58 protein-coding genes (1 of these 58 only partly in view) are annotated in these 50,821 nt (G+C 70.1%); 19 read left to right on the top strand and 39 right to left on the bottom strand.

What is annotated here, in order from left to right:
- The 6 genes from FEF34_RS44435 to FEF34_RS40100 all read right to left on the bottom strand — a co-directional run.
- Positions 1-260: SCO6880 family protein (locus FEF34_RS44435; RefSeq protein ID WP_407698380.1), on the bottom strand; the 260-nt coding region annotated here is incomplete at its 3' end.
- A complete protein-coding gene (locus FEF34_RS40120) occupies positions 241-1,278 on the bottom strand; it encodes an SCO6880 family protein (protein WP_234043363.1) in 1,038 nt (345 codons plus the stop codon). The genes FEF34_RS40120 and FEF34_RS44435, both read right to left, overlap by 20 nt.
- 3 nt (positions 1,279-1,281) lie before the next feature.
- Complete coding sequence (locus FEF34_RS40115; protein WP_171053408.1) at positions 1,282-3,159, bottom strand: hypothetical protein; 1,878 nt, start codon at positions 3,157-3,159, stop codon at positions 1,282-1,284.
- Positions 3,149-3,925, bottom strand: a complete 777-nt coding sequence (locus FEF34_RS43545) for a hypothetical protein (protein ID WP_234043362.1) — start codon at positions 3,923-3,925, stop codon at positions 3,149-3,151. Before FEF34_RS43545 ends, FEF34_RS40115 begins: the two co-directional genes overlap by 11 nt.
- A gap of 10 nt (positions 3,926-3,935) precedes the next feature.
- Positions 3,936-4,277: a hypothetical protein gene (locus FEF34_RS40105; RefSeq protein ID WP_138058381.1), complete on the bottom strand. Its 342-nt coding sequence runs from the start codon at positions 4,275-4,277 to the stop codon at positions 3,936-3,938.
- 12 nt (positions 4,278-4,289) lie between these two features.
- Positions 4,290-5,108, bottom strand: a complete 819-nt coding sequence (locus tag FEF34_RS40100; protein WP_234043361.1) for a hypothetical protein — start codon at positions 5,106-5,108, stop codon at positions 4,290-4,292.
- Positions 5,109-5,465: 357 nt separating this feature from the next.
- Between FEF34_RS40100 and FEF34_RS40095 the strand changes: the two genes are divergently transcribed.
- Together FEF34_RS40095 and FEF34_RS40090 are read left to right on the top strand one after the other, a co-directional pair.
- A complete protein-coding gene (locus FEF34_RS40095; protein ID WP_138058391.1) occupies positions 5,466-6,458 on the top strand; it encodes a peptidoglycan DD-metalloendopeptidase family protein in 993 nt (330 codons plus the stop codon).
- 11 nt (positions 6,459-6,469) lie between these two features.
- Entirely contained in the window at positions 6,470-7,048 is a 579-nt protein-coding gene (locus FEF34_RS40090) for a hypothetical protein (protein WP_138058379.1), read from the top strand.
- Between the two features lie 22 nt (positions 7,049-7,070).
- Here FEF34_RS40090 and mobF read toward each other — a convergent pair whose 3' ends face one another.
- The 23 genes from mobF to FEF34_RS39975 form a co-directional block, all read right to left on the bottom strand.
- On the bottom strand, positions 7,071-11,006 hold the full coding sequence (mobF, locus tag FEF34_RS40085) for a MobF family relaxase (protein ID WP_138058378.1): 3,936 nt from the start codon (positions 11,004-11,006) through the stop codon (positions 7,071-7,073).
- 307 nt (positions 11,007-11,313) lie between these two features.
- Entirely contained in the window at positions 11,314-11,937 is a 624-nt protein-coding gene (locus FEF34_RS40080) for a hypothetical protein (protein ID WP_138058377.1), read from the bottom strand.
- Between the two features lie 146 nt (positions 11,938-12,083).
- On the bottom strand, positions 12,084-13,187 hold the full coding sequence (locus FEF34_RS40075; RefSeq protein ID WP_138058376.1) for a deazapurine DNA modification protein DpdA family protein: 1,104 nt from the start codon (positions 13,185-13,187) through the stop codon (positions 12,084-12,086).
- Between the two features lie 206 nt (positions 13,188-13,393).
- The gene (locus FEF34_RS40070) at positions 13,394-13,642 is read right to left on the bottom strand and encodes a hypothetical protein (protein WP_138058375.1); all 249 of its coding nucleotides are present in this window, start codon (positions 13,640-13,642) and stop codon (positions 13,394-13,396) included.
- Positions 13,639-13,920 (bottom strand): hypothetical protein, encoded by a 282-nt coding sequence (locus FEF34_RS40065; RefSeq protein ID WP_138058374.1) that lies wholly within the window; start codon positions 13,918-13,920, stop codon positions 13,639-13,641. Before FEF34_RS40065 ends, FEF34_RS40070 begins: the two co-directional genes overlap by 4 nt.
- An 85-nt stretch (positions 13,921-14,005) precedes the next feature.
- Positions 14,006-14,242, bottom strand: coding sequence for a pRL2-19 (locus FEF34_RS40060; RefSeq protein WP_171053407.1), 237 nt, complete (start codon positions 14,240-14,242; stop codon positions 14,006-14,008).
- A complete protein-coding gene (locus tag FEF34_RS40055; RefSeq protein WP_138058373.1) occupies positions 14,239-14,856 on the bottom strand; it encodes a hypothetical protein in 618 nt (205 codons plus the stop codon). Before FEF34_RS40055 ends, FEF34_RS40060 begins: the two co-directional genes overlap by 4 nt.
- A gap of 65 nt (positions 14,857-14,921) precedes the next feature.
- On the bottom strand, positions 14,922-15,479 hold the full coding sequence (locus tag FEF34_RS40050) for a hypothetical protein (protein ID WP_138058372.1): 558 nt from the start codon (positions 15,477-15,479) through the stop codon (positions 14,922-14,924).
- A gap of 121 nt (positions 15,480-15,600) precedes the next feature.
- Complete coding sequence (locus tag FEF34_RS40045; RefSeq protein ID WP_138058371.1) at positions 15,601-16,086, bottom strand: zinc ribbon domain-containing protein; 486 nt, start codon at positions 16,084-16,086, stop codon at positions 15,601-15,603.
- The gene (locus tag FEF34_RS41835) at positions 16,083-16,427 is read right to left on the bottom strand and encodes a DUF7739 domain-containing protein (protein ID WP_171053406.1); all 345 of its coding nucleotides are present in this window, start codon (positions 16,425-16,427) and stop codon (positions 16,083-16,085) included. The genes FEF34_RS40045 and FEF34_RS41835 overlap by 4 nt, the downstream gene beginning before the upstream one ends.
- Positions 16,428-16,444: 17 nt before the next feature.
- Positions 16,445-16,639, bottom strand: a complete 195-nt coding sequence (locus tag FEF34_RS40035; RefSeq protein WP_138058370.1) for a hypothetical protein — start codon at positions 16,637-16,639, stop codon at positions 16,445-16,447.
- A 111-nt stretch (positions 16,640-16,750) separates the two neighbouring features.
- Positions 16,751-17,059, bottom strand: a complete 309-nt coding sequence (locus FEF34_RS40030; protein ID WP_138058369.1) for a hypothetical protein — start codon at positions 17,057-17,059, stop codon at positions 16,751-16,753.
- Positions 17,060-17,068: 9 nt separating this feature from the next.
- Complete coding sequence (locus tag FEF34_RS40025) at positions 17,069-17,536, bottom strand: hypothetical protein (RefSeq protein WP_138058368.1); 468 nt, start codon at positions 17,534-17,536, stop codon at positions 17,069-17,071.
- 76 nt (positions 17,537-17,612) lie between these two features.
- Complete coding sequence (locus FEF34_RS40020; RefSeq protein ID WP_138058367.1) at positions 17,613-19,898, bottom strand: hypothetical protein; 2,286 nt, start codon at positions 19,896-19,898, stop codon at positions 17,613-17,615.
- A gap of 105 nt (positions 19,899-20,003) precedes the next feature.
- Positions 20,004-20,429, bottom strand: a complete 426-nt coding sequence (locus FEF34_RS40015) for a conjugal transfer protein TraB (RefSeq protein ID WP_234043360.1) — start codon at positions 20,427-20,429, stop codon at positions 20,004-20,006.
- Between the two features lie 11 nt (positions 20,430-20,440).
- Positions 20,441-22,639, bottom strand: coding sequence for a hypothetical protein (locus tag FEF34_RS41830; protein ID WP_171053405.1), 2,199 nt, complete (start codon positions 22,637-22,639; stop codon positions 20,441-20,443).
- A gap of 130 nt (positions 22,640-22,769) precedes the next feature.
- Entirely contained in the window at positions 22,770-23,009 is a 240-nt protein-coding gene (locus FEF34_RS40000) for a hypothetical protein (RefSeq protein ID WP_138058364.1), read from the bottom strand.
- Positions 23,010-23,011: 2 nt separating this feature from the next.
- On the bottom strand, positions 23,012-23,569 hold the full coding sequence (locus tag FEF34_RS39995; RefSeq protein WP_234043359.1) for a hypothetical protein: 558 nt from the start codon (positions 23,567-23,569) through the stop codon (positions 23,012-23,014).
- Between the two features lie 86 nt (positions 23,570-23,655).
- Positions 23,656-25,275: a coiled-coil domain-containing protein gene (locus FEF34_RS39990; protein ID WP_138058363.1), complete on the bottom strand. Its 1,620-nt coding sequence runs from the start codon at positions 25,273-25,275 to the stop codon at positions 23,656-23,658.
- Between the two features lie 34 nt (positions 25,276-25,309).
- Positions 25,310-25,711 carry a hypothetical protein gene (locus FEF34_RS39985; RefSeq protein ID WP_138058362.1) on the bottom strand — a complete coding sequence of 134 codons (402 nt, stop codon included), beginning with the start codon at positions 25,709-25,711 and terminating at the stop codon, positions 25,310-25,312.
- Positions 25,708-26,046 (bottom strand): hypothetical protein, encoded by a 339-nt coding sequence (locus tag FEF34_RS39980; protein WP_138058361.1) that lies wholly within the window; start codon positions 26,044-26,046, stop codon positions 25,708-25,710. The genes FEF34_RS39985 and FEF34_RS39980 overlap by 4 nt, the downstream gene beginning before the upstream one ends.
- Positions 26,046-26,174, bottom strand: coding sequence for a hypothetical protein (locus FEF34_RS43850; protein ID WP_267905312.1), 129 nt, complete (start codon positions 26,172-26,174; stop codon positions 26,046-26,048). Before FEF34_RS43850 ends, FEF34_RS39980 begins: the two co-directional genes overlap by 1 nt.
- Complete coding sequence (locus FEF34_RS39975; RefSeq protein ID WP_138058360.1) at positions 26,171-26,557, bottom strand: hypothetical protein; 387 nt, start codon at positions 26,555-26,557, stop codon at positions 26,171-26,173. Before FEF34_RS39975 ends, FEF34_RS43850 begins: the two co-directional genes overlap by 4 nt.
- A 562-nt stretch (positions 26,558-27,119) precedes the next feature.
- On the opposite strand from FEF34_RS39975, the gene FEF34_RS39970 reads away from it, so the two are divergent.
- The 11 genes from FEF34_RS39970 (at position 27,120) to FEF34_RS39925 (ending at position 36,866) form a co-directional block, all read left to right on the top strand.
- The gene (locus FEF34_RS39970) at positions 27,120-27,914 is read left to right on the top strand and encodes a GntR family transcriptional regulator (RefSeq protein WP_138058359.1); all 795 of its coding nucleotides are present in this window, start codon (positions 27,120-27,122) and stop codon (positions 27,912-27,914) included.
- A gap of 59 nt (positions 27,915-27,973) precedes the next feature.
- Entirely contained in the window at positions 27,974-28,534 is a 561-nt protein-coding gene (locus FEF34_RS39965; protein WP_138058358.1) for a UTRA domain-containing protein, read from the top strand.
- A 56-nt stretch (positions 28,535-28,590) separates the two neighbouring features.
- The gene (locus FEF34_RS39960) at positions 28,591-28,941 is read left to right on the top strand and encodes a hypothetical protein (protein ID WP_138058357.1); all 351 of its coding nucleotides are present in this window, start codon (positions 28,591-28,593) and stop codon (positions 28,939-28,941) included.
- Positions 28,938-29,060 (top strand): hypothetical protein, encoded by a 123-nt coding sequence (locus FEF34_RS43845; protein WP_267905311.1) that lies wholly within the window; start codon positions 28,938-28,940, stop codon positions 29,058-29,060. Before FEF34_RS39960 ends, FEF34_RS43845 begins: the two co-directional genes overlap by 4 nt.
- A gap of 922 nt (positions 29,061-29,982) precedes the next feature.
- A complete protein-coding gene (locus FEF34_RS39955; protein WP_138058356.1) occupies positions 29,983-31,167 on the top strand; it encodes a hypothetical protein in 1,185 nt (394 codons plus the stop codon).
- Positions 31,168-31,244: 77 nt separating this feature from the next.
- On the top strand, positions 31,245-32,627 hold the full coding sequence (gene dnaB, locus FEF34_RS39950) for a replicative DNA helicase (protein WP_234043358.1): 1,383 nt from the start codon (positions 31,245-31,247) through the stop codon (positions 32,625-32,627).
- A 1,011-nt stretch (positions 32,628-33,638) separates the two neighbouring features.
- Entirely contained in the window at positions 33,639-34,193 is a 555-nt protein-coding gene (locus tag FEF34_RS39945; RefSeq protein ID WP_138058355.1) for a hypothetical protein, read from the top strand.
- Between the two features lie 94 nt (positions 34,194-34,287).
- Entirely contained in the window at positions 34,288-34,569 is a 282-nt protein-coding gene (locus FEF34_RS39940) for a DUF6372 family protein (protein ID WP_138058354.1), read from the top strand.
- Positions 34,570-35,199: 630 nt separating this feature from the next.
- Positions 35,200-35,715 (top strand): putative immunity protein, encoded by a 516-nt coding sequence (locus tag FEF34_RS39935; RefSeq protein ID WP_138057132.1) that lies wholly within the window; start codon positions 35,200-35,202, stop codon positions 35,713-35,715.
- A gap of 85 nt (positions 35,716-35,800) precedes the next feature.
- Positions 35,801-36,235: a hypothetical protein gene (locus FEF34_RS39930; protein WP_234043356.1), complete on the top strand. Its 435-nt coding sequence runs from the start codon at positions 35,801-35,803 to the stop codon at positions 36,233-36,235.
- Positions 36,177-36,866: a phosphotransferase gene (locus FEF34_RS39925; protein WP_325063682.1), complete on the top strand. Its 690-nt coding sequence runs from the start codon at positions 36,177-36,179 to the stop codon at positions 36,864-36,866. Before FEF34_RS39930 ends, FEF34_RS39925 begins: the two co-directional genes overlap by 59 nt.
- On the opposite strand, the gene FEF34_RS39920 is transcribed toward FEF34_RS39925, so the two are convergent.
- A protein-coding gene (locus tag FEF34_RS39920) for an IS3 family transposase (protein ID WP_407698379.1) occupies positions 36,844-38,075 on the bottom strand; the annotation gives its coding sequence in 2 pieces (ribosomal slippage) (positions 36,844-37,749 and positions 37,752-38,075; 1,230 coding nt in all). The genes FEF34_RS39925 and FEF34_RS39920 overlap by 23 nt on opposite strands.
- Before the next feature lie 164 nt (positions 38,076-38,239).
- On the opposite strand from FEF34_RS39920, the gene FEF34_RS39915 reads away from it, so the two are divergent.
- From FEF34_RS39915 to FEF34_RS39895, 5 genes are all read left to right on the top strand, one after another.
- The gene (locus FEF34_RS39915; protein WP_138058352.1) at positions 38,240-39,370 is read left to right on the top strand and encodes an IS630 family transposase; all 1,131 of its coding nucleotides are present in this window, start codon (positions 38,240-38,242) and stop codon (positions 39,368-39,370) included.
- Between the two features lie 189 nt (positions 39,371-39,559).
- Complete coding sequence (locus FEF34_RS39910) at positions 39,560-40,147, top strand: glutaminyl-peptide cyclotransferase (protein ID WP_171053404.1); 588 nt, start codon at positions 39,560-39,562, stop codon at positions 40,145-40,147.
- A gap of 57 nt (positions 40,148-40,204) precedes the next feature.
- Positions 40,205-41,458 (top strand): IS256 family transposase, encoded by a 1,254-nt coding sequence (locus FEF34_RS39905; RefSeq protein WP_138051382.1) that lies wholly within the window; start codon positions 40,205-40,207, stop codon positions 41,456-41,458.
- On the top strand, positions 41,455-41,952 hold the full coding sequence (locus tag FEF34_RS39900) for an HAD domain-containing protein (protein WP_138051381.1): 498 nt from the start codon (positions 41,455-41,457) through the stop codon (positions 41,950-41,952). Before FEF34_RS39905 ends, FEF34_RS39900 begins: the two co-directional genes overlap by 4 nt.
- Positions 41,953-41,976: 24 nt before the next feature.
- On the top strand, positions 41,977-42,198 hold the full coding sequence (locus FEF34_RS39895; RefSeq protein WP_138058386.1) for a glutaminyl-peptide cyclotransferase: 222 nt from the start codon (positions 41,977-41,979) through the stop codon (positions 42,196-42,198).
- An 80-nt stretch (positions 42,199-42,278) separates the two neighbouring features.
- Here FEF34_RS39895 and FEF34_RS39890 read toward each other — a convergent pair whose 3' ends face one another.
- From FEF34_RS39890 to FEF34_RS41815, 7 genes are all read right to left on the bottom strand, one after another.
- Positions 42,279-42,977: a DUF5825 family protein gene (locus FEF34_RS39890; protein ID WP_138058350.1), complete on the bottom strand. Its 699-nt coding sequence runs from the start codon at positions 42,975-42,977 to the stop codon at positions 42,279-42,281.
- A gap of 35 nt (positions 42,978-43,012) precedes the next feature.
- Positions 43,013-45,019 (bottom strand): RiPP maturation radical SAM C-methyltransferase, encoded by a 2,007-nt coding sequence (locus FEF34_RS39885; RefSeq protein ID WP_138052105.1) that lies wholly within the window; start codon positions 45,017-45,019, stop codon positions 43,013-43,015.
- A gap of 155 nt (positions 45,020-45,174) precedes the next feature.
- A complete protein-coding gene (locus tag FEF34_RS41825) occupies positions 45,175-45,327 on the bottom strand; it encodes a hypothetical protein (protein WP_171053403.1) in 153 nt (50 codons plus the stop codon).
- Positions 45,328-45,424: 97 nt separating this feature from the next.
- Positions 45,425-45,601, bottom strand: coding sequence for a hypothetical protein (locus FEF34_RS41820; protein WP_171053402.1), 177 nt, complete (start codon positions 45,599-45,601; stop codon positions 45,425-45,427).
- 384 nt (positions 45,602-45,985) lie between these two features.
- Complete coding sequence (locus FEF34_RS39880) at positions 45,986-47,713, bottom strand: IS1634 family transposase (protein WP_138058349.1); 1,728 nt, start codon at positions 47,711-47,713, stop codon at positions 45,986-45,988.
- 213 nt (positions 47,714-47,926) lie between these two features.
- On the bottom strand, positions 47,927-48,766 hold the full coding sequence (locus tag FEF34_RS39875) for a transposase family protein (protein ID WP_138058348.1): 840 nt from the start codon (positions 48,764-48,766) through the stop codon (positions 47,927-47,929).
- Positions 48,767-48,830: 64 nt separating this feature from the next.
- Complete coding sequence (locus FEF34_RS41815) at positions 48,831-49,283, bottom strand: hypothetical protein (protein WP_171053248.1); 453 nt, start codon at positions 49,281-49,283, stop codon at positions 48,831-48,833.
- Between the two features lie 323 nt (positions 49,284-49,606).
- Between FEF34_RS41815 and FEF34_RS39865 the strand changes: the two genes are divergently transcribed.
- Complete coding sequence (locus FEF34_RS39865) at positions 49,607-50,194, top strand: DUF6245 family protein (RefSeq protein ID WP_138058347.1); 588 nt, start codon at positions 49,607-49,609, stop codon at positions 50,192-50,194.
- Positions 50,195-50,350: 156 nt separating this feature from the next.
- On the opposite strand, the gene FEF34_RS39860 is transcribed toward FEF34_RS39865, so the two are convergent.
- Both FEF34_RS39860 and FEF34_RS39855 read right to left on the bottom strand, forming a co-directional pair.
- A complete protein-coding gene (locus FEF34_RS39860; protein ID WP_138058346.1) occupies positions 50,351-50,749 on the bottom strand; it encodes a PIN domain-containing protein in 399 nt (132 codons plus the stop codon).
- Positions 50,749-50,821, bottom strand: partial view of a hypothetical protein gene (locus FEF34_RS39855; RefSeq protein WP_138058345.1) — the end only. The gene runs 194 nt beyond the window's last position; the window shows 73 of its 267 coding nt (coding positions 195-267); its start codon lies off the right edge, out of view — the gene reads right to left on this strand; the stop codon is at positions 50,749-50,751. The genes FEF34_RS39860 and FEF34_RS39855 overlap by 1 nt, the downstream gene beginning before the upstream one ends.

Below are 50,821 nucleotides of genomic sequence, written 5' to 3'. Positions count from 1 at the left end.
CTCGCGTCGCTCGTCCTCGCTCTCGTCCCGGCCGGTCTTGGTCCGGAAGTAGCGGGCGCTGCTGCGCTTGGCCTTCTCCTTGGACAGCTCCTGGCGGCCCGGCGGGGGCCCATCGGCTCGTAGATAAGGCTCATGGAACGGCGGGCGTTCTGGCGTGGCCGAAGGACCGGCTGCAGGAAGGTGGCGTACACCGTGGACTGGGGCCAGTTGCGCACCTGGTAGGAGACGGTCCAGGCGCCGTCATGCTCGTAGGTGCCCATGTTGGTCACCGGCGTACGCGGGCCCGGCCAGTTCGGGTGTGACGCCTGCGGGGGTGCCGGTCCAGTCGGGGTTCTGGGCGGCGGCGTTGCGGGTGGCGAGCTCCAGTTGTGCGGTGGGTTCATACGCCGTGCGCACGGCTTGGGCGACGCCGCGCGGGGTGAGCCATTCGACGACCTGGAGGCTCGCGGTGCTCAGTGCGGCGTGCATGGTGCCGACTTCGCGGACGAGGACGGCTGCGGCTCCGACCTGTCCGCCGCCTGCGCCCTTGATGGCCAGGCGGGCGCGGCTGGAGGAGAGGGTGACCGAGAGGTAGGTCTCGCGGGTGGTGGCCGCCGGCCCGGCGCCCTCCATCAGCTCGGACAGTGCGGTGACTGCTGCGGCGGGTGCCTCGGGAGCGAGGTGGCGGGTTGTCCAGGAGCGCAGAGCGGCGCCGTCGTCGGGCAGGCAGCGCTGGTGCACCGCGATGCGCACGATCGGCGAGTCCTCGGTGCAGTAGGAGCGCAGGAACTGGGCCCAGGCGGCGACGCGGGAGGCCTGCTTGTCGGTGTCGACCAGGGCCAGGCCGGGGAAGGTGATGCGGGCGATGGCGGTGTAGGTGCCGGCCACGGGGTCGTGGGCGACGCCGAGGCGGCCGCCGAGGCCGTCCGGGGCCTCGAGGATCCGCTGTCGGGCAAGGACGCCGGGCAGGTCCATGGGTTGTTCTCCGGTCTTTGCGGAGCGCGGGGCGAAGGCGCCGCTGAGGAAGATGTTGTGTTTGCGGGCCACGGCGATCTGATGCCTCACTGCCAGGAGGATCCATTCGTCGGCGCTCAGTCCCATCACTCGTCCGAAGGCGAGGAGCAGCAGGAGCAGGGAGATCGGTACGCAGACGAGTGCGGCTCGCCAACTGCCCAGGTTGAACGGGATGAGCGCGGCCACGGACGCGACGGCGACCATGGCGAAGCCCGGGCCGGAGAGTCGGCCGATGAAGCCCGACTTCTCGCTCTGCCAGCCGCCGTATGTGGCGGGTTGCGACATCGGTTACGCCTCCTTCGAGGGTTCGGCCGGCTGGGAGGGGGCAACCGGGCGGGGCGGGATCTCGGCCGGAGCCCCGGACTGCGGTGGGGGTGCCTCGTCTGTGGGGCTGCCGCCGGTGGCGGGTGCCGAGCGGGGCGGGATGACGACGTGGCGGCCGCCGGGGCTGCCGTGGTCCAGGCCGGCGTGTGCCGCGGTGTTGGCCATGCCTGATTCCAGAGCGTCCTTGCCTGCGGCCAGCACCTGCAGGGGAAGGCCGATCGAGCCGGCCACCTTGGAGCTGAACGGGCCGCTACCGCCCTTCATGCGGGCCTTGAGGGACTCGTCGCTCCAGAAGCCGCCGCCCGTGCTGGCCTTCGCGACCTGGGCGTTGTCCTGTTCCAGGGCGCGGGTGTAGCCGCTGCCGCCGCCGACCGCGCCCGCGCCGCCCATCTCGGGGCGGTAGCCGCCCTGCATCGAGCCGGCCGAGGAGCCGATGGAGCTGAGCAGCCCGGAGGCGATGGAGCTGCCGCCGCCGGCCGTGGAGAAGGTCATGAACTTGGCGAGGACAGGCCAGGCGAAGCACGCGAGTACAAAGATGACCAGGCCCACGAACATGTTCTGGGCGCCCTGGCCTTCCGCCATCGCGAAGAACCCGATGCTGAAACAGGTCACGATGGCCGGCTTCATCAGGATCAGGGCAATCAGCGCGTTGCGGGCCTTGGGCCACCATTCGCTGGTGGCGTCCGACATCTGCCCGGCCAGGGTGATGGGCATGGTGGCCACCAGGATCATGATTCCGGCCTGGCGGAGCAGAACCTCCAGCCACAGGGCGGCGATGGCCAGGATGCACACGATGCCGACGACGATGATGACGCCGACCGCGGCGGCTGCCACACCCTCGCCGGTGATCAGCGCGCCGCCGACGGTGGCGGCGCCTCCGCCGCCGGTGATCAGGCCGCCGAACAGCTTGCCGAGCTGCTGCTGCATGGCCTTGGTAGCGTCGGTCTCGCCGGAGCCTCCGCCTTCGAAGCTGTAGTTGATGATCCAGGTGCTGACGGCGTCCGACCAGCCGAGGGCGGCCTGGGTGGCCGTGAAGTACACGGAGGTGATCACCGCCCACTTGACCAGGCCGATGATGGCTGTGGCGGCCGGTTCCCCTTGGTGACTGAGGCTGACCTTGCCGAACTGCAGCAGCGTCAGGAACGTCGCGATCACGATCGACAGGGCGGTCATGATGCTGGTGACCTTGCCGATCCCTGTTTTGTTCAGGTCGATCGTGGAGGCGGTGTTGAAGACGTTCGCGAACTGCTCCAGCAGCCACACGACGGCTTTGCCGATGTAGTTGGCGGCCTCCTGCAGGGCGTCGGAGGCGAGCTCGCTGATCTTCCCGGCGATCCAGTCCATCGGGCCCTTGGCGGGCGGCGGGTACTTGTACTCGCCCTCTCTCAGGCATTCCTTGAACGGCTTGCGCTTCTTCTCGACGCACTCGGTGATGTACTTGTTCAGCTTCTCGAAGTTGGGCGCGTCTTTGGCCTTCTTGCGCCATTCCTCGAGTCGGCGCTTCTCGAAGGCCAGCTGGTCTTCCTTGTCGCACGAGGGGGAGGCGATGCCGTCGGCGCCTTCGCAGATGTCGATGGTGCCGGGCAGCTCGCCCGCCTCTGCGGCCCGGCAGCCCTCCACTCCGGGGGCGTCCCAGATGCAGTACTTGCCGTTGGTGTCGATGCCGATCGACTGCCCCTCCCACTCCTCGGGAATGGGGTCGGGCGGGCCGACGTCGGCGTGAGCCTCCGGGTTGTCCGCGGCGGCGACCGGCGCGGTGACCATGCCGCCGCCCAGGCAGAACAGCAGCGCGAGGAACAGGCATAGAGCGCGGGCCGGACGGGAGACACGATCAGTCGGCACGCTTCACCTGCTTCCAGCCGTCCCTCCAGGCGTGGGGGCTCTCGGGGAAGTAGGCGACGGGAAAGCTGCCCCGCTTAACCACGTCCGGCTCGTTGGTGAGCTTCCACGCCCCGTCCTGCCACTTGAGGAACAGGTCATCGGTTTCGTCCTTGAGCGGGTTGTCGTCCGCACCGCCATCCGGGCCGGTCGCGTACCGGTCGTAGTGCATCCACACCTGCACGACGTCTCCGAGCGGCAAGCCGGGCACGTCGACGGACGTCACCCGTACCGCCTCGACTGAGGTGGTGAAGGTGACACCGGCCGGAGCGGGTCCGGACGGCGGCAGGCCGGCGCCTTCGCGCAGCTTGCGCACCTCAGAGATCTGCTCGTCGATGTAGCCGGTGGCGTCGGGAGAGGTCACCACCTCAAGCTGCCGACGGGCCTGCTGGTCATCGAGGAAGGCGTACTCCTCCCAGAAGTACACCGCGGCCGAGATGGCGCCCGGGACGGAGTGGGGGAAACCGATGGAAGCACCGTCCTGCTGCCCGGTCGGCGAGACAAGAGAAATCTTCTTGGCCTTGTCCGGGGTCATCGCCTCCTTGGCGCCCCCGCCGGTGGGCGCAGAGCTGGCCTGTGCGGACGGTCCGGCCGTCGGCGGTGTACCGGAGTCGCCGTCCAGGGCTGCGATCGCGGTGACCCCGCCAGCGAGCAGCGCGGCAACGGCGACTGCGCCGATGGCGATCAGCGAGACTTTGGCCCGGCGGGCCTTGCGGTCGTGGTTGTCCATGCTCGGGCCCTCACTTGCCCGTCATGTTGTAGAAGGCCATGACCAGGGAGGCGGTCACGCCGATACCGCCGGCGCCGATGAGGCTCCAGACGATCCCCTGCTTGCCGCGGGCGGCCAGCTGCGCACGTTCGGTGTTGTGGCCGACGGCGACGAGCGCCCAGCCGACAAGCCCTCCGAGGACGGCGCCGGCGAGGCCGAGGCCGGCGGTCCACGCGAGGATCTGCTTGACGGGGTTGTTGACCTCATCGGGAAGGGCGGGGGTGTAGTCGGGCACCGGGTCTCCGGGGGCCGCAAGGTCCTTCCAGTTGGGGTCAGCGGCGAGGATGTGCAGGGTTTCCAGGATCTGGCTCATGATCAAACCTCGTCAGGGGGAGTGGACAACAGCAATGGGTGCGGGCTGAGGTGCGTGGGGCAGCGGATCGCCCCACGCTCGGTGGGCAGCGGCGAGGACTGCGCCGGCGATGTGCGCGGCTGCCTGCTGGGTGCGGGCGCGCAGCTTCGTCGCGGAGCGCAGTCCGTGCGCCCGGATGTGCGGGTCGTAGGGGAGGTGGGTGACCTCGGCGATGCGGGGGGCCAGCATCGTGGCGGCCGCTCGTACGACCGGGGCGGGCCTGCCGTCGGTGGTGCCCACGAGGACGGCGACGGCGCGCTGTAGCGGCAGGCCCTCGGCGTGCAGGACCATCGCCGCCTGCTGCAGGGCTTCAACGCCGCTTGCGGTCGCGGCCGCGCACAGTACTGGTACTGCATACGGCAGTTCGCACCAGGCGCGGGTCTGGCCGGGGCGTCCGACGCAGCGGGCCTCGAGGATGTCATGAGCGAGCGGGTGGACGGTGTCGGCGATCACCGCGCTCCATCCGCCTACGGCGGCCAGTTGGTACCAGGCTGCTGGCTGTTCGGGCAGGTTCAGCGGCGGTGCGTGCCAATCCCGGCCGTCGGTGAGGACGTGCCAGTCGTCGTTGCGAGCGGTCTGCCGGGCTGCTGCCTGGTGCACCTGTGACCGGGTCAGCGGCTGGTCAGGCGGGAGCGCGGCGAGCCCGCCGGCGCCCTGGTCGACGGTCAGGGCTGGCCAGGGGGAGGAAAGCCGGGGAGCGGTGTCGAGCACCACGGTGGGCCCGGCCGTGGCGAACTCGGCGGCCAGCAGGCGCGCCACGGTGGACCGTCCGCTGCCGCCGGTTGCTGCCATGACCGGCATGACGAGCCGCCCGTGGGCCGGCAACACGGGTGGTGAATCTGCCTTTTTCCGCACTTAGCCCCCCGTACCACCCATGCAAACATTCACTTTAGTGAATCATCGATAGTCCATCGACCGCCTGCAGAGCAGATCGAAACTTTACACGGTTGGCCTTTGCAACAACTACTGGTTTCTCAACCGCCCTGCTGGTAAGCGTTGATGGCATAGTGTCACACACAATCACGCAGCCTCCGGGGGTGCGGTTCCCGACGAGGGAACACCAGGAGCCGCTTTGGGGAAGCAAATCAGCGGGGGGACAGAGTGGGAGGAATCAAGCGCTGGCTGGCGGTCGGTGCCGCCGGGCTGGTGATGACACCGGTCGCCCTCGGGATCGGCGTGGTGATGCTGATCGCCGCCTTCGACGACGACAAGGGCGGGGACTTCGACGCACCACCGGCTGGCGGCAGCTTGAGGATCGGCAAGGGCGGAGTGCCGCCCGAGTACGCACAGCTCATCCTCGACGCGGCGGCCGCTTGCGACGCGGGCCTGCCACCAGCGATCTTGGCCGCGCAGCTCAAGCAGGAGAGTGGATTCAACCCCGACGCCGGGTCGCCCGTGGGGGCCCAGGGCATCTCTCAGTTCATGCCGGGCACCTGGCAGACGTGGGGCGTCGACGGCAACGGCGACGGCAAACGGGACGTGTGGGACCCCGAGGATGCGATCCCGGCGCAGGGCAAGTTCATGTGCAGTCTGGTGAAGAAGGGCAAGGCGCATCCGCAGTACAACGGCTCACCCATAGAACTGGCCCTCGCCGGCTACAACGCCGGCTGGGGCCGGGTCGACCAGTACCGCGGTGTGCCGCCCGAGAGCTTCGCCCGGGGTGAGACCTACAACTACGTGAAGAACATCATGGCCATGTCAGTCGAGATGGCCGGACCCGAAGACGCGGGGTCCGCAGGTGGTTGGACCCTGCCGGTCGAGGCCCCCGCCGGGACGCCGTACCACCAGCGCGGGCCCATGTGGTCCAGCGGCTACCACACCGGGATCGACTTCGTGGTGCCGATCGGAACCCCGATCGAGTCCATCGGTCCCGGCACCGTCGTCACGGCTGGCCCGGGCGGCGCCTACGGCAACCAGGTCGTCATTCGGCATCCGGATGGCATGTTCAGCCAGTACGCCCACCTTTCCCGGCTGACCGTCTCCAAGGGGCAGAAGGTCAAGGGAGGCACCCGGATAGGGCTGTCCGGCGCCACGGGCAACGTGTCCGGCCCGCATCTGCACTTCGAGATCCGCACCGGCCCGGACTACGGATCCGACGTCAGCCCGATCCCGTATCTGCGCAAGCGCGGCCTGAAGATCTGAGAGCAGGGACCATGACCATCGTGCCGCCCCAACCGAGCACCTCGCCGGCGCTGCAGGAGCCGCTGTACGCCCCGTGGGGCAGCGTAACTGCCGCGTTCTGGATGACCGCGGACGGCGCCCCGGCGCCGACGCCTGCTGTCCTCGTGGCTCTGCGCGAGCGGCTGGCCGAGGTGGCGGCCGCGGCCGTCGCCGGCCAGCTGGACCAGGCCGTCCGTCTGGCCACCGAACTCGACCGTGAGATCACGGCCCAGTACGGCGAGCCGCATATCCACACCATCGAGGTACGCGAAGTTCGCGGATACCTCGCTCACCTGACGGGGGACCACGCCGCCGCTGTGGGCTGGTACCTGCACGCGGCACGGCTGCGCTCCGGTGTGCAGGGCCGGTCCCATCCCGATACCGCCCAGGCCACTCGCCGCGCCTACAGCCTGTGGCGGGCGATGCCCGCGACGGTCGACCGGCACCCTCACGGGGTGGAACTGCTGGCCACGGTCATCGACATCCACGGGCCGGATGCTGCTGTCGTCCACCACACCCGCAAGAGGCTGGAATCTCTCGTGCTTCCCTCGACCGCCTCCACTCAGGCCTGAGTCCCTGGCACCGTTTCGCGGTTCACACGCCGGTACGCACGCCGCCGCCCGGGAACGTCTGCTGAGGCGGGAGGGCCTGGCCGTGCTGCTGCCGCGCCCGCTGGGCCGCCTGGCGCCGCTCCTGCTGCAACGCGGCGTCGCGAGCGGCGGCCTCGGCGGCGTGCTGCTGCGGAGCCCGGTCGCTGATCTGCTGGCGCGCCAGCTGCTCCCGCTGTAGGAGTGCAGCCTGCCGCCGATGTTCCACGGCCTTCGCGCGCAGCTGGATCGCCTGTCGGCGGGCGTCGTCAAGCGCCTCGGAGCGGACGGTGTCGATCTGGTCGGCGAGCACCGGGATCCGCGCGGCCATGGCGGCCAGGCGCTGCCGGATGAGCGTCGCGTCGGTGGGCGTCTCGCCGAGGGCCCCTTCCGCCCTGAAGGCTTCCGCGTACGGGGAGGTGCGGATGGTCTGCCAGGCCTTGGTCCGGGCGGTGTCGGCGGCGCGCTGGGCGCGTTGCTGCTGCTCCTGGTCGTGCGCGGCCTGCCGCCCGTAGTGGGAGGTCAGGGCCTGCTGTTCAGCGCGTGAGGTGCCGGCCAGCCGCAGCGCGATGCGTCCGCGCCCGCTGGCCTGCTGGACCTGGTCCCGGATGCGTGTCGCCTTCTCCGCGGCCGCCCCGGCCTGGAGGGCGGTGAGGTTCTCCTGCTGCGCCAGGGCGGCAAGCCGGTCGGCCTCCGCGATGAGCGCGGCAGCCTCTGCAGCAGCCCGCTGCCCGGCGCTCGGCCGTTCGGACAAAGCGGCGGCCAGGCTGTTCGCCTCACGGGCCTGCTCGTCGGCCATGCGTTCCGCCACCGCCGCCCCGCGCAGGGCCTTCGCGAGCCGGGCCTCCAGACGCGCGGTGGGCACCGTCCCGTACGGGCGGGCGTCGCGGTCGTCCCACACCGGGAAGGCGGGTTCCTCGACCGCGGGCTGCGGCGGGGCGACGGGCTCGGGGGCGGCGCGCAGCTGGTCACTGACCATGGCGTCGGCACGGTCCTGGCGCAGCAGCACGGTGTAGGCGGCAAGGGCGCGCTCGAGGAGTTCGGCCTCGTCACGGGGGTCGCCGAGCCCGGCCCGGGTTTCCGGGTCCTCGAGGGCCGCGGTGGGCAGCCACAGGTGGTTGGCGGTCTTGGCGCGGGTGATGCCGGGGTAGAGCGCGTACGCGTTCGCACCGTGGCCGTAGACGAGGGCGGTGTCGGTGGTCAGGCCCTGGGAGGCGGCGATGGTCATCGCGTAGCCCAGGGAGAGGGCTCCGGCGGTGATCTGACCGGCATCGAGCCAGGCCTGGCCGGTGCGGTGGGTTCCGTCGCTGTTCCTGCGCCGCCAGGTGATCTGCACCCGGTGTTCGGCGTCGATGTCGGTGATGACGGCGCGGTAGCCGTTGAGGACGTCGGGGCCGGCGCCGCGCCGGGAGCGGTAGTCGTTGGTGCGCACCCGGACGACGTCGCCGACGGCGAGGGTGAGGTGGTCGCCGCCGGGCAGCGCGTAGCGGTGCTCGCGGCCGAGGTCACCGGCCGCCCGGCGCAGGGCCTGGGCTCCGCCATTCAGCAGGGCGGCGTCGTGGTTGCGGGCGGCCAGCACGACGAGGTTGTCGAGCGTGTCGTACGCGTCGCCGAAACGGGCGCGGGCCTCGTTCCAGGCGGCGAGGATGCCGCGGCGGGCGTCGTCGGCGCCGTCGGTGGCATGGATGCGGCCGCGGTCGGCGAGCAGGTTCAGGGCCTGCTCGCGGGCGCCGGTGCGCCAGATCTCCAGTGCGGCCCGCTCGCCCGCGTCCTTCTGGCGCCGGTTGACCGTGAGTGTCTCGCCGCCGACGAGGCGGTGGACTTCGGCGAAGCCGCCGCCCGGGCCGATGGCCTGCAGCTGCTGCGGGTCACCGACCGCGATGACCTTGGTGCCGGTACGGGCGGCCTCGGTGAGCAGCACGGCCATGGACCGGTCGTCGGTCATCGCCGCCTCGTCCAGGACCAGGACGTCGACGCCCGTCAGGCCGGTGCCGTCGTGGATGCGCTGCAGCCAGGCGGCGACGGTGCGGGAGGGGATGCCGGAGCCCTCGTAGAGGGTCTGCGCGGCAACCGCGGACAGGGAGGCTCCGGCGTAGGTCAGGCCGATGGCGTCCCAGCCGATGCGGCAGGCCTCCATCAGGCTCGTCTTGCCCGATCCGGCGACTCCGATGACCGCATCCACGCCGTGGCCGGCCGTCAGCAGCCGTTGCACCACGCGCCGCTGCTCGTCGGCGAGCTCGAACCCGGCGGCCACCTCGAACACGGAGATGGCGGCCGCTGCCTGATCGGTGGTCAGGCGGGCGGAGTCGGCGGCGTAGCGGGCGCGGGCCTGCTCCACGATGGTCTGTTCGGCCTGCAGGATGTCGCGGGTGGTGTACCGCTCGGTGTGCGTCATCAGCTGCGAGCCGCGCGGTGGCAGCGCTTTGACGTAGCCCTTCACCGCGAGCACCCGCTCGGCGAGGCCCTCCAGATGGGCCGGGTTCAGGCCGTAGGGGCAGGCGTCGGCGACCCGGGCGAGCAGTTGGGCCTTGCTGAACTCCTTGTCGAAGGCGGTGAGCCCACCTCTCGGGTCGAAGACCGCGGCGGCGATCTGCTCGGGAGACGGCGTGCGCGGCCCGTCGGGCCCGACCACAGCGAACGGCCCGTCAGGGCCGGGCGGGCCGGGGGCGGCGGCCGTGACCATCGCGTCGACGTCGTAGCCGAGGTCCTCGGCGCGCTGTCGCCAGGTGTCGCGCAGGTCGATGACGCCGGTGTCGTGCTTAGCGTGCCGGGTCTCGGCCGACGCCCGCAGCTTCTCTTCGCGGCTGGCGTCGGCGCCGGCGATGGCGTCGACCTGGGCGGCACGGCGGGAGTAGTGGTCGCGCAGCGGCTCGGGGATGCCGGCGACCTCCCAGGCGCCGGTGCGCTCCGCGCGGGCGTAGCGCACGCCGAACCGCTCGTGGGCCAGCGCCCGCACCCGCCCCTTGAACAGGGCGTCGAAGGCCTTGGCGTGCCGGTGCAGGTCCATGCCGCCGTTGGCGATCGCCCGCCACTGCCCGTCTTCGCAGCGGGCCATGTTGACGATCACCAGGTGGACGTGGAGGTGGGGGTCGCCGGGGGTGTCGTCGACCGGCCGGGCGGACTGGTGCTCGACGCTCCAGCCGAGCAGTCCGCCGGTGGCGATGCGGTGCAGCTTGCCGTCCTCGCTCGCCAGGCCGTAGCCGATCCACCGCTCCAGCTCGGCGAAGGCCTCCCGCTTGGCCTGGTGGACCAGGTCGCGGAAGTCCTTCTCGTGCCGTTCGGCGAGCAGTGCCCACAGGGTCGAGTCGCTCTTGGGCAGGTCGGCGACGACGTCGTAGGCGCGGATGCGGACGCTGACCCGCTCGCCTTCGTGGGCGCGGGCCTCGGCGAGCTCGTCGGCGTCGTAGATGTCCTCCAGGGCGAGCCCGGCCGCGCGGGCGATGCGGTGCAGGGAGTCGACCTGCAGCCGGTGCCGTTCGCCCTTCTGGTGCACCATCCGCGCCAAGGTCGCGTACTTCTTCGCCTGCTTGGGCTTGTCGGCGAACAGGTCGGCCGGCTCGCATCCAGCAGTCTCGGCGGCCGCCTCGATTGCCTCGACGAGCCGGGCGCCGGTCAGTTTGGCCCGCGGGTGTGCGCGCAGCTCGGGGCGCACCAGTTGCTCTCCGGTGAGGGGGTGGACGCCGTTGGTCAGGGCTCGGGCTGCCTGCTTGCCCGCCTCGTCGAGGACCGTGCCAGGGGTCTGGCCGACGGCGGCGAGGCCTTCGCCGATCCACACGAGTGTGCCGTCCTCGGCGGCGTCCATGCGGTAGTCGACCTGGTCGCCGGCGGCCGAGCCGGCCTGCCCGTCGAGGCTTTCGCCCTCGCCCCGGACGTAGCAACCGGAATGGCCGGTGAGGCGGTACTCGACCTGCTCGTCATCCACGATCCCGGTGACCCACGCCATCGACCGCCGCCCCCTCCCCTGCCTTTCAGCGGCCGAAGGCCGCGTACGTCCCCGTAGGGGACGTACCTTTGTCCATCCGATTCTGATCTTGACAGGGTCGTGACGATAAGTCGATGCGCAGGACGAGTCAATGTCGATTCAGGCGTCACCGGTACGCACGTGAGGGGAACTTTCGGAGGCGCTGCAGATTCGACCTGAGGGCGGCAGAAGTGGAAGCCCTCGGTGGCATGGAGAAGACCCCACTGCACCCGGTGCTGAGGGGTCTTCGGCTCTTTCTGGCGTCGGGCTGGGTCAGCGCTTCGTACGGTCAGTCGCCGCGCTGGTGAAGCTGTTTGCGGGCCTCGGTGAGGATTCGGCGCCAGGTGTGCGGGGACTGGCTGTGGCGCTCAGCGAGTTCGGCGGCAAGCTCACCGGCTGTGCGGTCCGGCTGGGCGGCCAGGGCCTTGACGGCCTCCTCGATGCGGGGGTCCGGCCCCTCCGCCGACGGACGGCCGGCGGTCCCGGCCCGGTTCGTCGTGTCGTGATACGCCCACAGCTGGTGGCGGGTGCGGTACTCACGTACCCGGCCGCTCGGCAGCTCCTCGACGCGAACGGGCTCCGGCCAGCCTGGCGGCGGGTTCTTGCGGTAATGGGTGATCGCGCTCGGGTCCAGGCCGAGCAGCCGCGCCTGGTCGACCGGGCGCAGCTCCTCGTCGGGGTCGCCGCTGCGGTCGACGGTCCGGGCGCGGTCGCGGCGGCCGCGGTGGAAGCCGGCGTACCACTCGTCCCACTCCTCAAGGTCCCAGTGCATGACGCCGTCGATGTCGCGGGCGGCGGGATGCCCGTTGGCGACGCGGTCTTTCCACAGCGCGGCGAGGGTGGACCGGCTGTAGCCGGTGTGCGCGACGAGGTCCTCGCGGGTGCCGTACGGGCGGCCGTCGATGGTCTGCATGGGCGGGGCTCCTGGGGTGTGGGTCGTGACTACGATGGTCGCGTGCTCGGTTGATGGGCTTGTTGAGGCCCTTCGGTGGCCGAGCCGCCGCGGCCGGCGGGATTCCCAGATCTGCTCCGCCGGCCGCCTTGTCTTTCACGCGCTGGTCACGCCGCCGTCACCAGCTCCTCCTTGATGCGGTGGTGCCAGCTGGCAGCCCAGTCGGGGCAGTTGGCGCAGCTCTTGTGCTGCCCCTCATGGCCGGGCAGCGGCGCGGAGTACCGAGCGTCCTGGGACCAGGCCAGGGAGTCGGCGGACACGAGCGAGTCGGCGTAGGCGGCCAGGCCCTTGGTCTTCACCCCGAACCCGTGCAGCCGCAACCCCCGCCCGGCGAGAGTCTGGACGATCTCCTTGATCTCGGCGGTCGCCTGCCGGCGGCAGACCGAGCCCAGGCCGACGACCGGTTGCGCGGTGAGATCGACCCCGGCCTCCTCGTACAGCCGGAGGCAGTCAAGGTAGTGGCCAAGCTCCCAGCCCTGCAGGACGGGGATGACGGGCAGTTCGGGGGCGAGCCGCCGCAGGTCCAAGTAGTTGTCGACGGTGTACTGCTGGTGGATGGCGACCGCGGTGTCGAGTTCGTGCTCCGGGTCGTCCGGGGCCAGGCCGCGGGCGGCCTTGGTGCCGTGGAAGTAGTCGCGGTGGCGTGGACCGAGGTGCTGGTTCTTGCCGTAGATCACCCACGGCTCGCACATCCAGTCCTGCGGGGCGATCCACACCACGCGGTCCTTGCCCAGCTCCGACCGGTACCGGCGGACCCGTTCCACGTACTCCTCGGCGCCGATCGGCCATCCGCCGTGCTTCTTCAGCACGGTGAATCCGCCGGAGTCGAAGCACACGCTGCGGGTGGCGCGCGGCATCGGTGTCACCCGGCGCTCGAACCGGTTCACGGACACGAAGAATGTGGTGTCCTCGAACCGGGGGTCGTTGCTCCACAGCCAGTTCGGCATATGCGTGCCGAGGTAGAAGCGGGGCGCCGCCCCGTTCGCTTCCTCCTCCTGCTCCTGCTCACTGCGCCAACAAGCGCAGCGGCACGGGCCGACGGCGCACTCGCCACAGTCGAGGCAGGTCTCGTGGTAGCAGTGTCCGCAGAGGTAGAAGTCCTCGCATTCGCAGACGGCCATCAGTACGCCGTCGCGCTCGACGATGACCAGTCCCTCGTCCACGTTGAGCGGGTCGGGCCTCTTTGCTGTGGGCCGGTGGCGCCGTGCCATCAGGTCTTCTCCTTGGAGTTGAGGTTCTCGGTGTCCGGCGCCGGGAGGGGATTCCCGCCCCCTCACAACGCCTTGCGTATCCAATTCAATCAATTTCTAGAGGGCGAGTCAAGACGAATCTGCAGGTCGGGCACCGTCTTCAGCGCGCTGCAGGACAGCAAAAAAGCGGGCCCGCGTCCGAGGACGCGAGCCCGCTCAGAGGGAAGTCAGAAGACGAGGCGCAGGGCGGTAACGACGCGGACGTCGGGCTGAGGAGAGATGAAGTAGACGACGAACACGCCGCCGACGGTGGCTTCCCGGTAGTCCGACTCGTTGGCCTTGCTGGAGCCGTGCCCGTACGGGTCGTCGCCGAGGGTCTCCGTCATCGCCTGCTCGAAGGCGGTGCGGAACTCCGGTTTCATGGCCTGCCGGGATGCCTCTGCTTGGTCTGCGTACTGGATGCGGTAGCGGCTCACGCCACCGACCGGGGTTCGTCTTGAGGGATGCAGCCGGAGAAGTCGCCTGCCTTCAGTCGGGCAAGCAGTTCGTCGTCCTCCTGCGTGGCCTCGGCGGGCAGCGCCCAGCGGGCGAGTACCCGGTGGAGGTCTTGGGCCGGGGTGCTCTCCACCTCAGCGTCGAACGCCTCCACGTCTGCCTCGTCGAGCACGGCGCGGATGCCCTCGATGGTCGCCGGGATCTCCACCCGTTCGCCTCGGATGTGTGTCGTCCACGTCGCCGTCGCGATGTCGCTCATGCTGTTCCTCCCTTCCCGCTACGGTACGCCGCTGCTCCGGCGCTGGTCCTTTGTTCGTTCTGGTCGGGATGGACCGCTGGTCCGGTCATCGGCCGCGATCCTCGGTACGGCCGTTGTTGCCAGCCGGGCGGGGGACAACGGACAGGCGCAGGGTGCCGTCGCTCAGCGGGGTCATCTCGACGGCGTGGAAGGAGCCGTCGGGGCCGCCCATGGCGTCGGTCTCGAACGCCTGGGCGGGGAGGATCATCGAGCCGCCGTGGTGCATCAGCAGCGCAATCAGCATCGCGTGCGACATGTCCTCGGAGGAGGGGAGCGTGCTCACCAGGCGCCTCCCTCGTCGCCGAGCAAGGCGGCGATGCGGGGGCCGGCCGTGCGGTTGATGTGGTCGACCGCGGTGGCGACGGCCTGCTTGGCGTCGTCGACCAGGAACTCCTCGACCCGGGACCAGTCGCCGGGCTTGTGCAGGGTCCAGTCGGCGGCCGGCAGGCGCAGCACGGCGGACAGCAGCAGCGCCGGGCGGCTCTCGTCGCGCGGCGGGTAGTGCGGCCGGTACGACTCCGGCGGGCCGAAGTGGTGATTCTCTTCCCAGTCGCTGACGTTGTAGGGCGGCCGGTTGCCGCGGGGCAGGATGTGGTGCCTGACGGGAACTTCGACCGCCAGAAGCAGGGAGCGGTCCTCCTCGGAGTGGTCCAGGCGGACGGCCTTGAGGTCGTGGCGGATCCGGACGTAGCCGGGGCTCATCACGGGCGGGGTGGCGATGTTCCAGGCCCAGATCAGGAAGTCGACGGGGTTGGTGCGCTCGTCGTCCTCCAGCTCGTTGACGCGGCGTGCGAGGTAGCGGCCGAAGCGGGAGTCGAGCGGTGCGCCGGTGTCGCTCCTGTTGCGGTCGTACGGGTCGTCGATGCGGACGAGGGTGGTGGTGGACCAGTCGGTCACGGTGGAGCTCCTCACGGGCGGCGCGGGGCCGGTTTCGGCGGTCCCGCTGGGTTGGCCTGCGGTGGTTACGGGCGGAAGGGGTTGCCGAGCTCGCCGCGGGCGACGGCTCGCACGATGACGGCGACCTCGGCGGCGCCGGCCTTGGAGGCCGGGGCGGCGATGGAGACGACGGGGGCCATGTCGTGGTCGAAGCTGATGTCCCAGCCGCCGTTGGTGTAGATGCCGACGGCCAGGTCGGCGTCGGCGTGGTAGCCGCCGCGCGGCGACTCGGGGAGCCGTTCGACGATGACGGAGGCGCGGGGCCCGAGGCGTGCGGTCAGCCCGATCTCGGGGGAGTTCAGGGCCTCGATCAGGTCGCGCTGGAGGGCGCGGACCTGGTCGGCGGTGCGCTCGGGGTCGGGGGCGCTGGTGTGGCGGCGGGCGATGACGTCGAGTGCGGCGCTGGGGAGGCTGGTCGTCCAGCTCCAGTCGGTCGGGGTGACGCCGTGGCGCTCTCCGGCGGCCCAGAGCTCGGTGAGCAGCTCGGCGGCCTCGTCCATGACGCTCGGCGCGTACAGGGTGCGTCCGCCGGCGGCGGCCTTCTCGATCGCGGCGAGCGCGGTGGTGTCCTTCTCGGGGTTCATGCTTCCCTTTCGCAAGTGAGGCCCGGGGCCGGTTTCGGCGGCTCCGGGCCTCATGCTGTCGTGCGGCGGTGACATTGCGAGCGGGAATGCCCGCACGGACCCTCGGTTGGGGGTGTTGGGTCTAACGGCTCTGATCCGGTCTGACCTGGGCGTCGGCGGGCGGCTCGGCAATGGCTCGGTCCCGGCGCGGGTCCCAGCTGGTGCAGTGCTTGCGGGTCTCGCCGTCGGTGTCGCGCACGGTGATCTGCCAGCTCGGCCACGTCGCGCGCGGGCCGCGGTCGATGTCGAGGACCTCGTACTGCGAGTCGGCGTACCCGTGGTCGTAGCGGCCGCCGACGCGGCGCGGGCCGACCTGCATCGCAACCCACTCCTCGTGGGTCAGCTCGAGCCCCTCCTCGTCGCCGATCGCCTCGGCGGCCGAGGCGTTGCCGCACTCGGTGCAGTTGCTGCACCGCTGGGGGTTGACGGTGCCGCACGCGGCGCAGGTCCAGCTCGGGGCCTGGCAGTCGTGGCATGCGTCGTAGCTGTTCGGATTGTCCGCCCCGCAGGTACAGGTCCACGCCCTGCGAGTGCGCTTGGCTTCGGCGAGGTCGTCGAGGTACGTCATTGGTTGCTTCTTTCGGTGGTGGTGGTCCAGGTCCAGGGTTCGGGGGCGGCGGCCGCGGTGGCGGCGGCAATCCCGAGGCGCGCGGCGGTCTCGGCGTACGCCTTCTTGAGGCGGCGGCTGGCGGCCGCGCGGCGGAGCAGGATCGCGAGCAACGCGGCCCGGTCGGAGTCGATGGCGTGCTCGGTGTCGCCGGCGTCGTCCAGGAGCTCGGTCAGGGGCGGGTGGTCGGCGGCGGGCAGGACGCCGCGCACGTACTGGCCGAGCTCGCGCAGCTGGCGGACGGGGAACTGGTCCTGGCCGAAGAAGTCGCTGCCGTGACTGACGACGACGTGGGTGCTCATGGGTGGATTCCCTTCGGTCAGAAGTTGATCTGGGCTAGGAGGTTGGCGAGGCCGCTGGCGGCGGAGTTGATCGGCCCGGCCGCGCCGGTCGAGGCGAGGAAGAAGCCGAACCCGGCGGCGGCGAGGGCGGGCAGGTAGCGCAGGCTGCCGTTGCGCAGCAGGACGAAGACGACGATGGCCAGCAGCACGACGACGCTGAGGGACACGGCCACGGATGGGTTCTCCTTGTCGAGCGGGCAGCCCTGTTGGGCCTGTTAGGCCCAACAGGGCTGACGGTTGTTGGTCTGCGGTGTTGTCGGCGGGGCAGCGCCGGGTGAGCGGGCTCAGACGGTGTCGGCGATCGCCTCGAGCGCGCGGTGGACCCGGGGTCCGGCTTGGCCTCGGATGGCGGCGGCGGCTTCGCCCAGGTTCTCGGCGGCGGCCTCCAGGCCGTCGTCGCCGCAGCGGGCCGCGATGTCGTCGAGCAGGTCGGCGAGGACGTCCAGCACGCTGACGCGGGGTTCGTCGCCGTGGTGCAGGGCCTGCAGGGCGCGGGCGGTGTCCTCTGTGTCGGCGGTGTCGCCGAGAGCGAGGTCGCGGAGCCGGTCCAGGCCGACGGTGATCGTGGCCCGGGCGAGGGTGGCGTCGTCCATGCCCGGCCATCAGCGGCGGAGGTCGTTGTTCGTGCGGGCGATCAGGCCGCGCGTCTTGGTCGTGACGCTGCTGTGGTCTTGGACGACCGTGCCGCTGTAGTGGTGGTGGTGCTCGGTGTGCACGCCCTGCAGGCGGCGCAGGGCCGCGGCGATGGCGGCGACGAAGGCGACCGGGGCTCCCGCGCCGATGGCCAGGCTCACGGGGTCGACGTGGCCCAGGGTGTAGAGCACCAGGGACACGGATCCGCCGATGGGTAGGGAGGCAGCGCCTGCGGCGAGCATGACGCCGCTGACGTCGGTGGCCCTCTGGCTCATGGGCGGCCGTCCGGGCTGCGGGACGGGCGGGGTGTCGCCGATGGCGGGGACCGGGCTGGTGTCGCGGTACGACGTCGGCACGGTGGGCGTCGGGCGGTAGGCGTCAGCGATGAGGCGCCTGGCCTCGGCGGCCTGGGCGTCGCTGAGCTGGCTGTGTTCCACTGCGTTGCTCCTTCGTTTCGAGGGGAGTGGCGGGGACCGGCCGGTCTGTGACGGGATGGCCGGTCCCCGTGTGCGGTCAGGGCAGGCGGTAGATGCCCTTTCCGAGGCTGAGCAGGGCGCCCTCGGCGGCGAGTTTGTTGACCTCGTTGTTCACGCTGCCGGTGCTGGGGCCGTCCTCGGTGCCGCAGCCTGCGGCCTTGCGGATGTCCCGCAGTGCCATGCCCTCGGGCTGCTCGGCCAGGGCGGCGAGGATGCGCTCACGGATGGTGGGGGTCTTCGCCGCGGCGGCGAACGGCGACGGCGCCTCGGCGCCTTCGCCTGCGGCGTCCTGCGGCGCGGGCGCAGTCGCGGGCTCGGGAGCCATGGCCGGGGCGGGGGCGGGGGTGCCTCGGCGCGCGTACGCGGCGCCGGCCGCCCGTGCCTCGCCGGGGGTCAGGGTCGGCATCGGGGCGCCGTCCATGAGTTCTTCGAGCTGCGGGTAGCGGCCGTCGACCTTGGCCAGGACGAAGGTGCGGAAGAGGATCGCCTTGCCCTCGGTGATCAGCCAGCCCATGCCGGGGGTGGGCACGCCCTCGGTGGCGGCGGTGCCCTCGAACAGCTCCTTCGCGCCGGCGCCCTCGTAGATCCGCTCCGGGATGGGGGAGATGTGCGCGCCGATCGGGGCGATGCCGTCCAGGCCCATGCCCTGGGTGGAGGAGGACGCGGTGCGCAGCAGGAAGACGTGGCCTTCTTTGCCCTTCTCGCGGATCTCGTGGTTGTCGCCGAGCTCCTTGAGGTGGAGGGACTGCACGGCGAGGTCGACGCCGATGCCGACCTTCTGGCCGGTCTTCTGCAGGTCGCCGATCATCCAGGCGGCTTCCTTGCGGATGTCTTGGTCCAGGGAGGACAGCAGGCGGTTGATTTCGTCGCCGGTCCACTGGATGAGCCGCCACTGGCCGTGGAAGTCGAAGTCGCCGCGGCCGCTGGAGTGAGTCTCGCGGTAGACCTTCACCGCGTGCAGGGCGCGCAGCTGCTGCATCGTCTCGGCCGGGCCCTTGGCCATCCAGTCGACGCGGCCCTCCATCTCCGGCATCGACATGCCGCCTTGGACGTCGGCCATCCAGGAGATGACGCCGGAGATGCGCTGTGCGGCGCCGAGGAGGCGCATCAGGCCGGACTTGCCCGCGCCGGTGGTGCCGGCGGTGATGCCGTGCTGGGCGCGGCCGGTGTCGAAGTTGAACAGCTGGATGCGGGCGACTGTGCCGTCGTGGGCGACGCCGATGGAGATGCGGCCGCGGTCGTCCATCGTCAGGTCCTCCGCCGTGGGGGCGCGGACCTCCAGCAGCGGGTTGGCGCGGTAGATGTAGACGACCGCTTCGCGCGGGCCCGCGCCCTCCATGACGAGGCGGGAGATGTCGTCGATCCCGAGCGCGGAGCACAGGGCCTCGTGGTTGACCCGTAGCGTCTTGCCGCGCGGGGCGGCGATCCGCAGCCGGATCTGCTCCTCGCCGATGCTGTACGCGACCAGGTCGACGCCCGGGGCGGCGCCGCCGGTGCAGTTGACGTGCTCGGCCCAGATCCGTTCCAGGGCGGTGCCCGGCTCCTCGGCCTCGGTCTCCAGGGCCTCCGCCGCGCGTCGCCTCTCAGCTGCGCGGGGCGCGACCTGGATGGCGAGGCGGCCGGGGCCGTAGCCGTCGACAGCCTTGGTGTCGATAGCGTCCACGGGGACGTCGAAGACACCGGCGATGGCCCGCTCGTCCAGCGTGCGCGGGACGGCCTGGCCGGCGGGGGCCAGGACGATCGCCTCGAAGTCCGGCTCGTCGTGGCTGTACTGCTGGATGCCTTCCAGGGTGGTGTCCCCGGTGTCCTTCGACCTGTTCCACAGGGCCCGCATGTGGTCCTCGAAGGTGACCGGCTCGCCCTCCACGGTCTCGGCTGCCTCTTCGTAGGAGACGGGCAGGTTCTCGACCGCCCGCCTCAGGCCTTTCGAGCGCGTCCAGGGCGCCATCGGCACCATCACGGCCGTCCAGGCCGCCGAGGCGAGCATCGGCCAGCCGTTGGGGTAGTCGAAGACGGGGGCGAGCAGGCCCGTCGTGTAGGTGCCCGACCAGCCCAGCACCGGCAGCGCCCGCATCGCGGAGGCCAGTTGCCCGGTCCAGTCGTCGCCGGCGGTGCGCTTCCACAGCCGGATTCCGGTCACGGCTCCGGTGGCCACGGCCGCGCCGTGGGCCCACCAGGGCACCTCCATGTGGGGGCCGATTGTGGCCCAGGTGCCGGCCGCCCCGTACACCAGCCGTTCCGCCAGGGCGAGGCGGCGGGCGGTCTTGCGCGTCAGCCCCCGCTCGCCGGCGGCGGCCTCGGCCTTCACGATCTCGGTCGTCATGTCCCCTCCGGGAGCAGAAGAAAAGGGGAGGGGCCCGGTGATTTCGCCGGGCCCCTCCCGGGGCTGAATGCCCGGCCCGCTTTCGCGGGGCGGGTAGTTGTGCGGTTATTTGACTTCGTTGAATCCGGGCTTGGGCTGCTTGACGCCCATGGTCTGCGTGGCTTCGTAGATGCCGCCGTATTCGCCCTGGTGGGCGTCGTTGAACCCCTGGGCGTCGGTCTGCATGACGTCGGCGGCATTCGCCAGTTCGCCGGAGGCGTCGGCGACTTTCCGCAGGGCTACGGAGCCGTCCAGGATGAGCGCGGTGAACTGCGGCTCGACTTCGGCCGCGTCGCACATCTCCGACATGTTGCTGGCCTTGTCGGCGTTGCTGTCCATGCGCCGCTGCAGGGCCCACACCTTCTCTTTCAGCAGCATGGCCTGAGCGGTCAGGGCGGTGACGCGGACGCTGAGGGCGAGGAAGCCCAGGCCCTCGCCGTCGGCGGGGATCGCCGGGAGCGTGTCGCCGCGGGGAACGATGTCTCCGGACACCTACGGACCTCCTAGTTCTCGTTGTGGATGCGGGCGGACGGCGTGCGCAGGCCCGCGTCCGCGGTCGCCTGGGTCAGCGGCCGGTAGGCGTCGTCCATGGACGTCTTGGCGACCTCGCAGGTCTCGGCGGCGTTCAGGGACTCGGTCTGCATCTCCTCCGCCTTGCGGGACAGCAGCTCCATCGACTCGGCGAGCTTCTGCATCGCGAGGGCCGTGAGGGTGCCGATGATGTTGTGCTTGCCGGCCAGGACGGCCGCCAGCTCGTCCAGCGCGTACATCAGGTCCTTCGCCTTCGCGGCGAGCAGGACGCACTCGTCGTGCGTGTCGAACGCCTCCGAGACCACCTCGTCGAGGAAGTCGATGACGTCGTCGAGCGTGACTTCGGTGACGTGCTCGGGGCTCATCCCGGCGGCCATCGGGGTCGTGACAGCGGGCGCGTTGCCCACGGGCGCCTCCTTCGTGATCGTGGTGCTCGTGCTGCCGGCCGGAAGGCTCCGGGCCCCGGTGGTCAGCGGCTCCCGGGCCGGGGCGTGGTAGCCCGCCGGGAAGACCGGCTCCGCCGTCCACACGACCTGTTCGTTCGGGTCGGTGGTGCGCATGGAGTCGTAGGCGTTGCGGCGCTCCCCGCGCGGCGGGGGCTCCCAGAACGCCCAGTCGGCCCCGGGTCCGGCGGTGGTGTCCTCGGTCGTGGTGGCCTTGGCCTTGGCCCGCTCGCCCGCGCGGCGGGCCCGCTCCTTGCGGCGGGCCTTGCGCCGGGCGGATGGGCCGGTGCCGGCCGGCGAGCCGGACTTCTTCGACTTCACCCGGGCCTTCTTCCTGCCGGGGCCGCTCTTCGGATTCCTCGTGAGATCGATCTTGGGGCCCGTGCCGCCCATGTCCGGCTTGGGCTTCTTGGTGAGGTCGACCTTGGGCATCGAGCCGGAGCCGGGATCCGGCTTCGGCTTCTTCGTCAGGTCGACCTTCGTCGCCTCCGGCTTCGCGCCGTCCTCACCCTTCTTTCCCTTGCCGCCCCTCTTCTTCTTGCGCTTGGTCGTGGTCAGCACGGGCGGGGCCAGGTTCTTGCGGCGCTTGGTCAACCGGCGTCGTGCTTCCTTCGCCGCGGCCTCACCGAGCGTGGTCCGGTCGGCGTCGGCGGCCTCCTTCTCCTTCCTCTTCGCCTCCGCCTTGGCCTCTTTCGCCGCGCGGCGGGCCTCGGCGGCGGCCTGTTTGCGCTGGCGTTCCTCGCCCCGGACCTGGGCCCGTTCCTGGCGGGCGGCAGCCTGCTTGGCACCGCGCCGCTCGAGGCGGGCGGCCTGGGCAGCCGCGCGCCGCTCGTTGCGGCCCTTGGCCCGCTCCAGCGCCGGGCTGCCGTGCTTCGAGCTCGGCGACTTTCCCTTCGACGGGGCCTTGATGCCCCTGCCAGAGGAGCTGGCCCCTTTCGCGCCTGAGCCCTTGCCGCCGCTGCTCGGCGACGTCGACTGGCCCGACGCTCCCTTCGAGGCGCCGGCCCTGGTCTTCGGCTTCGGGCCGCTGCCCGCGCCGGTCGAGCCGAGCTTCGACGTACGGCCGGCGCCGCCGGAGCCCTTCCCGCTGCCGGAGCCGCGGCCGCCACCGCCGCCCAGGAGTGAACCGCGGCCGCCGCCAAGGGCCTTGCGGCCGTAGTCCTGGCTGGAGGGGAGGGACTTGGCGCGCTTCTCGGCGGCCTTGTCGTTGATGCCCTGCATCGCCAGGCCGTGCTTGGCGGCCGCCTCCTCGCTCGCGAGCTGGTGCTTGAGTCGGGCCTCGCGCAGCGGGGCGGTCTCCGCCTCCCGTTCCAGGCGGCGCTGGCGCCAGTCCTGCAGAGCGGTGGCGGTGCCGCGCAGGGCGGCCAGCGCGACGGCCAGGACCGCCGCGAGACCCACTGCCCCGAGTCCGGGGCCGTCGGCTTCCTCGTCGTCCCCGCCCTCGGGGCGACCCGTGCCCTCCGAGCGGAGCGCAACGGTGGTCCCGCCACCGGGAGTCGGCGGCAGAGACGGGGTGAAGCCGGTCAGGGAGTCGGCCGCCGACCGCCGGCGGCGGGGAGCCGGAAGAGAGACCGCCCCGCCGTCGTCCGGCGCATCGGCGTCCGGGGTCGTCGGCGGGGCGGCGGGGGGCGCCGGGGGAGCGGCGCCCGGGATCGGGGGAAGCCCCGGTGGGGCGCCGCCCCGAGGCCGGAAGGAGACGACGTTCTCGTTCCGGTTGTCGTCAGCCACGGGTCCTCCAGAGGTTGACAGAGGGTGACCGGATGGGGGATCCTCGCGCGCCCGCGCGCTCGTGCGCCCGCACGCTCGCCTTGACCCCCGGATCCGGTCCGCCCCTGGGTGATGATGATGGTGATGATGGCTACGTGGAGTCACCGTTGGTCTGGCGCTCCACCCAGTTCTCCAAGGTCCGCGCGAGGTCCTTCCACGGTTCCGGATCGCCCGCCGCTGCCCTCTCCTTGCACAGCGCGCGGACTCGGTCCCACCACGCCTCGGCCAGGCCCGCCTCGCCGCGCTGCTCCAGCTGGCGGCGCTGGCGCTCCTGCCAGTGCGCGTGACGCCGGGCGGCGCGAGCCTGGCTGATCGTCTGCACCTGTTGCACGGTCAGGCTCCCTGGCGGTCGAACAGGTCGTTCACGCCCCGGATCTTCCGCCCTCCGGACGCCACGGTAGGCGCCTGACCTGAGGTTTCACCCGCCGTGGACTCCTCCTGGTCGGGGCCGGGGGCCATCGTGGCGGCCGTCTTGTGCAGCGACTTCGCGGCCAGCCCGCCCACCGACTTGCGACGGCCGGCCTTCGCGGCGGCCTTCTCCGCCCGCTGGGCAGGCAGCGCAGCCACCTCCCGCACGTGGTCGGCGTACGCCAGACGCAGCGACTCCGACGCATGCGCCGCGTCCCTCGACGCCCTGATCAGGGCCTTCCAGTGCTTGTTCACCTTCCGGGCCCGCCAGCGGGCGGCGAACTTGCGGTCACCCGCGATGTACTGCGAGCGCAACGCCACCTCGAACGCGGCGTATCCGGCCTCGTAGGCGGACAGGTCGGCGTTGTGCTCGCGCTGCCGGTCCAGCGTCCAGGCGGTCAGGTGTTCCAGGTTGAGCAGCGGCCGGAACTCCGCGGGGACGCGGTTCAGGACCTCCTGCTTCATGTGCTCGATCTCGGGCACGGGTTGATCTCCTCTCGGGGAAGGGGCCCGCCGTCTCTCGGGGGCGAAAGGCGGGCCCTGCCCGCGGCGTGCTTCGCCGCGCCGCATCAGCTGCGGACGGCGCGGATCTGGTTGCGGACCCACTCGGGATCCGCGATGCCGAACTCGGCGGCAAGAGCGGTAGGCGAGGGGATCTCGCCCGCCGCCAGAATCTCGGCGGCGCGGGCCCGTACAGCGGCGCGCTGCTCGGCGTTACCGCTGCCCGACCTGCCGCCCTTACCGCTGCGGTGGCGGCCGCCGCTACCGGTGCGGTTACCGCCACCGGTAGAGCCGGACTTACCGGTACCGGTAGGAGGCCGGTTACCGCTCGCGCTACCGCTACCGGTAGATGCCGGATTACCGGTCGGCTTACCGGCTCCGGTAGATGCGGCCTTACCGGCACCGGCGGGAGCCGGGCTACCGGCCGTCTCCACCGCCTTGGTGGCGGCGTCGTGGCCATCGCCCAGCAGGGCGTGCACCCGCCAGATCACCGCCACGAAGATGAGCACCACCGCAGCGGTGAGCTGCCACGGCGTCGGCTTGCCGTGACCGATGCCTGCCTGATCGGCGATGTGGTACGCCAGGTTCGCGCCCGCCATCAGCAACAGCGCCGGAGCGATGTCCTTCTTCGCGCGGAACGCGCTGACGGCGTACACATCGATCGAGACGGGCAGCAGCGGCGCGACGTACGGGTGGATGCCGACCAGCCGGGCGAGCTCGTACTCGCCAGAGGCGGCGAGCCCGACCCCGGCGGCGAGCGCGACCCATGGGGCGCCCTGCCAGAACTTCCGGGTGATGCTGTGCCACTTCGACGAGCGCCGGACGGCAGTTCGGGCCTCGTTGAGCAGCCTGTCGGCCTGGGCCTCGCGGGCCTTGGCCCGCCCGGTGGCGCTGGCCGATTCTTTCTCGGCTGCCTTCCGGAGGGACTCGGCTTCCCTGGTGGCCTTCTCGGTGATGGCCTTCGCCTCGGTGCCGGCCTTCGTGCGTATGGCGGCGAGTTCGGCGTCGAGCTGTGCCCGCTTCTGTTCGGCCTGTCGGTCGAACTCCGCGCCGAGCTCGTGCAGTTCCTGCTGGAGCTCGGCGCGGGCCCGCTCCGCGTTCTCTCGGTCGCGGGCCAGCTCCTTCTCTGCCGAGGCTCGTCGGGTGGCGATCTCCTCGTCCAGGTCGAGATTGGCCCGCCGGCGGTTGAGGTCCGCATCGGCCTCGGCGGCCGCGCGGACACGCTCGGCCTCGCCAGCCTTCGCCTCCGCCTCCTTAAGGAGCTCATCGGCGCGGGCCTGCGCCCGGCTGCGGATCTCCTCGGCCTCGGCGAGGGCCTTGGTGTGTGTCTCCTCGGCCGCCGTGCGGCGCCTGGAGGCGAGGTCGGCGGCCTGGTCCAGGAGCGCGGCCGCCTGCTCCCGGGCCTTGGACACGATCTCGGCGGCGCCCTCGGTCTCGGCGTCGGCGAGCTCGCGGGCCCGGATCGCCTGGCGCTCGTGCGCCTGGCGCTTCTGCTCGGCGGCGGCTTCCTCGCCGCGCGCCGTCTCGACGGCGCGCTGGGCGGCGTCGATGATGCGGTCCGCCTCGTCGCGGGCCTGGTCGAGGATCTGCTGAGCCTCCACCCGGGCATCCGCGGCGATTTCGGCGGGGGTGGGCTCCGCCCCGATGACGGGGCGGAGCGTTGCGAGGTCCACGACGGTGGTGGACACGGGGCCTCCTTCCGGAGTCGTACGAAGGGGCGGATCAGCTCTTGGCGAGGCGGTCGGCCATGCGGCAGACCGCGTCCGTGAAGCGGTCGGTGAGGTCACCGACCCGCTTCACGAAGGCCCAGTCACCGGCTCGGGTGCACGCCTCCTCGGCGTCGGAGCACCGGTCGTCGACGCGGTCCAGGTACCGGTCCAGCCGGTCCCAGTACGTGCCGCGCACCGCGTTCACCAGCTCCGACAGCGTGTAGAGCGGCATGGCGTACGCAATGGCCAGCAGCGTCTGCGCGCGGAGCCGAAGCCGGAGCAGCGGGCCGGTGTGGGCGGCGGCGAGCAGGTCCTGGAAGACGTCGAAGTCCTCGGCGCTCCAGGTCTCGATGCCCCCGTGGGCCTTGCGGAAGTTCCGGACGACCCGCTTGGGCTTGCTGAGCAGGGCGTTCATGCGGGGACCACCTCTCCGCCCCTGATCAGGGCGTCGCACGCGAGTCGGATGTGTTCGGCCGCCTCTGGCGGCACGTCGTGGATCTGCTGCAGCAGCTCGATCGCGCGGGCCCGGCGCAGGATGTGGACCTGGAGGTCGTCGACCGCCTGGTCCAAGTTCTCCAGCGCGCGGGCCTTGTCGATCTGGGTCATCTGCAGGGCGAGTTGGGTGGCGGCGAAGTGCACGGCCTGGAGGCCTGCCTCGTCGGCCACCGTCTGCAGCGCATCGGCCTGGTCGGCCTTCTCACGGAGCTCGTCGAGCACCGAAGCGCGGACGAGCCTGATCGGCCAGCGCATCACTTGCCCCCGACCCCGGACATGGCCTGGCCGTGGCGCCGAAGTTCGGCCTCCGCCTGCCGGCGGGCGGCCTCGGCACGTGCGGCGGCTTCGGCGGCTTCCTTGGCCGCCTGCTCCTGCGGGCTCACAGCAGGTCGCTGGGGTCGGCGGTGGCGGTGCCGGTCAGCACCGCGAGCTCCTCGGCGCTCACCCAGCCCTGCGGGATCAGCACCCGCAGCGTGACGGTGCCCTGGCACATCGCCCCGGTGACGACGAGCCGCCCGTTGGGCAGCGCCCCGGGGCGGGCGTCGTCGATCTCGGCGAGCAGCGCCGGCAGAACGCTCGCGGCGGTGGGCGTCACGGTGATCGTCGCGACGATGTTGGACGGGGCCACCGTGAACTCGACGTGGACGCCGAGCCTGGCCAGCCCCTGGACCTCCTGGAACAGGGGGAAGACCTCGGCGACGGCGTCATTGAAGCCATCGGCGATGCCGGTGGAGTTCAGCGGCAGGTCGGACGGCATGATGGTCATGCGGATCAGCTCCTAGCAGGTGGGATCCGTGGACCCCCGGCACACATGGCGGTGCAACGCCGTGCCGGGGGTCGCGCCGTCTGAGCGGCGCGGTAGGCGAGCGGGGAGTCGAACCCCTCTCCGGAGAGCCCTGCCTGTCGGGCTCGCCCTCTTCTGACCACTGGTTTTGGATGCCGCCGGACGCCCTCCAACGGAAGGAGAGGCCCGGCGGTATCACGCCCAAATCGCATCAATTGGCACGCTGTTGAGTTCTCAAAGAACGAGCGGCCATCCAGCCGTGCCCTCGCGAGCCGTGCTGAAGCCGCCATCAGGCATGGCTGCGCTCCAAACACCCAGCCCCTCACTTAACTAGTCAGGTGGCCGAGCGCTTCGATTAACCCACCCGTCTCGACGGGTGTCAACCTGTCTAGTTAAGCGTCGGGATCAGGGGCACTTGACCTGCACTTTTCCGCGCAATTGAGAGATGCGCGCGATCTCGACTTTCGGAAGACAACTAGACATGTCATGCTGGGCCGCGTGTCGTGGGAGGGAGTCCCATATCGGATACGAGACGGAGAGAGGCATGACGAAGAGGGAGCCCGGAAAGGTGCCGCGAATCGCCGCGAGCATCGCGGCGAAGATCGAGCGGGGCGTATATCCGCCCGGCTCCGCTCTGCCGAGCGTCCCTGAACTGCAGGCGGCCGAAGGCATCGCTTACCAGACCGCCCGGGACGTGTACGGACTCCTGGAAGATCAAGGCCTTGTCTTCACGCGCCGCGGCAAGGGCACCTACGTCAGCCTCGTACTGGGCAAGGTCCTGCGGGACGGCACTGGCCGGTACCTGCCGACCGCTCGGTCAGAGGGCGGCGCGGTCGGAGCCTTCGACGCCGAGATCCGCCGCATGGGTCTGGTCCCCAAGCCGACACCCGTCGTGATCGCTCGGGAGCGTCCACCAAAGTGTGTCGCCGAGCTGCTTGGCCTTCACCACGCCTCGAAGGCCCTCAAGCGTGCGCGGGTCATGCCCGTCACCTTCCCCGACAACGATGAGGTCAGCGAGGTGGTGCAGCTCGCCACGTCCTGGTTCCCTCCGGATCTCGCCGACCAGTGCCCACAGCTGGAGCAGCAGAACACCGGCCCGGGCGGCAGCAAGTCCAGGCTGGCCGAGATTGGACAGGCGCAGGTCCGCCTGCGAGAGGAGATCGAGGTTCGTCCGCCCTCTGAGGAAGAGGCGGCGGGACTCGGTATCCCGGTCGACCAGGCCGTCCTGGAGATCACCCATATGGGGATCACCGCAGAGGGGCGCATCGTCGAGGTCTGCCTACACGTCATGCCTCGTACGAAGTGGCGGCTCGCATACGAGTGGGAGATCGGCTCGTAAGCACCCAGCCTCTCGGGCACCCCACAGACTCAGCAATCAACCCAAGGAGCACAGAGCACATGGCAAGCAACACGATCGGCACTGACGGCGTGGTCCTCCGGGACGCACGCAGCCGGTACCGGACCGACCAGCGCGAGGAGAACGGCGCGCACGGCGCGTACGACGCCGAGATCCGCCGCAGCGGAGGCACCCCTCGGACCGAGGTCGACGTCCGCCGCGAGACCGCGCCCGCCGACGTCGCCGAGCTCCTGGGCACTGAGGGCGAAGTCGTCGTCCGCGCCCGCAAGATGTTCGACGGCGACCGCCTGATTCAGCTCGCGACGACCTACATCCCCGTCGACGTCGCCGAGGCCGCCGGCATCGAGCAGGTCGACACGGGCGTAGGTGGCATCATCAGCCGGATGCGCGAAGCCGGATTCGACCAGGGCGCCGAGGCCACCGAGGACGTCGCCCTGCGCACGGCCACGGCCGACGAGGCGAGCGTCCTCGGCCTGCAGGCCGGCGCATCCGTCCTCACGATCAACCACGTCGGCCGTACCGAGAACGGACGCGTCGTCGAGGTGACCCAGCACGTGTTGGGCAGCGGCTGGAAGCTCCGCTACTCGGTCCCCCTCGCCTAACGCGCGTGCGGGCCCCCTCGACCGGGGGCCCGTGCTCCCCCTCGAAAGGAGCTCGGATGAGCACCGCACGCCTCTCGGCATCCGATATCACTACCGAGCTGCGCTCGGCGCTCGCCGAGGGCGGCTGGCTTCCGGCCGTCACGCAGGCTGCTGGGCCTGGTCCCCTCTCCGCCGGCGCCCCACTCTCCGAAATCGCCTGCGCCCTTCGTACCCACAGCAACGCAATCATGCTCCCCAGCGCCGCCGCTGACCTGCTTGAGCGCGCCGCCCAGGCCGTCACCGCCGCCCAGCAGTTGGAACCCGACGGCGCTGACTTGTACGGCCAGCTCGGAGCAGCCTTCGCCTACCTCGTGCAGGCGCATCGGGCCTTCCTCATCGCCTCTGCTGTCCACCAGGAGCACGTGTGAGCCACGTGTACGTGATCGGGTCGCCGAACACACCGCTCGTCAAGACGCCGCACCTGGCCAACGAGGACGTCCCAGTCCACCTGGGGTGGGGCTTGATCACCGAACGCTTCCGCGACTGACTGGGTACGCGCCGACGCGCCGGAAGCCGCGAGCTGACCACACCGAGCCTGCTGGAGGAGGAAGATGGCCCCCGCGAAACGCGAACAGGCCCTCCGCATCGCGGGGGCCTGCCGGTCGCAGCGTCGGGCTTCCACACACCGCCGCCGCGATCAAGCACCTAGATGGGAGGTGCCTGCGTTGGTTAGCAGGCTACGCGTACCCACCGGCAGCGAGGCGCTGATCGGACACGGCGACACGCCGCTTCCCGCCCTGCGGGACGACAACGCAAGTTCTCTCCCGGAGTGCGGGTTCTCGGAACCTCGGTTGCCGAGAACGCGTTCCCACAGGTCACGCGTGTCGTGCACGATCACTCGATGCGCCGCCTTGCATCAGGACATCCCCGGTTCTCGAGACCGGGAGAAGGACTCGACGATGTGCGTCATGAACGAACGCGACCCGTAACGCCGAAGGCCGCCCCCTGCGCCAACAGGGGACGGCCTTCGACTTCGAGCTTTGACTCAGCCACTGGCCTACCAAGCCCATCAGCGCCTGAGTCGTACGTCGGCGGTAACGCCGGGCTCCCGACCCTGGTCGGGCCCGGTCACCACCGCCAGGGTAACCAAGAAACCTAGGGTTACGCAGCACCGGCCCTAGGCCCGTCCAGTTACCTGGTGATGATCACCCGACGTGCGGCTCTCTACCCGATTGGGAGAGATCGCACTCCATGCACTGCCCCCTCCGGCCCTCCGCAGCGGAGCCCGAGACACTAACGTCCGCGGCCGCACACGAAGGCGCTGTGACTACAACTTCCTCGCTGAATCGCACCCTGACCTGCACCAACGAGGGTGTCTGCTTTGGCCCATACAACGGCCGCGTGACTACGAACACGCTCGACAGCACCGCCGCCCTCACCGCTCCGCCGGTCACCGGGACGGTGGCGCGATGACCTCGCCCAAGCGCCCTAAGGCATCGGCGGCCTCGCCGGACCAGGTCGTCGAGCTGTACGGCCCCGAGGACGACGGCTGGTACGACACCCGGGTCATGGACTGGATCGCCCTGTGCGAGCAGCTCAAGGACGGCGAGGTCCGCGGCTACCTGGTCCTGCGGTCGCTGGTGATCGACAAGTTCAAGAACCACGTCCGCAAGCTAACGCTACAGCTGCTGTGCGAGCTGATCCCCAGCCCGAGCGGCGGGCCGAGCAGTCTCACCCGCGTGCGGGGCATCCTCGACGGCCTCACCAGGGTCGGGCTGGTGACGACGCCCGAGGGCAAGCCCATCAAGACTTCATCCCGCGCGAGCGCCGTCGGCAAGCCGCTGCGTATCCGCATCAACGACGCAGCACCGGAGGGATACCAGGGCTGGCGGAACACCGAAGACAAGCTCAAGGCCCTCGGCACCGCCCTGGCTGAGCTGGTCGACGAGAGCGCCGAGGATGCCCCTGCCGCCTCTGACCAGGCAGCTTCCGAAGCGGGTCGGAAATCCGACCCGGCAGGGGAAGCGGGTCGGAAATCCGACCCGATGGGTCGGAAATCCGACCCACGGGGTCGGGAATCCGACCCGCACACGGCCGATGAGCTGGGGGAACGCGATCTTCCTCTGGTGTCTTCCTCTGGATCTTCTCTCTCTCCCTCCTCGGGTGACGCAACGGAAACGTCCGTCACACCCAAGGCCGAGACGGAGAAGACGAGAGAGACGGCTTCGCCGGAAGACAACCCCGCTCCGGCTGCTGCCGCAGTGCCGGCGCCCCGCGACGGCGGAGACGAGCAGACGGCGGAGGCACTGGCCATGCTCGTGGGACTGCCCGGCCAGATGCACCGCGACGACGCGCTGGACCTGGTCCCGCTCGTCGACCAGGCCCTGGCGATCGGGTGGACGCTGCCGCAGCTGCGGAGCCACCTGTCCCGAAAGTGCGACCCGGAGCGGGTCTTTGATGTGGCTGCGATCTACCGCAAGCACCTCAAGCGGCTGCCGGACGCCCCTGCGGGAGTGGGTGCGGGCCACCCCGCGGCCGCCCCCCTGGAGTGCGACAAGTGCAAGGGCTCGGGTCTCGCCGAGGACCCGGAGACGTTCTTGCCGATCGGTCCGTGCGAGTGCCGCAAGGCGCCCGCGCTGGCTGCGGCGTCCTGACCATCCACACAGCAACGGCGGCCGGAATTCCTCGCCAGGCACCGGCCGCCGCTCGAATCCCAGAACGGAGATCCACCGTGAGCGTACCTCCGCCCACCCGCCCCGCTGGCAGCGAGGACTTCGACCCACATGCCTTCGACCGGATCCCGCCTCAGGAGCTGGAGGCTGAGCAGTGCGTCCTCGGCGGCATGATGCTGTCGGCCGACGCGATCGGCGACGTTGCTGAGATCCTGCAGGCGTCGGATTTCTATCGCCCGGCCCACGCCACCATCTTCACCATCGCCCTGGAGTTGACCGCCGCCGGCGAACCGGTCGACCCGATCACCATGGCGGCGGCGCTGACGAAGTCCGGGCAGCTCACCAAGGTGGGCGGCGCCTCCTACCTGCACACCCTGGTGCAGACCGTGCCCACCGCCGCGAACGCCTCGCACTACGCCGAGTTCGTCTACGACGCCGCCGTCGCCCGCGGCCTGGTGGAGGCTGGCACCGCCATCGCCGCCAGCGGATACGCCCGCGACGGCGAGCCCGATGAGCTGGTCGAGCGGGCACAGGAACGGCTCTACGGTGTGGTGCGTCAGCGCGGCGACGAGTCGCTGCTGGACGCCTCGTACGGCATGGACGAGACGTTCGACGACATCGAGGCGGCGGGCAAGCGCAAGCCCGGTGAGCTGACCGGTGTGCCCACCGGCTTCACCGACCTCGACAGCCTCACCGAGGGCCTGCAGCCGGGCCAGCTCATCCTGATCGCCGGACGCCCCGCGATGGGCAAGAGCACCTTCGGGCTGGACATCGCCCGCGCCGCTGGTATCAAGCACCAGCTCTGGAGCGCCTTTTTCTCCCTGGAGATGAGCCGCAAGGAGCTCCACATGCGGCTGCTGTCCGCTGAGGGCTCCGTCGCGCTGCACCACATTCGCTCCGGCAGGCTCGACGATGGCGAGTGGACCCGTCTGGCCAAGGCCAAGGCCAAGGTCGACGCCTCGAACCTGCTGCTGGACGACTCCCCTGAACTGACCGCTATGTCGATCCGCACCAAGGCCCGTCGGCTCAAGCAGCGCGGCAAGCTCGATCTGGTCGTGATCGACTACCTGCAGCTGCTCCAGTACGGCGGCGGCCGCCGTCCCGAGAGCCGCCAGCAGGAGGTTTCCGACATCTCCCGCCAGCTCAAGCTCATGGCGAAGGAGCTGGAGGTGCCGGTCATCGCGCTGTCGCAGCTCAACCGCGGGCCCGAGCAGCGCACCGACAAGCGCCCCCAGGTCTCGGACCTGCGTGAGTCCGGTTCCCTGGAACAGGACGCGGACGTGGTGATCCTGCTGCACCGCGAGGACGCCTACGAGAAGGAGTCCCCCCGTGCGGGCGAAGCTGACCTGATCGTCGGCAAGCACCGCAACGGCCCCACCGCGATCATCACGACCGCCTTTCAGGGCCACTACAGCCGGTTCGTCGACATGGCCCACTCCTGAAGAGTGCTGTAGGTTCTCAAATCCCGTGTCATTTTCTCAGCCGCCGTGTCATCTGGATGGCATTTATGACATCCCCGTGAGACAGCGCAGGTCAGAGACTCGCCGCTTCCGGCGGACCCGCCCGCAGCGGCGAGGAAATGACACGGAGCTGAGAATCCAGCGGGTGACACGGCGTGAGAAGCCCGTCGAACCAGCAGTTCAGAGGCCCGGCAGATGACACGGGCCGCGAGAACCTACAGCCGCTCGAAGTCACACACCGGCCCGCCCCCGGCGCACTCCCGCGCTGGGGGCGCCGTCGTCGGCCGCGGCCGGAAGACCCCGGCTATTAACAGGCCGCTGCGCCCACCCTCCGGGGTGTCGTCTACGGCCGTGCCGTACCCGACACCCCAGGTCAGAGCACTTCTCCGCCCTGTCCCGGCATAAACGATCTTGCCCCCCCCTTGCGCAGTGGGCGAAGGTCGTGACGCTTGGAGAGGACGGTGGGCGGCCGGGAAGTGGCGGTCATGACCGGGACAGGAGCCGCGTATTACGAGCGCAAGGGCCTGTTAATAGCAGAGGGAGGGGGCTCGGCCCCGTCACCCTGGCGGGTGACGGGGCCTCGCGTGGGGCTGACGCTGAGGGAGAACCTGCAGGTCACTACCCAAAGTGGTGCCCTTCGGGCCCGACCTTTCAAGCCCATCGGCTCCGCCGATGAACACAGACGCGCTTCGCGCGGCGACTTACAAGAGCAGGGCGGTGCGTCCCTGAGTGGCCCTGTGCGGCTCTCAGGGCTTGACCGGCATTCCCCGACGCAGATTGAGAGTTGGGCGCTCCTGGCCCCCTTCGCGCCTCGTCTCGGGCCTGTTTTGCTTGATCGCCTTCCCCGACTGTGCGGCATCCGCGCTGGTCAAGGGGTGTTTTCGGCTAGATCATCCGTATATGCGACCCCGGGTGCCGCCGGCAGCTCGCGCACGGCGCCGAGTTGGGACGCCAGCAGGACAACCCGGGCGCCTCCTGATCGTTGCCCAGGGCATGACGCCCGACCTGCACGACCGCGCCGCCGCCGTTCTCGGACAGAGCGACTGTGATGCCCGCTGGCCCTACGGGCTGGAATACCCGCCGCTCAGCCTGCGCCGCAAGGGCCGCGAGGCGTACGAGCGCCGCATGAGCGAGACGAAGGCGCGCCAGGAGGTCATGGTCGCCTGGGCCGAGCGCTACGGGCTGCGGCTGAGTCCGGCAGGCTGCTGCCCGCTGTGGCTGGGGCGCGACGGGAGCAAGCGGTGCCCGTTCTCCGCCGAACGCGGCAGCCGGTGCACACGGTACGGCTCGCCCCACCCGGACAGCGGCTGGATGGACCACGCCGTGGCCTGGCTGAAGGACTCCCGCCCTGCGGTGATCACGGCTGCCCCGTACGACGTCGATCCGAAGGACGAACAGCGCCTGGCCTACTGGGAGCGAGCCGACTCGAGGCTGAGGGCGGCCCGTGGCGCGGGCTGGTACGGCTTCGGTACCACGCAGATCGTCCTGTGGCGCAGCGACCGCGTCACCGAGATCCGGCCCGCCGAGCCGCTGGTGAGCACTCCCTGAGCCCCGGAACGCGGCCGCCGGTTGGGTCTGTTGGGTCCAACAGGTCTGACCGTGCCTGAGCAGGAGAGCTTCGGAGTCGCTACCGTCTTGCCTCATGGCCAGCCATCCCGCGCCCGAGTGCCCTGTGCTCTACCTCAAGAAGACGTGGCTGTTCACCTGGGAACAGCACCGGCCCGGCGGCTGCCGCTGCGTGTGCCGCCTCTACCACCAAGGCGAGGGCGCGTGTACGGCAGCCGCCGAGCCCGGGCTCCTGCTGCGCGTGGTCTCCCCCGCCGGCCCGCACCAGGGGCCGGGCGAGATCACCGACGCCTTGCCGCTGTGCGCCTCCTGCTACGCCGCGATCACCCCGCTCGCCGAGCCGCCGCAGACCGGTTAGGGACATTAGGCCTAACGACCCCAATCTGCCGTGACCAGGCGTCCGCGAATCAGGATGCGCCGACGCGGCGGCCATCCGGAGGCTTCGACGTAATCTGTCGCCCGATGAATGATCAGCAGAGTTCCAACGCCCCGCGTGGTTGGCTGACCCGCTCCTTTGAACGTCTGCGGCAGGCACGCCGCAGCCGACTGCCCTGGAGGTTGTCCTGGGAGGAGGCTGCGCGACGGGCCGCCGATGATCTGGAAGGCGTCGGCTGGCGCCGGTCATAGCGCCAGGCCGTACCCGAAGTCGTCCCGCTCCTGCAGGAACGCGCGGCTCGTCGGGCGCCCTCGAGGGCACCGTGCGGGGGCACCCGGCCAAGCCGGGGTTGGACCCATTGAGCAGTGTGCATCGTGAAGTGGCAGGTCACGGATCTGGTGTGCGTGGTTTTCAGCGTGCTCACGCTGGTCAGTGGCCGGTGTCCACGGCGAAGATCGTCTGACAGGTCAGCTGGGGTGGTTCTCGGGTTCTGCTGTACTTGCCGTAGGGTCTGGCGAGCACTCTGGATCGTTCCCCGTGCCAGGCGGCTGACCGGCCGCCAGGGCGCACCGCAGCGAGTGGCGCCGATGTGCGCAGGAGGGAGTGCACGTCATGATCCTCCCGAAGGTCCGGGATCCTCGCTTCGTGACGATCCGCCGTGGTGGGACTCTCACTGATGCGGATCACCATCTCCTCGCTCTATGGGCGGCCTCGTGTGCAGAGCACGTCCTTGGCCTCTTCGAGTCGGCCCAGCCCGGTGACCCGCGGCCACGCCAGGCGATCGAGCATGCCCGGGCCTGGGTGCGTGGCGAGGTCAAGATGATGCAGGCTCGCGCGGCGGGCGGCCATGCGATGGGGGCAGCCAGAGATCTGCGTGGGGCAGCACGACATGCCGCGTACGCCGCCGGCCAGGCCGGTGTCGTCGCCCACGTCGCCGCGCACGAGCTCGGCGCGGCCGCCTACGCCATCAAGGCCGCACGTGCAGCGGCGCCGGAAGGCGAGAGCGAGACCGCTGGACGACTCGAGTGCCAGTGGCAGCGCGATCAGCTCCCGGAGGCGATCCGTGAGCTCGTACTTGATGACCAGCGGCTGCGCAACGACATCTGCTGGTCGGTGTTCGATTGCTGAGTCGGATTCTGCTGCGCCTGCCGTGGGGTTCCGTCTACGATCCGTCGCCGTGCGGATACGCCGCCGGGTTGCGGAGGGTGCGGGGATGTATGAGCTGGAGCGGATTACGGCTCGCCGGAGCGAGCTGGACGCCCTCGCCGAGGAGCTGGGCAAGCGGCTTCAGGAAGTTCAGGCGGAGCGGGAGGAGTTGGTGATCGCCGAGCGGGTCCTGCACCGACTGGCCGAGCGGGGTCGGGCCGAGGCAGAGGCCGCCGTGGCACAAGCTCCGGTGAAGGTGCAGGTGGCGGGGCGTGCGGTGCTGCTGATCCCGCACCGTGGAGACAGCCCGGACGAGATGGCGCTGCCCGGTGACTATCGCAGGATTCTGGCGATCGTGCGGGCGGCCGACGGCCCGGTGCAGGTGAGGACGGTGGGCCAGGAGCTAGTGCCGCGTCAGGCAACGTTCGCCCTGTTGGCGAGGGATGGGCCGTCAATGCAGACTGCACCGCATGGAGTTGATCGCGCGGGGCCGGGATGCTGATGTGTATGCCCTGGATGAGTCCAGGGTGCTGCGGCGGTACCGGCACAGGGGGCCCACCGGTCTGGAGTCACGCTTGATGACGCACCTTGCGGCATGTGGGTATCCGGTGCCGCGGGTGTACGAGATCACCGAAACGGACATGGTTCTTGAGCGGCTGGCCGGGCCGACGATGCTGGATGTCCTGGCCCGGCGCCCGTGGCGGGTGGGATCTCTCGGCCGGGAGCTGGGCCACCTGCACGATCGACTGCATGCGCTGCCGGCACCGGAGTGGCTGCCCAAGCGGTTCGGCACGGCAGGTGGTGACCGGGTGCTGCATCTGGACCTGCATCCAGGCAACGTCATTCTGACCCGGCGGGGACCGGTAGTGATCGACTGGTGCAATGCGGGCGCTGGTGATCCGGCTGCCGATGTGGCGATGACCATGGTGACCGTGGGCAGTGCGGAGGTGCCGGGTTTCGCCGCCCGCCTGGGGCGGGGGCTGTTGCTGCACGCTATCCGCAGCGGTTGCCGGACCGATCCGGCCGGACGGATGCAGGAGGTGGTCCGGGTGAAGCTGGATGACCCGAATCTGGGCCTTGGCCCCGAAGGGTGGACACCTGTTCGTGTCGTTATACGGCAAGCGTCAGGGTAGCTGACTGCTGTTCGTAGGCGATCGGTGCCTGCTGTCCGTTCGCCGAGTGCCGTCGCCGGGTGTTGTAGCGGGTGGTCCAGCGGAAGACCGCCAGGCGGCAGGCACGGGCCCCGTCGAAGCGGCGGGCGCCACGGAGCGTCTCGCGTTTGAGGGTCGCGTTGAACGACTCGGCGAGGGCGTTGTCCGCGCTGGTCCCGACCGCGCCCATGGACTGCTTCACCTCCAACTCGGCACATACGGCCGCGAATTCACGGGAGCTGTACTGGGCTCCGTGATCGCTGTGGAAGACGGCGCCGGCCAGGCTGCCCCGCGTCCGGACGGCGGCCCGGAGCGCGTCGGTGACCAGCGAGGTGCGCATGTGGTCGGCGACCGACCAGCCCACCAGCCGCCGCGAGAAGCAGTCGATCACGGTCGCCAGATACAGGAACTCGCCGTCGCCCACCGGCAGGTACGTGATGTCGCCGACGTACTTCGTGTTGGGTGCGCTCGCGGTGAAGTCGCGCCCCAGCAGGTCGGGCATCGCTGCGGCGGATGGTTCGGGCACGGTGGTGACCTGGCGCTTGCGCAGCCGCAGCCCGGCGATGCCGTACTTGCGCATGACCCGTCCGACGCGCTTGTGGTTCACGCGCTCGCCGTCCTCGCGCAGATCGGCGGTGATACGGGGCCGGCCGTAGGTGCCGTCCCATTCGGCGTGCACGGCCCTGATCCGCTCGGCGAGAGCGACGTCGGCCTGTTCACGCGCGGCGCGGGCCGCGCGGCCGGCCCGCCACTTGTAGAAGCTGGAGCGGGCGACCTCCAGCACCTGACACAACCGCTTCACGCCCCAGGCGCGGTGATGGTCCTCGACGAACTGGAAGCGGCTGGTCACCAGGTCATCTCTTGTGCGAAAAACTTCGTCGCCTTGCGGAGAATATCCCGTTCGGTGGCGAGTTTCTGCATCTCCTTGCGCGCTGCCGCCAGCTCCCGGCGCAGGGCCTCGTTCTCGGCCTGAAGCTCCTCGGCCGTCGGCGGGGAATCCACCGTGCTCTTCTCCGTGCTCGTCGTGCTGCCCCCGCCGCGGCGGGCCCGTTCGGCCCGCACCCAGTTACGCAGCGTCTCGCGGCTGATCCCCAGATCTTTGCCGATGCCCTCGAAGGTGTGGCTCGGGTCCGACAGGTACAGCGCGACAGCGTCCGCCTTGAACTCGGGCGAGTAGACCTTCATCACCATAAGAGATGCCTCCTACCCGGCCCCTGGCGGGGCCGGGCTCAGAGGTGTCCACCACTCGGGGACAGGTCCCTCTGACGCCCGCGGAGTCGGCGTGGTTGCGGCGGCATGCCGGTGTCGGCGATGGACCGGGTGTGGGCTGCACGGATCGGTCAGGCTGCTGATCTGTGGAGCGGGTGCGGGTACGCGAGATCGATGATGACGAGGGCAGGCGGCTGCTGCGGATCATCCGCCGGGGCACCGGGTCGGTGGTGACCTGGCGGCGTGCCCAGATGGTCCTGCTGTCCGCGCAGGGCATGCCGGTGGTGAAGATCGCCGAGGTGTCGTTCACCAGCGCGGACCGGGTCCGGGATGTGATCCACAACTTCAACGTCGACGGCTTCGAGTCGCTGTATCCGAAGTACAAGGGCGGCCGTCCGAAGACGTTCACGCTGCCCGAGCGGCGCGAGATCAAGAAGATCGCGAAGTCGAAGCCGACAGAGCACGACCTGCCGTTCTCGACCTGGAGCCTGACCAAGCTGGCGGACTTCCTGGTCGCCGAGGGGGTGGTCGACGACATCAGCCACGAGGGACTGCGCATCCTGCTCCGCGAGGAAGGCGTCTCCTTTCAACGTCTGAAGACCTGGAAAACCTCCCGCGATCCGGACTACGCGGCCAAGAAGGCCCGGGTCGAGCACCTCTACGCGATCGCCGACGGCGAGGTCATACCCGACAAGGGCGAGCCCGAAGTCGTCTTCTGCATGGATGAGTTCGGGCCGCTCAACCTGATGCCCCACCCCGGCCGGCAATGGGCCGAACGCGGCGGGAAGCACAAGAACCGCGACCGCGAACCACGCCGCAGGCGGCGGGCGACCTACAACCGCTACGGCGGAGTACGGCACCTGTTCGCCGCCCTGGATCTGACCAAGGACAAGCTCTACGGCCACATCAAGCTGGTCAAAAAGCGGACCCAGTTCCTGGAGTTCTGCCGCTACCTGCGCAGCCTCTATCCGCCCGAGGTCCGCATCGCGATCGTCTGTGACAACTACTCTCCGCACCTGACCACGAAGAAGTGTCAGCGAGTCGGCACCTGGGCCGAGGCGAACAACGTCGAGATCGCCTACACCCCGACGAACAGCTCCTGGCTCAACCGCATCGAGGCCCAGTTCACTGCCCTGCGCTACTTCACCCTCGACGGCACCGACCATGCCGACCACAAAGAACAGGGCAGCATGATCCGCCGCTACATCATCTGGCGAAACCGCCACGCCGACGACCGGCGCCTACGCGCAGTCGTCGACAGGGCGAACGTTGCCTGACGCGGCACTAGTTAGACATTCTCACCGGAACCCCCCAAGATGGATCCTAGGTGTCGGCCACTGGCCCTGGATGGAGGTGCGGTACGTTGGATCCCGTTTCTGCGTCGCGACCGCGTGGGCGTTACGGCCAGGACCACGACTAACGCCATGGTGCCAGGTGCTGTGGAGGGTCCGCGCGTTTCGAGGTGGATGGTCCCGACCCTTGGGGTCGAGGTTATTGAGCGCTACCCGCACCCAGGACAGGGTTTTACGCAAGGCCTGGTCGTCGAGGGCGATTTGGTGTGGGAGAGCACCGGCCTGTACGGGCAATCCACGTTGCGCTGCTATCGGCTGGGCGACGCTGTTCTGCAATGGGTCGGTGCCCTTGGTGACGAGTTGTTCGGCGAAGGCATCTGCCGTATCGGCTGCTCGCTGTGGCAGCTCACTTGGAAAGAGCATCTGGCGCTACGCTGGTGCCCTCGTACCCGCACACTGCAGCAGACCGTTGCGCTGGACCGGCATGGCTGGGGAGCCTGTCGGATGGGAGGAGTCCTGGTCACCACTGACGGGACCGATGAACTGGTCGTGCGCAACGCCCACGCCCTGTGCCCGGTGCGTACGCTTCGCGCCACCGCCGCGGCCTGCGGGAGCGATCCAATCGGCAGGCTCAATGACCTCACCTACGCTCGCGGACGCCTGTGGACCAATCTCTTTCGCACCCCGAGCAATGCTCAAGACCTGTGGATCGGACCCGGGAGGGTGCCTCGCGGAACGCGAAGGGCGTACCTTCCCGAGTGATCGACTTCTGGTCATCGAGTAGGCCCGCGTTGCAGCGCGGGTCGGGAAGGCACGCCCGTGCTGAGCGTAGTCAACGAGGACGGCACCACCCAGAGCGGCTCCCTGATGGACGACATCGTCCGTGAGGGCGCCCGCCGGATGCTCGCCGCGGCCCTGGAGGCCGAAGTCAACCAGTACATAGCCGAGTTGGCGGGTGAGCGGGACGAGGCGGGTCGCCGTCTGGTGGTCCGTAACGGCCACCACCGCGAGCGGACGGTGGCCACCGCCGCCGGGCCGATCGTGGTGAAGGCGCCGCGGGTGAACGACAAGCGGGTCGACGGCGAGACGGGCGAGCGCAAGCGGTTCTCGTCGAAGATCCTCGCCCCCTGGTGCCGGAAGTCCCCGAAGATCAGCGAGGTCCTTCCCCTGCTCTACCTGCACGGTCTGTCCTCGGGCGACTTCGTGCCCGCGATGGAGCAGTTCCTCGGCTCGGCCGCTGGGCTCTCGTCGGCCACGGTGACTCGGTTGACCAAGCAGTGGAGCGACGATCACGCCGCCTTCCAGGAGCGGGACCTGTCCGGGGCCGACTACGTGTACGTGTGGGCTGACGGCGTCCACCCCAAGGTCCGCCTCGGCCAGGCCCGCTCCTGCGTCCTGGTCCTCATGGGCGTGCGTACCGACGGCAGTAAGGAGCTGATCGCGCTCGCTGAGGGCCTGCGCGAGTCGACCGAGTCCTGGGCCGACCTCCTGCGGGACTGCCGCCGACGCGGCATGCGCGATCCCGAGCTCGTCGTCGGCGACGGAGCCATGGGGCTGTGGCGGGCGCTGACCGAGGTGTTTCCGCAGGCCAGACATCAAAGGTGCTGGGTTCACAAAACCCGCAACGTGCTCAACGCCCTACCGGGATCGGCCCAGCCCGGCGCGAAGAAGGCACTGCAGGAGATCTACAACGCCGAGGACCGCGACCACGCCGAGAAGGCGGTGAAGGACTTCGGGCGCTCCTACGGCGCGAAGTGGCCCAAGGCCGTCAAGAAGATCACCGACGACGTCGATGAACTCCTGGCGTTCTACGACTTCCCGGCCGAGCACTGGGTCCATTTGCGCACGACGAATCCGATCGAGTCGACCTTCAGCACGGTGAAGCTGCGGACCAAGGTCACCCGCGGCGCCGGCAGCCCGGCCGCGGCCCTGGCGATGGTGTTCAAGCTCGCCGAGTCCGCCCAGGCCCGCTGGCGCGCGATCACCGCACCCCACCTCGTCGCCCTCGTCCGCAGCGGCGCCCGCTTCGAACGTGGCGTCCTGGTCGAGCGTGAGCGGGAGGTTGCGGCATGAGTGAGCCCAAGGAACTCCCGCTGCTGTTCCTGGACGTCGACGGACCTCTCCTCCCGTTCGGTGACGGCTCGCAGCGCGAGCCGTCAAGCACCACGACAGATTCGCACCTGATGCGGCTCGACCCGCGCTTCGGACCGCGCCTCGCGGCACTGCCGTGCGAGTTGGTCTGGGCCACCACGTGGGAGGAGACGGCGAACACCGACATCGCACCGCTGCTCGGCCTGCCGCCGCTGCCGGTCGTGCACTGGCCGGAACCCTCCGACGCGCAGGAACGCGAGGACCAGTGGTTCGGGCTCCACTGGAAGACCCGAACCCTGGCGGCATGGGCAGGCGGACGCCCGTTCATCTGGGTCGATGACGAGATCACCGACGCCGATCGGGACTGGGTGTCCACCAACCACCCCGCTCCGGCCTTCCTCCACCGCATCGCGTCGTCCCGCGGCCTCACCAACGAAGACTTCACAGTTCTCGATCAATGGCTGCGGGCCACTTGAGGCTCCCCACGGTGATCCACAGGAATTGACAATTGCTCCCGCACCCCCTTCATTGCGGCTGTCCACCCACGCACCGGCCAGGTCACCGATGTCGTCGATGTCACCCGCCTGACCTGCGACCATGTCCGGGGTCCCCTTACTTGCCTGAACGGCATCGCCGCGCTACCCGAACCCGGCCACTTCCTGCTCACCGGAAAGCAATGGCCCTACATGTACCGCGTGCGGTTCACTGCCGAACCCGGCTGAACCCTCGGTCGCTGGCACTGCCCGAGGTACACGACCGCACCTAGAAGGTGATCACGCAGGGGATGCAGTCACCCATCGGCTCAGATTGCCATCGTCGCTTCCTGGATCCAGCGTTTCACCCGGTACGGCAGCCACCAGGCCAGCTCGCCGACGCGCAGCACGAGATGCTCCTCGGTGAAGTCGGCCAGCGCGTCCGGGGGCACGTCGGCCGCCGGGGCGCCGTGGTCCAGCCGGGCGATGGCGTCGTGGTAGTGCTGTTCGTCGCAGGTGAAGCGGCGCAGGTCGCCCCAGCGGCGGTCGCGGATCTGGAGGAAACCGGGGCCCTGCCGCCACAGGCACTTGCACAGGTAGTGGCTGCTCCGCCAGGCGAGCAGCTGTTCCTCCGCCCGGTCCGGGCCCTCCAGCCGCTGCGGCGGCTGGAGATGGCTGAGCAGCTTCCACGTCTCCTCGTCGCCGGGCCCGGCCCGCAGCCGCCATTCGACGAGCACGGCGCGTGCGGTCAGGTCCCGGACCAGGCACAGCGACCGCACCGTGCGGCGTGCGGCGGTGGCCGCGGCGTTGGCCGCGGGGGTCAGGTCGATGGTGCGGGGCACCACGACCCGCCGGGCCCCGAGGCCCCACAGTCGGTCGGTCTCCTCGTTCATCGGGCCCGAGAGACGGTGGCTGCCGAGCGCCATACCGGGCAGGGCACAGGCGTCCGGGTCGTAGTCGCGCCAGGCGGTGACCGTCAGCGGGACGTCGTCGGCGGTGGTGCTCGGGGGGTGGACTGCGCTGGTCATGGGGCCTCCTGGGAGCGCGGGTACCGGGCTGTGGGTCACACCGAGACGGGTGGCTGGACGGTGTCGCGGGGCGCGTCCGCACTGCCGCGGTCACCGCCGTCCGCCCAGGCGTCCCCTTCGGACCCGCCCCCGCCGGCAGGCTTCGGCGCGGCGGCACCCGCGGTGTGCAGGTGCCGCATGAAGTCCAGCCGCAGCAGGTCCTCGTTCACCGCGGCCGGGGCGATGTGCACGTACTGGCCGCCGTCGGTGAAGACGATGCCCCGGGCGACCCACTCGTCCAGGATCCGCTCCACCTCCTCCTGGCCGCGCGGGTCGCCCGGGACACGGGCCGCCGCCTTGCGGGCGAGCGCGGCCGGTGCGTGCGGCTGGTCCAGCAGCCGGAACAGCGCGACCTCGAACGGATCGGCCAGTTCCCACGCGCGCCACGGGAACGCGCGGCGCCGGCTGACGAGCACGATCCGGTCACCGAGGTCGGTGTGCGTCAGCCTGGCGTCGGTGTGGTGCTTCTTCCAGCCGGCCAGCGCCTCGTTGAGGGCGGAGACGGTCGGCTCGCCGATGCCGCGCGCCGGGGCCTCGAAGACGTAGGCGAGGTCGTACAGCTCCTCCTCGGGCAGGTCGTAGGTGAAGCGGTAGTGCGCCTCGGGGCGCAGCCCGGTGAAGCCGAGTTCGGGGCGGTTGAAGTACGGGCTGAACCGCTCGATCGCGATCCGGGCGGACAGGTCGACCGGCGGGTCGAGGTGCTCCAGGGCGGGAATCTGCGCGATGACCGGCTCGTAGTCCTCCGCGGTCTCGCCGGGGAAGCCGTGCAGGTAGTTCCAGGAGACCGCCAGGCCCGTCTCGGCTCCGTCGCGGAGCATGCGCACGTTCTGGCACCCGCTGACGCCCTTGTCCATCAGGTCGAGCACCCGGTTGTTGAGGCTCTCGATACCGGGCTGGACGTAGATCAGACCCGCGTCGGACAGGGTGCGCAGCTGGGTCCGACGCATATTGGCCTTGATCTCGATGTGCAGCCGCAGGTCGTAGCCGCTGTCGATGATCCGCGGAAGTACGGTGCTCAGGTAGCCCATGTCGAGGATGTTGTCGACGACGTACATGTCCAGGACCCGGTGGCGCCGGGCCAGTTCCATGATCTCCTCGTAGAAGACCTCCGGGCTCTTGCTGCGGAACTGCATGAAGGAACCGTTGAGACCGCAGAACGTGCAGTGGTGCTTCTCGCCCCACCAGCAGCCGCGGGCGCCTTCGACGACCAGTTTCGGCTCCACCCAGTTGCGCGCCACGGAGGCGGCCAGGCACTCGAAGTAGCCGCTGTAGTCGGGCGGGAGGATGTGGGCGGGCGGCAGTGGCGCGGTGGCCATCGGGTTGACGACGCTGCCGCCGTCCGCGGCCCGGTGGCACAGGCCCGGGATGCCGCCGAGATCGGTACGCCCCTCGGCCAGTGCCCTCACCAGTTCCGGGAACGCGGTCTCGCCCTCGCCGCGCACGACGTGGTCCACGAACGGGAAGTTCCGGTGGACCGCGGCGCCCTGTTCGGCATCGCAGTTGGCCCCGCCCATGACGGTGACGACGTGCGGTGCGAGCCGCTTGACGTGGCGGGCGGCCGCGAGGGCCGCGGTGTTCTGCTGGAAGGTGGAGGTGAAGCCGACGACGTCGGGGGCGTGCTCGACGATGCGCCGGGCGATCTCCTCCACGAACGCGGGCACTTCACGGTGCAGCTCCCGGGTCATCCGCATCCGCGACCCGCGCAACTTGCCCTTCATCACCGACGCGAACTCGTCCTCCCGCCACGAAGGGTCGCCGTACAGCGCCGAGGAGAACACCCAGTCGCCGCATCCCATGAAGTAGGACGACAGGGAGTAGTACCCGTAGTCGTCGGCGGCGAACTCCCGGCGGGCGGTGATCCAGTCGGTGAAGTCCAGGTTGGCGTGCAGGACCTCGGCCGTGGCTCCCGGGACCCGCTCGTCGATGCTGCGCTTGAGGATGCCGAGGGCGAGTGAGGGCAGGTCGATGGGGGACCAGGGCATGTTGACCAGCAGTACGCGCACTTCGGCTCCTTGACGGTCCTCGAACGGTGGGACGTTGGGTGCTGGGGCGGCGGGTCCGGGCCGGTCCGCCCGGCGATCGCTCGTCACGCCGGGCGGACGCGGGGCTTCGTCGGTGCCGGCCGGCCCGGGGCGTGCGCCGGGCCGGCCGGGCCGGGTCAGTCCTCTTCGGAAACCTCGACCTCGCGGAACTTCGCGATCTGGGGCGTGCCATAGAGGCTCCGGGCCTCACCCACCATGATCTGGGGCGTGCCATAGAGGCTCCCCACCTCACCCACCAGCGGGTCATTGTTGATGACGTCCTTCTGCATCGTGTCCTCCTCTCTCAGGTGCGCCGATGTGATGCCTGTCCCGGTGCCGTCGACGCCGGCGGCCGACCGGGATCCCTCTCCGTTCGGAGCGGGACGTCTAAGTGTGCGCCCGGTCCTCCGGGCCGGGGCGCGCGAACCAGGGTGCCCCCGCGCGGCGCAGCACGCCGATGTGGTCACGGCCCTCGTAGCCGTCGGGACCCGCGTCCAGCCAGGGCCTCGTGCCGCACGCCCGCGCGGGCGAGGGCCCGCAGGCAGTCGCGCGTGCCGTCCGCATGGCCGCCTCTGTCGGTACTGTGACCAGGTCCTGCGAGTTTTCGCGTGTCAGCGGTTTCGCGGTACCTCTTGAGATTTGATGTCCATTGTGACATGCCTCACGTGCTGGGTGGGTCCACCAGCCGGTCCACGGACGGGGGGAGGTTTGCGTCCACCGATCGGGGGGCGGGGGTCGGCGGCGACGCCCTGCCGAGCCTGCAGGAGCTGTCGTGGCGCTCCGCGCGCATGGCTGACCTGCGGCGTTCCATCGGATGGACCAGCGGACCAAAAATCCTGCGTTCCGCGTAATTCAGCGTCCTAGAGTCACGAATCTGGGGTCTGACCTGCGCGGACATGGGTGAGGGCGCCTGAGAGGCGTTTCTCTAGGCGCTGGTGTTCGTGCTGGTCAGCGGGGTGCGGGTTCGAGCGCGATGATCTGCTTCGGTGCGGGGATGTTGAGCTTGGCCAGCAGGTCCCTCTGGGGCTTGGTGAGGGCGGTGACCTGGCGGAACAGGCCGGTAGGGCCGGTGAACGTACCGAGGTGGAGCCGGTCGAGCTCGCGGCGGACGGTCGTCCAGGTCGCGTCGGCGCTGGTCTCGATGATGCGGATCAACAGGAGGGCGAGCCAGCAGAGGACGACGTGTGCGCGTATGCGTTCCTCGAGCCGGTGATAGACGGGCCGCAGGTCGATGATCTGCTTCATGTCCCGCCAGCCCCGCTCGACTTCGAGGAGCTGCTTGTATCCGAGTGCGATGTCCTCGGCGGACAGGTCCGGGTCGGAGCATCGCAGCAGGTACTTGCCGTCGAGGTTCTCCTCGGTCTTGATCTTCGCGGTGTCGATGCGGAGCTTGCCGGACGGGGTGGTGCGGAGGTAGCGGTTGAGGCCGGGCTTGTCGGCGATCTTGCCGCGGAGTTCGCCACGCTTGAAGTCGCTGAGCTTGTCGGTGTCTTCGATCAGGGTCGTGAGCTGGGAGACGAGTTGTTCGCGTATGTGCTGGTCACGGGTGGCGGCTTCGGGGTTGTGGCAGATCACGAACCGTTCGGTGTCGGAGATCCGCACCTCCTTGACCCGCATGTTCTGGGCGATCTCGCCGTAGCGGCCCTGGCGGGACAGGGCGGCCTTCACCTCCGGGCTGCCTGAGCGGAGTTTCTCGCCGACGATGTAGGCGTTGTCGCCCTGGCGGAGGTAGCGGCGGTTGCGTTCGCTGGAGAATCCCCGGTCGGTGACCCACACGATCTTGCTGAGGGTCCAGTCCCGCATCTCGTCCTTGACCTGGCGGATCAGTGTCTGGTCGGAGGCATTGCTCGGCCAGCACCAGCAGCGGACCGGGATCCCGTCCCGGGTGACCGACATGCCGATCACGATCTGCGGCAGGTCGTCGCGGGAGTCCTTCGACTTGCCGAAGGCACGGAACCCGGCCTGATCCGCGCTCTCGCCGTCCTCTTCAGCGGGTGGGCGGTCGTCCGTCAGGAGGCGGCCCTTGTCGTCGCGGGCGACGGGTCCGTCGGCCTCCTCCAGTTCGAAGTAGGTGCTGGTGGTGTCGAAGAACAGCAGGTCGACCTCGAGGTTGAGGAGGTTCGCGACCTCGTCGAACACCCGCTTCTCCAGGTCGTCGGTCACCTCGTGGAGCCAGTCCATCGCCCGGTAGCAGGCGTCGTCGTCGATGGCCGGCAGGCCCTCGACATGCACGTCGTGCGTGACCCAGTCCGCGGCGGCCAGCTTGGACGACGGCGCCAGGGCCCGGTTCGCGACCAGGGAGAACAGCACCCGCTCGGTCATCGACATGTCCCGGCGCCGGCCCCGTTTGGGCTGCCCGACCTGCCCGACGATCCTGTCGATCCTCAGCCGACGCCAGAGATGATCGAGGACATAGGTGCCGCCGAACGGGACCGACGAGACGAACTCCAGGTCACCCGCCGCCGTCGACGCCAGTGCCTCACCCGGCTCCAGCAGCCTCGATAGAGACGCGACCAGGCGCCTCACTGCGTCCCGGTCGAGGTCGTCCTCACGGCCGAACGTGAACAGCACCTTCGGGACCGCCCGGCCCTTTACCGGATCCCACTCATTGTGGGCCAGGTGCAGGTACCGGACCGTGCCGGACTTGTTCTCCCGCTTCGTCGTCTTCACATACACGACTCCAGACCCTACGGAGCAACTCGAGGTCAGCGCAGGCGAATCCGCAGAATCGCGTCTCTAGGCGAATCTGCCCGCGTCACCAGCCTCCAGCCCGCTGACCTGCACCTTCAGCCCGGTAGGAACTCCAGAACCCCCGAATTACGCGGAACGCAGGAAAATCCACGCCTGCTCGATTCCGGGGCGGTAGTCCAGCGGCAAGATCATCGGTCATCAGCGGGCGACTTCCTGGTGGGTCAGTACCAGCAGGGCCCGCACCAGCGCGGTCGCCCACCTCGGATCCGTGCGGACCTTGCCCAGCACGCGCCAGTTCTTCAGGTGCGCGAAGCCGTGCTCGACCGGAGCGCGCACTGCGGCCAGCGCTTTGTTGGAGAGCTTCTGGCCACGGGTCAGCGGCCGGTTCCGGGCGGCCTTGTAGCCGGTGATTACCGCCGGGTCGGCGTCCGGGCCGCTGTCGTCGAGGCCGCCGAAGCCCAGGTCGGCGATGGCCCCGAGCCCGGCGGCCCGCAGGTGGGCGGTGAGTTTGTCGTGGCGGCAGGCGGTGATCTCCGAGGTCCGCCCGGGCCGGGCCGCGGAGACCCACAGTAGTCGGCCCCGGTCGTCGGTGAGCGCGATCACGAGCAGGCCGTGGCATTTGTTCTTGCCCGAGTAGTTCTTGCGGTTCTCGGCCCCGGTACGCCGCCGGGTACGTATCACCGAGCCGTCCAGCAGTACGACTCCGCCACCCTTTCGGGCGATCTTCTTCAGGGCGCGGTCCAGGCGCGGGGCGCGGGCGGCCAGCAGGCCCACGACCTCGCGCACCCAGCGGGTGACAGTGGTGCGGTGTATCCCGTTGCCGCCCGCCAGGTCGCCGGGCCGCTGGTCACAGCGCAGCACCGCCAGCACGATGCCGGCGATCTTCCCCGCGGGCAGGGCCCGCCACCTGGAGCCGATCTTCTTGAAGTGGCCGCGTAACAGGTCGGCGAGCCAGTTCAAGGTGGCACTCGACAGCGGCAGGCGGGCGGTGTAGACAAGGCCGTCAGGGCCCTCGACGGGATGGTTGTTTTTCTTCACACCAAATTCAACTGCCGCCGGGAGCCCGCCGGTTACGCCCTCTTGTCGCCCCGGTCCGCAGATGCTAAAGACGTGCGGTGAACTTCCCGTCAGGCCGCTTGTGCAGCCAGCCACGATCGGCGAGCTTGGTCATCTTCGCCCGCAGCGGCTCCAGCTTCCCGCGCACCCCCACCTCAAGTCCCAGTTCCTCACCCACCGCCCTGACCTGCACTGGGCCGCCGTCGGCCCGCACGATCGCCAGGATCCGGTGGTAGTCGGCGGGCAGCGCGGCCTCGTCGCCACTCTCACCCCGGTGCGGGATCAGCAGCACCGCACGCCCGGCCACCTGCGCTTTCCTCGGAGCCGCCCCTGCGGCCTCCGTGTCAGCCCGGTCCTGTTCGGCCAGACGGCGCAGGACCCGCTCAGCGATCCCCAGCTCCTCCCGCTCGGCCTCGACCTCCTGAAGCCGCTTGGCCAACTCCTCAGCTAGCGCGTCCAGTTCGCTACGACGAGCCGTGATCCGCTCCAGATCGGACATCCCCACACCCTCCCCACGATCCCTGACGTATCGACACGGGGGCGGATCGTAGGCGGCCCGCTCACGCAGGCGCAGCAGAGCCAGAGAACCCTCCCCGCCGACCGGTCAGACGATCTTCACCATGGACACCCGCCAGCGACCAGCCCGAGCACCCCGAACCCCGTGCACACCAGCCCACCTGACGTGCAAGTTTCACGATGCACACTGCTCATTGGGGTTAACGGGTCCAACCAGGCGTGCTGGCTATCACATGCTCCCGCTGGCCCCAGCGGCTTGGCCGGAAGCCGCGGCCGCCGACCCGCGTCCCCACTACGTTCCGGACCATGTCGATCCCGAACCAGAACCAGCCCCCGGCGCCCGCGCCGAGCGTGGCCTCCGTCTCGGCAGCAATGGCCGCGCTCGGCGCGTACGCCCAGCCGCCGACCGTCGGCGAACTGGAGCAGCAGGCCACGGCCGTCGGCGGCGAGCACGTCCTGGCCGCCGTTCTCGCCAACGCGCTGTACGGCGCCTCCATCGGGGTCGGCATGCTCGCCGAGGGGCACATGCTCGCCAAGGGTGCAGGCACGCAGGAGATGACGCTGGCCCGCCAGCAAGTGATCAAAGCATCCGGGGCCGTGGGGCCCGGCGTGCTCGGAGTGCTGCACTGGCAGACAGGGCACGTCTCCCACCTGCTCAAGGGCATGGACCAGAAGGACTGCGGGCCAGTGATCGCGGCGGCGGCCCGTACGGCGAGCGCCCTGCTTGCGCTACTGGCCTGCTCGGCGGTGTTCTCCCCTGAGGACGAGCGGGCTGGGCAGATCCCCGACGAGTTGGCCAGGGCCCGCAAGGAGCTGGCCGAGGCGATCGCGGAGCTCGACGAGCTGCCCGCCACCGCCGCGGCAATGTTCCTCGACGGCGTCCCCGACCTGTAGAGACCTAGTTGGGGTTGTTGGGTCCAATGGGTCTGATGCTGCCGGACCTGCGGGCATGACTGCCATCGCTCTCCATTACCCGGAGCAGCACATGCAGCAGCGCCCCGATCGGAGGGGTGATCGGGGTGCTGCTTCGGTGGAGACGGGGAGGGTAGGCTACTGGCCGGGGTGGACGGCCTGGATGCCGGTGTCCGCGTACGCCTCCGGGGTCAGGGTCAGCAGAAAGCGGCCGGACGGGAAGGCCGCTGAGGGGCGCGCGGCGTGAATGGCGTGCACGGCCGCCCAGGGGTGCCCGGCGTGGAGCAGCTCGGTGGCGGTGAGCGCGGCCTCGGTGTCGAACGGCTCGATCGCGATGAAGCGGAGCCCGTGGATGTAGGCGAGGAGGCCGGGCCGCTCGGTGTCGCCGGCGGTGAGCGAGAGCACCGGGGCGTAGAGGGTGCCGAGTCCGCCGGAGGCTTGGACGTAGAAGGCGGCGACGGCCTCGTTGTACGGGTCCTTGGGGTCGTGGAGCGCGGTGGCGGTCGTGTGGTCCAGGACGACCGCGATGGCGCCCACTACGCGGCCGCCGGGTCCTGGGTGGCGCCGAGGCGCTCCAGAAGGCCGCGGGCCTTCGCCTCGGCCTCGGCG

The organism is Streptomyces marianii, assembly GCF_005795905.1.
GTDB lineage: Bacteria > Actinomycetota > Actinomycetes > Streptomycetales > Streptomycetaceae > Streptomyces > Streptomyces marianii.
The sequence above is the reverse complement of the archived record's forward strand: the minus strand, read 5'-3'. Positions and strand labels throughout refer to the sequence as shown.

What these genes read in the sequence shown, in the direction of transcription:
- FEF34_RS40120 (WP_234043363.1), bottom strand. Translation starts at nt 1,278, where the DNA reads ATGTCGCAACCCGCCACATACGGCGGCTGGCAGAGCGAGAAGTCGGGC.
- FEF34_RS43545 (WP_234043362.1), bottom strand. Translation starts at nt 3,925, where the DNA reads ATGGACAACCACGACCGCAAGGCCCGCCGGGCCAAAGTCTCGCTGATC.
- FEF34_RS40105 (WP_138058381.1), bottom strand. Translation starts at nt 4,277, where the DNA reads ATGAGCCAGATCCTGGAAACCCTGCACATCCTCGCCGCTGACCCCAAC.
- FEF34_RS40100 (WP_234043361.1), bottom strand. Translation starts at nt 5,108, where the DNA reads ATGGCAGCAACCGGCGGCAGCGGACGGTCCACCGTGGCGCGCCTGCTG.
- FEF34_RS40095 (WP_138058391.1), top strand. Translation starts at nt 5,466, where the DNA reads ATGACACCGGTCGCCCTCGGGATCGGCGTGGTGATGCTGATCGCCGCC.
- FEF34_RS40090 (WP_138058379.1), top strand. Translation starts at nt 6,470, where the DNA reads ATGACCATCGTGCCGCCCCAACCGAGCACCTCGCCGGCGCTGCAGGAG.
- mobF (WP_138058378.1), bottom strand. Translation starts at nt 11,006, where the DNA reads ATGGCGTGGGTCACCGGGATCGTGGATGACGAGCAGGTCGAGTACCGC.
- FEF34_RS40080 (WP_138058377.1), bottom strand. Translation starts at nt 11,937, where the DNA reads ATGCAGACCATCGACGGCCGCCCGTACGGCACCCGCGAGGACCTCGTC.
- FEF34_RS40075 (WP_138058376.1), bottom strand. Translation starts at nt 13,187, where the DNA reads ATGGCACGGCGCCACCGGCCCACAGCAAAGAGGCCCGACCCGCTCAAC.
- FEF34_RS40065 (WP_138058374.1), bottom strand. Translation starts at nt 13,920, where the DNA reads ATGAGCGACATCGCGACGGCGACGTGGACGACACACATCCGAGGCGAA.
- FEF34_RS40050 (WP_138058372.1), bottom strand. Translation starts at nt 15,479, where the DNA reads ATGAACCCCGAGAAGGACACCACCGCGCTCGCCGCGATCGAGAAGGCC.
- FEF34_RS40045 (WP_138058371.1), bottom strand. Translation starts at nt 16,086, where the DNA reads ATGACGTACCTCGACGACCTCGCCGAAGCCAAGCGCACTCGCAGGGCG.
- FEF34_RS41835 (WP_171053406.1), bottom strand. Translation starts at nt 16,427, where the DNA reads ATGAGCACCCACGTCGTCGTCAGTCACGGCAGCGACTTCTTCGGCCAG.
- FEF34_RS40030 (WP_138058369.1), bottom strand. Translation starts at nt 17,059, where the DNA reads ATGGACGACGCCACCCTCGCCCGGGCCACGATCACCGTCGGCCTGGAC.
- FEF34_RS40020 (WP_138058367.1), bottom strand. Translation starts at nt 19,898, where the DNA reads ATGACGACCGAGATCGTGAAGGCCGAGGCCGCCGCCGGCGAGCGGGGG.
- FEF34_RS39985 (WP_138058362.1), bottom strand. Translation starts at nt 25,711, where the DNA reads ATGAACGCCCTGCTCAGCAAGCCCAAGCGGGTCGTCCGGAACTTCCGC.
- FEF34_RS39980 (WP_138058361.1), bottom strand. Translation starts at nt 26,046, where the DNA reads ATGCGCTGGCCGATCAGGCTCGTCCGCGCTTCGGTGCTCGACGAGCTC.
- FEF34_RS39975 (WP_138058360.1), bottom strand. Translation starts at nt 26,557, where the DNA reads ATGACCATCATGCCGTCCGACCTGCCGCTGAACTCCACCGGCATCGCC.
- FEF34_RS39970 (WP_138058359.1), top strand. Translation starts at nt 27,120, where the DNA reads ATGACGAAGAGGGAGCCCGGAAAGGTGCCGCGAATCGCCGCGAGCATC.
- FEF34_RS39965 (WP_138058358.1), top strand. Translation starts at nt 27,974, where the DNA reads ATGGCAAGCAACACGATCGGCACTGACGGCGTGGTCCTCCGGGACGCA.
- FEF34_RS39960 (WP_138058357.1), top strand. Translation starts at nt 28,591, where the DNA reads ATGAGCACCGCACGCCTCTCGGCATCCGATATCACTACCGAGCTGCGC.
- FEF34_RS39955 (WP_138058356.1), top strand. Translation starts at nt 29,983, where the DNA reads ATGACCTCGCCCAAGCGCCCTAAGGCATCGGCGGCCTCGCCGGACCAG.
- FEF34_RS39945 (WP_138058355.1), top strand. Translation starts at nt 33,639, where the DNA reads ATGACGCCCGACCTGCACGACCGCGCCGCCGCCGTTCTCGGACAGAGC.
- FEF34_RS39940 (WP_138058354.1), top strand. Translation starts at nt 34,288, where the DNA reads ATGGCCAGCCATCCCGCGCCCGAGTGCCCTGTGCTCTACCTCAAGAAG.
- FEF34_RS39935 (WP_138057132.1), top strand. Translation starts at nt 35,200, where the DNA reads ATGATCCTCCCGAAGGTCCGGGATCCTCGCTTCGTGACGATCCGCCGT.
- FEF34_RS39930 (WP_234043356.1), top strand. Translation starts at nt 35,801, where the DNA reads ATGTATGAGCTGGAGCGGATTACGGCTCGCCGGAGCGAGCTGGACGCC.
- FEF34_RS39925 (WP_325063682.1), top strand. Translation starts at nt 36,177, where the DNA reads ATGGGCCGTCAATGCAGACTGCACCGCATGGAGTTGATCGCGCGGGGC.
- FEF34_RS39910 (WP_171053404.1), top strand. Translation starts at nt 39,560, where the DNA reads ATGGTCCCGACCCTTGGGGTCGAGGTTATTGAGCGCTACCCGCACCCA.
- FEF34_RS39900 (WP_138051381.1), top strand. Translation starts at nt 41,455, where the DNA reads ATGAGTGAGCCCAAGGAACTCCCGCTGCTGTTCCTGGACGTCGACGGA.
- FEF34_RS39890 (WP_138058350.1), bottom strand. Translation starts at nt 42,977, where the DNA reads ATGACCAGCGCAGTCCACCCCCCGAGCACCACCGCCGACGACGTCCCG.
- FEF34_RS41825 (WP_171053403.1), bottom strand. Translation starts at nt 45,327, where the DNA reads ATGCAGAAGGACGTCATCAACAATGACCCGCTGGTGGGTGAGGTGGGG.
- FEF34_RS41820 (WP_171053402.1), bottom strand. Translation starts at nt 45,601, where the DNA reads ATGCGGACGGCACGCGCGACTGCCTGCGGGCCCTCGCCCGCGCGGGCG.
- FEF34_RS41815 (WP_171053248.1), bottom strand. Translation starts at nt 49,283, where the DNA reads ATGTCCGATCTGGAGCGGATCACGGCTCGTCGTAGCGAACTGGACGCG.
- FEF34_RS39865 (WP_138058347.1), top strand. Translation starts at nt 49,607, where the DNA reads ATGTCGATCCCGAACCAGAACCAGCCCCCGGCGCCCGCGCCGAGCGTG.